We start from the raw sequence: 56289 nt of genomic DNA, 5'->3' as shown, positions 1-56289 counted from the left end.
GCTAGAATGTTTTTGTGAGCCTCATCCCCATCCGGCCCGGTTCGCCTTTCGGGACGCAGCCGGAGCGCAGCGACGCCGCGCGTAACCGCGAACGGCTCCTTCAGGCTGCCAGGGATCTCGTGGCTGAACGCGGAGTGGACGCCGTCACGATGGACATGCTCGCGTGCAGGGCAGACGTCGGGAAGGGAACCGTATTTCGCCGTTTCGGCAGCCGGGCAGGACTCATGATGACCCTCCTGAGCGACGCCGAAGCGGAATTCCAGCGCGAGTTCATCTTCGGTCCGCCGCCGCTAGGCCCCGGAGCGCCCCCACTTGAACGGCTCATTGCCTTCGGCGAAGCGCGCATCAAATATGTCGAAGAATACGGCGAGCTGGCCCGTGCCGCGGCGGAGCATTCCCCGCAAAACCGGCACGACGCCCCGCCGGTCGTGTTGTGGCACCGGCACATCGAGATGCTGCTGCGGGAAGCGGGCCTGGACCGCGATCCATGGCTGCTAGCTCTTTCCCTCGGCGCCACGCTGGATCCCGAGCGCATGCTCCATTCCCTCCGCGCCCATGGAGTCGCCCCGGAGCGCCTGGCTGCGTCGTGGCGAGAGCTCGTTACGCGCCTGCTGAAAGACTGCTGACATAACCTTCGCCGGGCCACCTTCGCCCGGTAGCGTAGCGGCATGACCCACACACCGATCCGCACCGCCGTCGTCGGCTATGGCCTTTCCGGCAGCGTCTTCCACGCGCCGTTCATCGCAGCCAATCCGGCGTATTCCCTCGACGTCATCGTTACTTCGGACCCGGGCCGTAAGGCCAAAGCCGAAGAACGGTATCCCGGCACGAGGATCGTGGACAGTCCGGATGACGTCCTGGCGCTAGCCGGTGAGCTGGACCTCGTAGTGCTCGGCACGCCGCCAGCGACCCATCACCCGCTCGCGAAGGCCGCGCTGGAAGCCGGGCTCGACGTCGTCGTGGACAAGCCGTTCGCGGTGACCAGCGCGCAGGGACAGGAGCTGATCGGTCTGGCCGCGAGGCTGGGCCGCGTGCTTACCGTCTATCAAAACCGCCGCTGGGACGGCGACGCCCTCACGGTGAAGAAGCTGCTCGACGCCGGGACGTTGGGCGAGGTCATGCGCTGCGAAGCGTCAATGGAGCGGTGGGCGCCAGAAATAAGCAAAGCGTGGAAGGCTGGTGCCACGGCCGACGACGGCGGCGGGCTGCTCTTCGACCTGGGAACCCACCTGCTGGACCTAGCGATCCAGATGTTCGGTCCCGCCGAAGTCATCCATGCCGAAATCCTGGCGCGACGGCCCCAGGAAAAAGCTGACGACGACGTCTTCCTGGCCCTAAGGCACGCTTCGGGAGTGCTCAGCCACGTCGCCATGAACGTCAACAGCCAGCTTCACGCGCCACGCTTCCGCATCCTGGGGAGCAAGGGTGGATTCGTGAAGTTCGGAATCGACCCTCAGGAACCCTTCATCGTGGCGGGCGGTCGGCCGACGGATGGCGCCTACGGCGTCGACGATCCGCACCACTACGGCACCCTGGAAATCGACGGCGTGCGGACCACGGTACCCACCGAGCGTGGCGCCTACCAGGAGTTCTACCGGATCCTTGCGGAGAAGATCGCCGACGGCGGTGCCGCCTCCGCTTTGCCGCTCCCCGTGGATCCGGCCGGCCCAGTTGAGGTGCTCAAGCTGATTGAGCAAGCCAGGACGCTCGCCTGACCGGAGCGAACTGGCATCAAATGACCCCAAAACGCTTGGGAAGGGTCACCTACTGCCAGGTCGCTGAAAGTTTTTTTGGATCGGGCGTAACTTCGCCGGGACCGTCAGCGATGTAGGGGGAGTGTGGGCAACGTCCGCACTCATCATCCGGTAGCGACAAAGCCGCTGCCGGAGCAGTCCCAAAACGTTTGTCGGAGGGTTTCATGTCCTTGTTCACTGTCCTTGCCACCAGCAAAATCGCCGCCGGCGTCCTTGCCGCCGGAGCTGTAGCGGTTGGCGGAACCGGCGTCGCAGCCTTCAACGGAGCGCTTCCCAACGATTTGCAGAAGAGCGCCCACGAGTTGCTTGGAGCCCCGGCTCCGGCCGCGTCCAAAGCAGCCGAGTCCGCAGAGTCCAAGGCGGCCGACGCGTCCCAGGCCGCAACGTCGAAGGCGACTGACGCCGCTGCCGACGCTAAGTCCAAGGCCACGGACGCCGTCGACGACGCAAAGTCCAAGGCCGCGGCCGCTTCGGCCAAGGCCACCTCACCTGAGGCGTTCGGCCTCTGCACCGCCCTCCTCAACGGCGGCCTGAAGGCTGACACCAAGGTGCCCGGCTACTCGTCACTGGTAGTTGCCGCTGGCGGCGAAGCCAACGTCAGCGCACACTGCGCCACCGTCGTGAGCGAAGGCAAGGCTGCCGGCTTGAAGGCTGACGGATCTGCTTCCGCCAGCGCCGACGCCGATGGAAACGCCGCATTGCCTGCCGTACCGGCTGTTCCCGCAGTGCCGTCCGCTCCGGCCGTCCCCGCTGTACCGGCAGTCCCGGCCGTGCCGTCCCACGTGCCGACCGCACCTGTGCACGTTCCGTCCGATTCTGTCAGCCCGTAACACTGCGGCTACGCTTGAACGGCGGGGCTCCTTGGCTAAATGACAAGGAGCCCCGCGACGCAACAGACTGCAGCGGTGGTCATTTCTCAGGCCAGGGACGATGACCGCGCTGCGTGGGATGGAGGGGTCGCGGGTGCTTGACCCTTTGGCTGACGAATATTTGCAGGCGGACGAGGAAGATCCCGCACTGCTCTTCACGGCTGCCTACAACGAGTTTTCCGGACCGGTGTTTGGATACCTGCGCGCCCGCGGCGTGGACGATCCGGAAGCAGTTACCCAGGACGTGTTCCTGGCTCTCTATCCCAAACTGGATTCCCTCCGAGGAGGTCTCCAAGGGGCCAAAACCCTGCTCTTCTCCATAGCGCACGCGCGAATGGTGGATCACTATCGCAAGCGGGAACGCACCCCTGATTCCGCGCCCTATGAATCTGATTTGGATTCGCGGAGCGCGCCCTCGGCCGAGGACCAGGCATTCGGACATGGCGAAGGCTTGGGCGTAACCGAGCTACTGGCCGACCTCAACCCCGATTACCGGGAGGTCCTGGCGCTACGGGTCGTGGCGGACCTGTCGTTGGAAGAAACAGCGGACATCATGGGCAAGTCCCAAGGAGCCGTGAAGCAGTTGCAGCGCAGGGCATTGAGTGCACTGAGAGAACGTGCACTACTAAGGAATGGCACATCATGAGCGAAAAATCCGCATCCTTCGGCGAGCAAGGCGTTGACCGCCTGCTTGCTGAAGCCGGACTCGACGAAGCGTACGAGATCCGGACAGAGCTGCTGGAACTGCAAGCCCTTGCGAGCACCCGGCCGCAGCCATCGGCGGCTGTGCAGGCTTTGATGGCACCTGCGAGCGTTGCGGCTGCACCTGTCGCGGCCACAACCCCGCTAGCCCGCACCGCGGGTGCGCCGATCGACGAACTGGCCGCGCGCCGTCGTCGTAAGCGCCGTGCCGGCATTGCGGCTCTTGCCGTTGCGGCTTCCCTTGCCGCCGGAGCTACCGCCGCGGCTGCGTCCGACGGCGGCATTCCGGGAACGATCGAACACTTGGGCGCCGTAGTGGGATCGGTTGTTTCCCAGCTCGCCCCCGGCTCGGGCGGCACAGGTCCGCAACAGCAGGGAACCCGCCCGGAGCCGGTTCCGATGCCCACCCGGGGAACAAGCATTCCCGCGTCGCCTTCTCCGGAGTCCTCAAGCCTCGACGCCCAAAACAACAACACGCATCCATCGCCGCACGCCACTCCCGGCACTACTGCGCCGGGGTCCGAGTCGGATCCGCGCAATGGATTGCACGATATCGCCAAGGGCCGCCCGGAACAGATCACGATCCCGACGCCGGAGGTCCCAACCCCTACGCTCCCGTTGCCCCAGCCCGTTCCTTCCGAGATCCTTCCGGGCAACCCGGTGAAGCCGTAACTTGGGGCGCGTTCGGCTGAGCCGACCTGGCGGCCCGTAGTTCGGTGACGCGGGCGGAACGCCACCAAGCCGCCACGGACATCAGGGCCGAAGCGGCGGGTCCCGGCGATCAGCTGCGTAATCGAGTCTTGCCTCGCGATCGCATCGTCCAGGTCAGCCGAATCCACCGCCCGCCGGCGCTTTCTCTTCAGGACGAAAGAGGTCCTCCATCACGGAATCCGGGCAGAGGCGTCCCCGATGCTTGGCTTAACCAACACCCACATGAGTCCAGTCGACGGGCCCGGCCCGTGACTAATTCAGCAATCTCCTAGGGACCTTAGGCGGCTTCTAGTTCAGTGACGCGGGCGTATTTGAGCGCTTTGGCTTGGTGTCGGAGCGCGCGTCGGTGGCGCCTGGAATACGGTCCCGCGATATCGGGCGGGTCGGTTCCTAGTGGATTGCTGCCTGGCAGGGGCGGGGCTGTTGACCGGTGGTGGTGTCCGGTGGGGGTGCGGATTTCCAGGACATGCCGTGTCCCGGGACTGGTTTTTGCTGTCCAGCCGGGGAGTTCCTTGGTGTGGTTGCATGCTTCGCACAGGCCCGCGCCGTTGGCCAGGCTGGTGGGTCCTCCGTCGTGCCAGGGGATGATGTGGTCTAAGTGCCTGATCGGTGCGTCGCAGTAGGGGGTCCGGCAGGTCTCGTCGCGGGCCTGGATGAAGCGCCGCATGCCCGCCGGGAATAAGCGCGCCCGCGAATCCACCGCGACAAGGTCCCCGGTTCCGGGGGCGGTGTAGAGACGCCGCAGCCAGACCTTGAAGGTCCGGTTCGCGGGTTGGCCGGGACCGGCCTGGCCGCGGTTCCCGGTGAGGAGTGTCCGTGCCCAAGCGGCGGGGACGATGCCGTAGCCGGGGAGCCTGGCCGGTTCGCTCTCGCCTTGGAACAGGGCGCGGTCGGTCATGACGAGCTGGACTTCAACCCCGCAAATACCGCCGGGGGTGCCGGTGGTGCGTTCGACGAGGGCGTCGGCCATGATCTGTCCCCGGGTGCGTGTGTCCCCGGTGGTGCGGAGGGTGTCTGCGTGCCGGGTCAGGGCCGCGTGAACGGCCACGCCCTGGGCGACGGGAAGCAGGGCGGTCAGGTAGGTCATGGTGTCAGGCGCGGGCCGCAGGGACACATTCCGTTCGGTGGCGGCGTGGCTGGCGCGCTGGGTCACGGAACGGGGGTCCCGCCGGTACGCGGCGGCACGGGCGACGGCGATGATGGCCTTGTCCCCCACACCGTCGAAGGTTCCGGTGTCGGCGGCGAGTTCCTCGTCCACCGCGCAGCGGTCTTCGGAGGACAGGCAGGCTGTTTCCTTGACCAAAAGGGTTGCGCGCCATTCGTTGAGCCGGCCGGTTTCCAGGGCGGCGAGGGTGTGCGGCATTTCGGCGACGAGCGCTTTGGCGAGGCCGTGGAGCCGGGATCCGCGGGCGGGGGATTCCCGCCGGGCCAAGGCAATCTGGGCGGCGACGCCGCGTCCCTGCTCCTCGGCCGGGACGCCCAGGTCTTTCTCGGCGCTGCGTTGGGCGGCATCGAACGCGACCGCGATCCGGGCCTGGGCAGCGGCGGCCGCGGACTTCAAATCCTCCAGGGCACGCAACTGGTTGATCAGTTCAGTACTTTCGGCGCCTGGCCGAAGCGATTTCACGGCGTCGATCAGATCCCGCACCCGGACGCCCGGGAAAGCGACGCCCGGCCCAGCAGCCCCAGGGACCGCGCCGCCCGAAGGCGCGCCCGCTCCGATCTGCTGTGTTCCCCGGTTCCCGGCCATAACCAAAGCATCGCAGAGGGGTCTGACATTAATAGGTCGATGGAGCCCGTCCAATCGAAAAACGATGAAGATCGGAAGAACTCTCAGTGATGACGTCGACGCTGTTGCCGTGCCGCGCGGGTCGTGGCGTTGAGCAGGAGGATCGATTTCGTCGCGATCGATACGACGAGGAGCGTAACGGCGGCGAGCACTCCAATGGTGATGGCCTGCCAGGCAGGCGGTTGGAGGAGGTGCAACCAGGTAATGGCGAGTGCAGCGACACTCGCCACGGGGAAGGTGAATGACCAGAACCCCAGCGAGAACGGCAGTGCGCCGTAGCGCGGCAAGAGCGTCGCCTGGATCAGCACCATCAGAACCGTGATCGCCGTCAACCCCTCGAACACAAGATCGGGCCGACCGCCTGAGATCGTGAGCCACGCCGCTGACGCAACGGCCGGGGGAGCCATCATGATCGCAAGTGTCGGGAGCAGTGGTGCCGGCATCGTTGGACGGCGCGCGAGGCGGAGGAAGAAGAACACGGAGATCACCAGCCAAAAGACGATGCCAACGGCGAAGCTCCCTATGGCGAGCCAGTCAAGCCCCGCCTGTGCCGCGGCGAGTGCACCGACTAAACCGGCTGCGCTGATGGGCAGGAAGTAGCCGCCATGAACGGATTCAAGCGGCAACTGCCCACGCATCCAGAAGCCCAGAATCCATGCGGCGAACGCGGCTGCGGCGGCCATGGAGATCAACGTCAGTACAGTTCCGGCCAGCGGAATCGTGTGGTGAAGGTTCGCTCCGAGCAGCATCGCGGCGATGGGAAGGATTGCCGCCAGCGGACCCTGGGCGAAGTGCGTGAGCTGATGAGAGAGCGGTTGGTCGGTGCGCTTGCCGCGATGCGTGTGTACTGCGACGGTCCAGATCCAGGAGATCCCGGCAACTAGCCAGAACGCTTGCCCGAGCTCGAACGGGAGCCCGAGCGCGGAAGCCGCCACGGACCAGACCTGGGCGAGGCCGGCCAGGCCCAGTGGGATGGCGAGCGTGTTCAGCGGGACGCGCGTGTGCAGGCCTGTTGCCGGGGTGGCGTGTGCCAGGGACTTTTGAATGGACAAGGAGTGCCTTCCTGAAAGGACAGCTGGATCCAGATGTGGCCGCAAAATTAGTTTTTGACCTTGAAGTACAATATCATGCGGGTTACTCTTTTTCCATGGGTAGACCGATGCAGTTCGAGGCCGCTGAGGCCGTCGATAGGGCGATGGATCTGTTCTGGCGTCAGGGGTACGCCGGAACGACGCCGCAGGAACTGGCCGGTGAACTGGGCATTGGCAAAGGCAGTCTCTACAACACGTTTGAGAGCAAGCACGCACTGTTCCTGCGTGCCCTCCGGCGCTATAGCCTGAAACGACTCGAGTACCTGGCCGAGCTGTTCTCAGCGCCCGGGCCGGTCCGGCCCCGTCTCAAAGGGGCCATGACTGTCCTTGCCGGCGTGGGCGAGCATCAGCGGGGATGCGTCATGGTCAATGCCGCGGCGGAGCTCGGCCCCGCGGACGTCGACGTGAATCGCATCGCGGACGAGCTCTTCACGCAGATCGAAGCCGTGTTTCGGCAAGCAATCGTGCAAGGACAAGAGTCCGGAGAGCTCGGTGTGGATCGGGATGCCGGCACTGCCGCCAGCCAACTGCTTGCCTCCGTGATCGGGCTAAGTGTGCTCGTCAAGACAGGCATGGCGTCGGAGAGATTCCGCGCCGTCGTCGACGGCATCGTCGACGGATTGTGACATCGCAAGGAATCCACGATCAGACGTGAGCAGGCGCGTGCCGGTTATACGGATGTTGTGAACAGTTCGATGCCGGACGCGACTGCGACTTCTCGGTACGCGTTTGCCAGGTCATCCAGGCTCGCGTGTCTGTTTAGGCCGCTCGGGTTCGGGACCACCCAGACGGGGATGCCGCCGAGATGGTCCAGCTGACGTCCGACCGTTGCCTGGGGCCGGGCGAAGGCAACCCGGTAGGCGGTGATTCCCAATACCGCCACCACTGCCGGAGCGATGCGTTCGACGCGCTCTGAGAGTGCTTCGGCTCCAGCGACGAGCTGCTCTGCGGTGAGTTCGTCCGCGCGCGCCGACGCTCCCGCGACCAGAGACGTGATGCCGAGGCCACGCTCACGCAGATGCGCGAGGTCTTCGGGGCGGAAGCCCGCCGAAGCATCTATCCGCCGATCGACGATGCCCGCCCGGTAGAGAGCAGGATAGAAGCGGTTGCTCCCGCCGCCGAAATGCGCCTGCACCGCGACGGCGCGCAAGCCGGGATTTATGCCGACGAACAAAAGCCGTGTGTGGTCCCCGAGTAGGTCCGGCAGGCTCCCGTCTCGGAACGAATCAAGGACAGACCGACTAAATCCCATCACTCCACCTTCGGGCTTCCGGAAGCGGAGGGCTACCGGTGTTTCACAATGCGAGTACGGGGCTGTTTTCACCAAAAACCCCGACGGCGGGGTGCCGCTTCCCGTGGAAGCCGCACCCCGCCGTCGGGATCGTTTAGTCGCGCCCGTTAGGGGCGGAGAGAAACTAAGCCGAGACGAGGTTGTGCCAGTCGGCCACGAGGGGCAGGTTGTGCGCCTCGGAAACCGAGCGGTGCGTGACCTTGCCGGCAGCGATGTTGAGGCCCGCGGCGAGGGCGGGGTCGCGGTCGAATGCGGCCTTGACGCCCAGGTTGGCCAGCGCCACTGCGTAGCGCAGGGTGACGTTGGTCAGTGCGTAGGTGGAGGTGTTCGGAACGGCGCCCGGCATGTTGGCGACGCAGTAGAAGATCGTGTTGTGGACCTTGTACGTGGGTTCCTGGTGCGTGGTGGGGTGGGTGTCCTCGAAGCAGCCGCCCTGGTCCACTGCGATGTCCACCAGCACGGAGCCGGGCTTCATGCGGGAAACCAGTTCATTGGTGACCAGCTTGGGGGCCTTGGCGCCCGGGATCAGCACGGAACCGATGACGAGGTCGGCGTCGACCACTGACTTCTCGATCTCGTAGGCGTTGGAAGCGACCGTCTTCAGGCGGCCCTGGTAGATGGCATCCAGCTCGCGGAGGCGGTTGATGTTGATGTCCATGATGGTGACGTCGGCACCCAGGCCCAGGGCCATGGCGGCAGCGTTGGTACCGGCAACACCGGCGCCGAGGACAACAACCTTGGCCGGGCGGACACCCGGGACGCCGCCCAGCAGCACACCCTTGCCGCCGGCCGGAGCCATGAGGGAGGAAGCGCCGACGACAACCGACAGGCGGCCGGCGACCTCGGACATCGGTGCCAAGAGGGGCAGCGCGCGGCCGTCCTGGACGGTTTCGTAAGCGATCGCCGTGACGCCGGAGTTGATGAGTTCCTGGGTCAGCTCGGGCTCGGCGGCCAAATGGAGGTAGGTGAAGAGGATCAGGCCCTTGCGGAAGCGGTGGTACTCGGCCTTGATCGGTTCCTTGACCTTCATGACCATGTCAGCGCGTGCCCAGACGTCGTCGGCTTCGGCCACGATCTCAGCGCCCGCAACCGCGTATTCCTCGTCCGTGATACCGGAGCCCAGGCCTGCGCCCCGTTCCACCAGAACGGTGTGGCCGTGGGTGCGGAACTCGTGAACGCCTGCGGCCGTGATGGCAACGCGGAATTCGTTATTCTTGATCTCTTTGGGGACACCGATGATCATTTTGGGCTCCATGTTCGAAAGGCTCCAACGGCCTTTTTCTCTGCGGGGGACTGTGATTCCAGAATAAATCCGCTGTGAGCCAGGCGACAGGAAAGGTGATCGCAGCCGTCGCTGACTTCCCCGGAATTCCGGGGTTTTTGCGGCCCGCGACTCGACATTTGTCGATACTGAGAGCGTCAGGTGTCGCCTGATGTTCGTCGGGCAAAGTAGTGTTTTCTCCATGCAGCAGGACGTGGAGAAGATCGTCGAGGACGTCGCACTCAAATTGGGCCGCGGCCTCTCCCTGGAAGACCTCGACGGCGTGCTGCTCGCCTACAGTTCCAACCAGTCCCACGCCGACCGTGTGCGCGTGAATTTCCTCCTGAGCAAGCGTGTCCCGGTGGACGTCAGCGCGTGGCAGCTCTCGCACGGCATCGCTACCGCGGTGCGTCCCGTCGTCGTGCCCGCCAATGAGGAACTCGGGATGGTGGGACGCGTCTGCGTCCCGCTGCTGGTGCGCGGATTCCGCGTCGGGTACCTCTGGGTCCAGCAGGACCTTGACGAGCAGACCGCGACGGCGATACTCGCCGAGCTGCCGGGCGTCCGGGACGAGTTGGACCTCCTCGCGGGGTTGCTGCTCGATTCCAATACGGCCGAATCGGAGTTCCGGCGCCGCCGTGAGCAGGAATTCCTCGCTGCATGCCAGGGCGAATCCAATGCAGTGGCGGCCGTGGCGGGATGGAAAGAGATCCAAGGCCGGGGACCTTGGCAGCTGGTGACCGTGCTCGATGCTGACGACAGTGGCGGCGTTTCCGATCCGATCGCGGCGACCCTGACACACCGTTCCGCCGCACTGCAGGCTACTATCGGGGTCGATTCCGTGCTTTTCAGCGCCGGCACCGAGACGCACTCGGTCCTGTTGTTCCGCGAAACCGGCGGACGGGCAGAACATGCCCAGGTCCTCGTCCACTATCAGCTGGAACTCGCCAAGCGCGCCGGCCGGAAGGTGGACCGCGTCATTCTGGGCATCAGCGAGCCGTTTTCAGTCATCCGCCAACTGGGTCGGGCGTACCGGCAATCGAGGCTCGCCGCCAAGGCTGCCGCCGTCGATCCTCCACTCGGCGAGCTCGTGGACAGCCGCTCGGCCGGGATCTACCAGTTGTTCGAACGGCTACAAGCGCCCGGCGGTTGGGACGATTCGGGCTCGGCACATTTCCAGGAGATCGAGGACGCCGACCGCAACGGCGAGCTGCTCCCCGTGCTCGAACTGCTCTACGACAGTGACGGCTCCGTGCAGGACGTGGCCGCGAAGCTCCACCTGCACCGCAGCAGCATCTACAACCGGCTGGCCAGGGTCCGCCAGCTCATCGGAGCAGATCCGCTGAATGGCGCCATCCGGCTCGAACTCCACGCAACGCTCAAAGCGCGGCGCTGGGCAGGGCGTCCACGGATTTGACCCCCCTGGTACCGGAAGCCGCGCTGGCTTACTTGTTGAACTGCCTCAACTGAAGGCTGCAGCGCCAGCGGTCCGGGCGGTGCTGAATCATCTGCGTCCGGGTGTTCCGGCAGCATCGTCCGTGCCACTCGACGGCAAATGTTCGATGCCCTCCCATCCTCACTGCAGTGCCTTGGTTGCTGCGTCCAGAATCGACCCAAGATCAACGCCCGGTTGGGTAGGCGGTGGCGTAGGTGTGGGGCTGGCCGGGGTCCGTGGCTTCCAAGAACCTGTAGGCCCGGGCGTCGGAGACGCTGGATCCGTCGGATCCGGTGTCGGGGTTGGGTTAGCGGGTCCGGTCGGACCCGGGCTGGGAGCCGGCGCAGGCTGGGCCGGAACCGGAACGGAAGGAACAGGCACCGGGCCGAGGCTTGGGGGCAGGGCCGACGGGATTGCGCCAGGAACCTGGACGGAGATCGATGGTGCGAAGGCACCCGAGGGTCCGACGGCGGCGGATCCTTGCGGCGAATGTTGCGCCGGGTCCGCGGCGGTCTGGCCGGCCTTGGCGCTAGGGGTAGCTGCCGAAGGTGATGCTGCACCGCTGGGGGAAGTGCTTGCCGTCGTGGAAGGAGCGCCAGATTGTGTTGAGCTTTGGCTGTCCGCGCTTGTAGTGTCCTGGGTCTGTGTTTCCTGGCCAAAGAAGGGCAACTCAAGAGCCTGGCTAACGGAAGCCGCGGCCAACAAGATGCCTAGGGCGCCGGTCACTACCGCCATTCGGTTGCTCATCGTCCTGACGGCGGCGGCCTTCTTGAGGACGGCGTGTGGTTCGCGGCTGAATGACGAACCAGTAAAGGTCGCCGGACCGGCGCCGGCACGGGGCGCCGCCGAGGGTGCCGTTGTGCCTGCATTCTCGGCTTCGGCGGGTTCAGCTGCCGCAGGAGCCACGGTTGGGGCAGGCACTGTTGGAATGGCCGCGGTGGCGGGCTCTGCTGTCGCGGGAGCCAGTGTCGGAACGGCCACGGTCGGTATGGCCGCGGTTTCACTGGCTTGGGAAGCCCGCCTTCGTTCGGCCGCCCGGGCGGCCGCGCGCGTGGTGGGCGCCGCCGTCGTGGTGGTTGCCGCGGGGGTGGGCGCCGCCGTCGAACTCAAAGGTTCGGAAGCCGGTGCAGCGATGAACGGTCCACTGTCATTGGCCCGACGGCGTCCGGTTGCTTTGGTGCGCTCGCGTGCCACTTGGGCACGGCGAGGCTGATCCATGGTTGGGGACATGGTGATTGCCTCTCAACGCCTTCGAGGTTAGCTGTCGGGTTCGGACGAGGCCGTCCGGCCGCGCGTGGCGGCTTCACCCCGAGGGCCTGTGGAGAAGTAGTAGGCCCGGAGACTCTGGGTCCCCCGTCTCTGCCGCGGGTCTGGCGGATTCCGGGTTGCGGCAGAGCTCGGCGTCAACCTGGAAGCGGCCCAGTTGGGGATTGGGTCGCCCCTCGACCGTACAACAGCCGGCAAGCAATGTCACATTTGAATAACGGGCGGAGCGGCCTGTTTTTGCCGGGCCTGCGCCGCGATGAGTCCGGCGACGTGGGCGGCGTCGCGGCCGACCCCGCCTACGAGGCCAGAGGTCAACCCGTATTGGAAGGGCATGCCCACAAAGAACAGTCCTGGCAGTTGTTCGACGGCGCCCCGGCAGGTGAGCGGCCAGCCGTCCTCATCCGCGGGAAGTCCTTGGATCCAGCCAAAGTCCGGTTGGTAACCGGTAGCCCAGATTACGGTGGAGACCCCGAACGTCCTGCCGTCATCAGCTTGGGGTTGGCCCTCGCGGGCGCCCGCCAGGCGTGGCAGGCGGGTGACTCCTGCGGCGTCGAGTTCTCGCGTGGAGGTCCGGATCAGCGGCGCGCCGTGCTTGGTGAACCCGACCGCGACTTTGCGGCCGATAGGGGTGGACCTGTTCAGCACCTTGTGGATGAAGAGCCACCAAAGCCCGCCGGCGTATCGCGTCACCGGGCCCGGGATGTGGAACGGAGGGGTTCCGGCAATGTAGGTGCGGTGCGTGGGTGCGAGCTCCAAGGCGATTTCGACGCCGGAGGTGCCGGAGCCGACCACCAGGACATCTCCGGGCGGAACTGAGTCCGGGTTGGCGTATTCAGCTCCGTGCAGTTGGTGGATGCCGGGATCCAGATCCTTGGCGAAAGCCGGGATCCTTGGTTGCGTGTTCGGGCCCGTGGCAACAACAACGTTCCTGGCCAGGATCGACCCGGAGCTCGACTGTATCCGGAACCGGCCGTCTTCCCGCTCGATGCCAACGACATGGGCACCATGGCGTACCGGGAGCTCCCAGTTCCTTGCGTAGTCCTCAAGGTATTCGGCCATGGCGTCTTTGCCGGGCAAGCTGCCTCGGGCGGCGGGAAATGGCAGGCCGGGAAGGGAATCGTGCTGCGCCGGGGTGAAGAGCCGCAAGGAATCCCAGCGGTTCCGCCACGCGTCGCCAATACGCTCCTGCGAGTCCAGGATGAGGATGTCTTGCCCGTGTTTCTTCAGGTGGAATCCAGTGGCGAGCCCTGCCTGTCCGGCGCCCACAACTACGGTGTTCACTGCCTCATTGCTATCCATCGCGAAGCCTCCTGAGGTGTTCGAGATCATTAGAATAGCATTCCAGTCACTGGAATGCTATTCTTTTCCCGTGGAAATCCGGCACAATGACAGGCGGTTAGCTCAAGCCGCCGCAACCAAGGCTGCCGTGGTGGAGGCCGCCCGCGAGCTGTTTCTGAGCAGGGGATACGTGGCTACCACCATCGGGGCTGTTGCCGAGCAAGCCGGTGTGGCTATCCAGACCATCTACAACTCCGTGGGCAACAAGGCCGCGTTACTCTCGGCCGTGGTTGACGCGACGGCCGCGGGTCCGGATGCCCCACGCTCCGTCCCGGAGACCATGCGCGAGCGGACTGCCGCAGCCCCCGACGCCGGGGCGGTCCTGGCGTTGTTGGCCGACTGGTTCGCAGAGGTGCACCCGCGAAGCAGCCAATTGTTCAGCGTCATGAGGCAGGCCTCCGCCGTCGACGCCGAAGCGGCAAAAGTGGAGCGCGACCGGGCCGAACTCCGGCTGAGGAACTATGCGGAAGCGGCGGCTGCGCTCAGGCGGCGCGGGGCATTGACCTCCGGCATGAGCGACGAGCAAGCCGCTGCCGTGATTTGGTCGGTGGGTCACCCGGACACCTACCGATCACTCGTGCTGGATTTCGCTTGGGGATTGGACCGCTACCGGGATTGGGTCCACGCGGCGCTCAAGGCCGCCCTCGCGTAGCTTTCTACGTGTTGCTTTGCTCTTCTGCCGCGGCCGTCTTCTTCTGGGTTTCCAGCCACGCCATGATGTCCGCGAGCCTGATGCGGCGATGCGTGCCGCGGTATTCCACCGGGATTTCGCCACGGTCGGTCATGTTCCGCAGGTAGGTGTGCGAGATTCCCGCGAGTTCGGCCGCCCGCGACGTCGTGAGCATTTCCTCGACGCTGCTGACGGTCACCGCTTCGCCCCGGCCCAGCCTGCCGAGGAGGTCGACGACGGCGTCCCTCGCCTCATCCGGCAGCCGATGGACCGTGCCGTCCACGAAAACCGTGATGTCGTTGCTGTCCTTGAGTGAGCGTGCCAGGTTCCGGGCGTCGTCCGCGGGCAAGCCAGGCGTAACGCGGGGAGCTATCAATGCCATGGCAGAAGCCTAGCGGCGCCCAAGGCTGTGCGGTTACGCCCTCGTGTTAGATTCACGCCTATGGTCAACTACCCCGCCAATCCGGATCCAGCTCCCGCCGTGGCCGCGGCAATCGATCTACTGGTGCGGCAAGGCTACGACGCGACCTCCGTGGACGACCTCGCCGATGCCGCAGGGATCAGCCGGAGCACGTTTTTCCGCAAGTTCGGTTCCAAAGAGGACATTGTTTTCGCTGATCACGACCGGATTCTCGGGCGGGTCCAGGAGTCGCTTTCGGGAACGACGGCGGATCCGTTACGTGCCGTCGTGGACGCGGCGCTCATGGTCTTTAGCCACCATGTGGGCAACCGGAGGACTTCCCTGGCCCGCTACGAACTTCTGCATCAAGTGCCGGCCCTTCGTGATCGTGAACTTGTGATGACACATCGCTATCAACGGGCTTTCCGGAATCATCTCCTATCTGTGCTGCCCGAAGGCGAAAGCCGGGAGGTCACGGCGGTGGCCTTTGCCGCATCGGTAGTCGCCCTGCACAACAGCGTCCTGCGCCAATGGCTGCGGGCGGTTTCTGCGGGCGAACGCGGCACGGGTGCCGGGGATGAGGCGCGTGCTTGGCGCGATGCGCGGGAAGCTGAAGCCGAAGAACTGGCCGCCAGGCTCGGGAATGAATTGGGCGCATTGGCGGACACGTTCGCCCGTGTTTCAACCGGCGAGGCGGGTAGCGACGCAGCCGGTGCCGCGTCCGCGCCAGGCGGCCGGCCCGCCGTCGTGGTTGCCGTCCTCGATCCTGCAGCGGGTACGGAACGGATCCTTCAAGCAGTCCGGGACGCCCTGGCTTAGTTCATCCAGCAGAACCCCCCGCTGGTACTGAGTTCCTTGACATGAAACTGAGTGTCAGCGCATGCTGGGAGTCGCAGATCGAAACCCCAGAGCGAGGATTCCCCCATGACGACGACGTCCAATAGCACCTCCGAAGAACTGGATGCCTTGTTTCCGGCTGGGACTGTTTTCCCGGCCGGCACCATGGAGCCCGAGTATGTCCTCAACGAATCGCTGGACCCGGACCCGGCCTCCGTTTTCAAGGACATCAGCGGCGAAGACCGCGCCTACTGGGACCGTGCGCGGACCTTTGTCCAGGACGAGGTGCTCCCGGTCATCGCGGGGTACTGGGAGCGCGCGGAGTATCCGCTGCACTTGGTGAAGCGTCTCGGTGAACTTGACCTCCTGCGCGACGGAATCAACATCGACGGGTTCCCTGCCATGAGCAAAACCGCCGCCGGGCTGGTCACCATGGAACTGAGCCGCGGCGACGGGTCCATCGGCACGGTGGTCGCGGTCCAGGGTGGTTTGGCCCTTCGATCCGTGGCCGAATGCGGTTCCCCGGAACAGCAGGCCCGCTGGCTTCCCGCGCTTTCCCGGGCCGAGGAATTCGGTGCCTTCGCGTTGACCGAGCCCGCGCACGGCTCCGACTCGGTGGGACTCGAGACAACTGCGACGGCCGTCGAGGGCGGGTATGTGCTCAACGGTGAAAAGAAGTGGATCGGCAACGGCTCGATCGGCGGGCTGACCGTCGTCTGGGCCCGCGGCGACGACGGGCAAGTCCACGGATACCTCGTCCCGCAGGATTCCCCCGGATACTCTGCCACGACCATCGAAGGCAAGCTCTCACTCCGGGCCATTTGGCAGGCACATATCCGCCTTGAGAATGTCTTCATCCCGGCGGAAAACGTGCTCCCGGGTGCCCGGAGTTTCAAGGACACGGCCCGGGTGCTCTTGGCGACCCGGCTGGGAGTGGCCTGGTCCGCCGTCGGGCATGCCACCGCCTGCTACGAAACCGCGGTGCAGTACGCTGCCCAACGCCGGCAGTTCGGCCGCCCGCTGGCCGCTTCGCAGATTGTGCAGGAGCGACTTACCCGGATGCATTCGGAGCTCGCCACCATGCAGCTCATGGTCATGCAGATGACCAAGCTGGACGAAGAGGGCGTGCTGACTCCCGCTCAGGCGGCGCTCGCGAAGTTCACATGCACCCGGACTGCCCGCAGCATCGCCTCGAACGCGCGCGACCTGCTCGGGGGCAATGGGATCTTGTTGGCCAACCGCGTGGCCCGGCACTTCGCCGACATAGAGGGCATCCATACCTATGAAGGCACAGAGACCGTGCAGGCGTTGATTATCGGACGCTCGATCACGGGTATCTCCGCCTTCGCCTGAGCGGCGGCCCCACGGTCGCCCCGGCCGCGCCCCCTGAGACGCGCCCCCCTTGAGACGCGCGCCCCCCTATGCGCCCAAAATCCCGGACGCTCGCTCGGATATGAGCCATATCGACGTAACGCGCGCTCAGATCAATGCGGTCGTCTAGGGCCCAATGCGCCCCACCACTGCTATCGCGAAGCCACCCCACGCGCGTTTCTTCTTTGTCTCGCGACCAAGCCCACGCTGTTCGAGGAGCGTCAGCCCCGCGGATCGCAGAAGTTCGGCAAGACGCTCCCGCGACGGCGGTGTCCTGTCCACGCCGAACATCAACGGTTCGCCCGCTGCCTTAGCCGCTGCCCTCCCGAACCGCCAGTAGGGCATGCTCGACTCAAGGGTCTCGGTTGTGATGTAGTCGAATGCGAGCAAACTGCCGTTGGCGCAACTCGCGATCTTGCGCAGCGTGTCCTCGATCGCTTCCCGGTCGAGGTACATCGTGACGCCTTCCCAGAGGAAAAGTGCCGGACGCCCAAGGTCGAACCCCGCGTCCACGAGTTTGGCGAGCCAATCATCCTTCTCAAAGTCCGCGGGCACGAACGCGACCTTGCGTAAGTCGATTCCTGCCTTTTCCAGTATTTCGCGCTTGACCGCCTGCGTCTTTGGGGCATCTACCTCGAAGGAGCTGACGGACGTGTCCCGCGGGAGGCGGTAGGGGCGTGTGTCGAAGCCGGCGCCGAGGATGACCAACTGGTCGGTCCCGGGAAGTGCGCGGTCCACGGCGCCGTCGAAGAACGCGACCCTGGCCGACGCCTCGGCTTGTGGAGGTATCTCGCCCTCAAAGGGGTACCGGAAGGTCTTCGGGACGAAACCGGTGACGCGGTGCGCGAAGAGCGTCGGCCAGAACGCCAACCGCATGCCCAGCCAAGGAACGCCGGGCAGCAGGGGCAACAGCCGGTTCGCTGCCTGGTCTTCGCGCACGCCGAAATTGTGCATCGCCCACCTAGCAGAGAGCGGAGCCTGCGCGCTCGTCGAAACCCCGGAAGGCTTCACGGCCAGAAGCTTCCCGACCCAAATCACATAGCCGAGCAACGAGACCGGAAGCAGCAGGATGCTGAGCGCGTAGAACGCGACGGCGGCGTCCGGCTTGCGCATTTCCGGCTCCTTTCGGCTAGTCAACGGTGAGCGAGCGTTCGACGGGAAGCCACCATATGTGAGCGAGCGTCGGGCGGGAAGCCACCATATGTGAGCGAGCGTCGGGTGGGAGGTGCCTACTCCGCGTCGAGGTCTGTTTCCAGCAGCGTCACCAGGGAATCGAGGGCAGCGTCGGCGCCGTCGCCCTCGGCCCGAAGCACCACGACGTCGCCCTTTGCCGCCCCAAGCGTCATGAGCGAAAGGATGCTGGCGGCGTCGAGCGCGTCGTCGGCAGGCGAACCGGCCATCGCGATGGTCACTTCAACCGGGGATTCCCCCGCGGCTTCGGCAAAAATCGCCGCCGGACGGGCGTGCAGTCCGGAGCGGCTGGCGATGGTGGCGGTGCGTTCGGGCATGGTTTCTCCTTGTGTTCAGGTAGGGGGCAGTACGGCTGGGCTCAGAGCCCGAGTTCCTCGAGGATCGGCAGTTTGGCGCGGACCCAGGCCTTCGCATCAAGCGCATCGGGTGCGCTGAGCGCCAGTCGGGCGAGCTCCTGCGCCTGTTCCAACGTCACCGTTTTGAGCACGGTTCCGACGGCGGCCAGCGAGCGGGCGGTCATGGACAGTGTGGACACGCCCAAGCCAACGAGTACGACGGCGAGGGCCGGGTCCGCGGCAGCTTCACCGCAGACGCCAACGGGTTTGCCGTTGCCTTCTTCGGCCGAGCCCGCCACTGTCAGCTGGACGAGGCGCAGGACGGCGGGCTGCCACGGGGTGTTGAGTTCGGCGAGGGGCCCGAGTTGCCGGTCGGCGGCCATGGCGTACTGGGTGAGGTCGTTGGTGCCGAGGGACGCGAAGCCCACGTGGCGCAGGACCGACGCCGAGGTCAATGCCGCCGAGGGAACTTCCACCATCACGCCGGGTGTCTTGATGCCCGCGGCATCGCACATCGATGCGAAATGGGCAGCCTCGGCCGCAGTCGAGATCATGGGTGCCATGACCCACACCTCAGCTTCTGTTTCGTCGGCCGCTATGGCGATGGCCTCGAGCTGGCGGTCCAAAACACCGGGTGTCGTGAAGTCGGTGCGGTAGCCGCGCACGCCGAGGGCCGGGTTGGGTTCGGTGGCGTCGGTGAGGAAGGGAAGGGGCTTATCGGCGCCTGCATCGAGGGTCCGGAGCACTACTTTCTTGCCCGGGAAGGCGTCGAACACGCCCCTGTACGCGGCGGCCTGTTCAAGCACGGTCGGTTCGGTGTCGCGTTCCAGGAAGCAGAATTCGGTGCGGAAAAGGCCCACGCCCTGCGCGCCAAGCGCGGCGGCCGCGGCAGCGTCCTTGGCGCCGCCGACGTTGGCGAGGAGGGGCACCAAGTGGCCGTCCGCCGTCGTGCCGTTGCCGTCAAAAACCGCCAGGGTGGCGGCATTTTCGACCCATGCGAGGGCGGCCGCGCGCTGTTCTTCGCTGGGTTCGAGGGAGAGTGAGCCGGCTGCGCCGTCCACAAAGACTTCTGCGCCGTCAGGAATTTCGTCCACTCCGCGGGCCGCGACGACGGCGGGCAGGCCGAGCGAGCGCGCGATGATCGCCGTGTGGGACTGCGGTCCGCCGCCCGAGGTGACCAGTGCTGTCACGACGGCGGGGTCCAGCGTTGCGGTGTCGGCCGGAGCGAGGTCTTCGGCCACCAGGATAAACGGAGTGTCCGACGCCGGGATCCCCGGGGCAGGGACTCCGCGAAGTTCGGCGACGATCCGCGCGCGGACGTCCAGGACGTCGGTGGCGCGCTCGGCCATGTATCCGCCCAGGTTGTGGAGCATTTCGGACACGGAGGCGCCGGCTTCCCAGATGGCGCGTTCGGCGGAGCTGCCGTTGTTGTTGATGAGCTTGGTGGCCGACTTCAGGAGCATGGTGTCCTTGGCCATGAGGGCGGTGGCTTCCAGCACCGCCTTGCCGTCGCCACTGGCCTTGTCCGCGCGCGCTTTGAGTTCGTCGTGGACCGACTGGGCCGCCGCTTTTAGGCCGGCGACGGCGTCTTCCGCGGTGGTCGATGCGGCTAGCTGCTCTCCCGACGGCGGTTCGCTGACTGGTTTGGGCATCTGACGGATAGTGCCAATGACGCGGCCCGGGCTGACGCCTACTCCTTGGAAATTCTGCACTGAAATCCTCTGTTCCTGCTCTCGGATCGGACCCGGCGGCTGCGGCGCCTCGGGATCCGAAAAAATCTCCTGTGACTCACTTCATATAGCGTTGCTATAGGTGCTAGGGTAGCGGCTATGAGTTTCGATGACCAGCTTCCGCCCAAAACTCGGCTGCTCCGTGCAGCTGCCGAGTTGCTGGCGAATTCGGATGGGTCGCCGGTCTCTACGCGCCAAATCACCAAACTTGCCGGCGTCACGGCGCCCACGCTTTACCACCACTTCGGCGACAAGGAGGGGCTGTTCGACGCCGTCGTTGCAGCCGGCTTCGAGGAGTATGTGGCGGGAGAGCGGGACTTCGCTCCCTCTGGGGTTCCCCTGGAGGACGTCCGCCGGATGTGGGACAACCACGTCCAGTTCGGACTTACCCAACCGCACCTTTACCTGGTGATGTTCGGCAACATCCGTCCGGAAAGCAGGCCGGCCATCGTGGCTGATGCCGAGTCGCTTCTGGAGGAGATGCTGAGCAAGGCGGCCATTGCCGGGCAGATCAACGTACCCCCGCGTGAGGCGGCCAGAAGCATCCTGGCGGCCAACGTTGGCGTCACGCTCATGCTCATTGCAGAGCCTTTGGAAGACCGGAACCTCGAACTTTCCACCATGACCCGGGATTCCATGATTTTCGCCGTGTCCACGGAAACAGCCCGTGGCGCCGCAGCAGACGACTCCGGCAAGTCGTCCGTTGTTGTTGCGGCAATCGCGCTGAATGCGGCACTCCAAGCCTCGCATTCAGACCAGCTATCCAGTTCGGAACTGAAGCTCTTTCTTGAATGGCTTCACCGAATCTCCAGCAGCTCCTAGAGCTGTCCTCTTTCGATAGATATCGACTGATTCCGCATTGATGCGGGACTCACGTTAGGAATTCACACAATGGCAACAGCGTCAGTTGCGAAACAGCGCACCAGCGTGCGCGTTGGTGTCCAAAAGTTCGGAACGTTCCTGTCCGGCATGATCATGCCCAACATCGGGGCCTTTATTGCATGGGGCCTCATTACCGCCCTGTTCATCAAGACTGGATGGTTGCCCGTCCCCGTGCTCGGCGGCTTCGGCAACGACGCTGCCGGTACGCCTAACGTGGGCCTCGTTGGCCCCATGATCACCTACCTGCTGCCGCTCCTGATCGCCTACACCGGCGGCCGGAACGTTTATGGTGCGCGGGGTGGCGTCGTCGGGGCGATCGGTACCATGGGCGTGATTGTCGGCGCCGGCATCCCGATGTTCATTGGCGCGATGATCATGGGCCCGCTCGGTGGCTGGACCATGAAGAAGATCGACTCCATCTGGGAGGGCAAGATCCGCGCAGGCTTCGAAATGCTGGTGAATAACTTCTCCGCTGGCATTTGGGGCGCCATTTTGGCCATGCTTGGCTTCTTCGGTATTTCTCCGGTAGTTACGCGCTTCAGCGAGGCAGCGGGCAACTTCGTCCAGTTCCTGGTGCACAACGGGCTCCTTCCGCTCACCAGCATCTTCATCGAGCCCGCCAAGGTCCTCTTCCTCAACAACGCCATCAACCACGGCGTACTGACGCCCTTGGGGATCCAGCAGTCGCTGGACCAAGGCAAGTCGATCCTGTTCCTGCTGGAAGCCAACCCCGGTCCGGGTGCCGGGCTTCTCCTCGCTTACATGTTCTTCGGACGCGGGGCGGCGAAGGCCTCGGCGCCGGGCGCTTTCATCATCCAGTTCCTCGGGGGGATCCACGAGATCTACTTCCCGTACGTTCTCATGCGTCCGCTGCTGATCCTCGGAACCATCGCTGGTGGCATGACAGGCATTGCGACTCTTGCAATCACCAACTCCGGCCTCGTGGCTCCCGCAGCCCCGGGATCCATCTTCGCCGTCATTGCGCAGACCTCCCGGGATAGCTATGTGGGCGTCATCCTGTCGGTCATCCTGGCAGCAACGGTTTCGTTCCTCGTCTCCTCGTTGATTCTCCGGACCACGCACCACAGCGATGAGGTCGACCTTGGCGAAGCCACCTCCAAGATGGAGGAAATGAAGGGCAAGAAGAGCTCCGTGGCTTCGGCCCTCGTGGGCTCAGGCGGCACTGCCGTCCTGACTAAGCCCATCCAGAACATCGTGTTCGCATGCGACGCAGGGATGGGTTCCAGTGCCATGGGCGCCACGGTCTTGCGCAACAAGATCAAGGCGGCGGGCTTCCCCGATGTGAATGTGACCAATGCGTCCATTGCCAACCTCAGCGACACTTACGACGTCGTGGTCACGCACCAGGACCTGACAGAACGCGCCCGGCCGGTCACCTCCAGCGCCGTGCACGTCTCCGTGGACAACTTCATGAACAGTCCCCGGTACGAGGAGATCGTGGAACTGGTCAAGAGCAGCAACGCCGGGTCCGGCGCTGAGGGCTCGACGGCGGTCGCCGAACCGGCCGCCGGTGCCCACGCCGCCCAGCCGGCCGCCGCCGTCGGGGGCAAGGAAGTCCTTCTCCCCGAAAGTGTCATCCTCAACGGCACCGCCACGGACCGTGACTCGGCCATCGACGAGGCAGGCAAGCTCCTGCTGGACCGCGGCGCCGTGGACATGGGCTACATTCACGCAATGCATGAGCGCGAGGAATCCGTGTCCACCTACATGGGCAGCTTCCTGGCCATCCCGCACGGCACGAACGCTGCCAAGGACCACATCCTGCACTCCGGTGTATCGATCGTCCGCTACCCCGAGGGCATCGACTGGGGCGGCAAGCAGGTCAAGTTCGTCGTCGGCGTCGCCGGCATCAACAACGAGCACCTCCACATCCTGTCCTCCATCGCCAAGATCTTCACGGACAAGGCGCAAGTGGCCAAGCTTGAGCAAGCCACGTCGGTGCAGGAAGTGTTGGATATGTTCGGAAAGGTCAACGCATAGTGAAGGCAGTCCATTTCGGGGCAGGGAACATCGGACGGGGATTCGTCGGCTTGCTGCTGCACGAGGCCGGATATGAGGTTGTCTTCGCCGATGTCGCGGATGCCTTGATCAGCCAACTCGCCTCCGCGTCCTCCTACGAGGTCCACGAGGTCGGCGAAAATGCCGCGGTCAAGACCGTGTCCGGTTTCCGGGCCCTGAATTCGGGCACCGAAGAGGTTGCCGTCGTCGCGGAAATCGCGACGGCGGACCTCGTCACCACGGCGGTGGGGCCGCACATCCTGAAGTTCGTGGCACCCGTGATCGCGCGGGGCTTAGCCGGCCGCTCGCCGTCGTTGGCTCCGCTCCAGGTGATGGCCTGCGAGAACGCGATCAACGCCACGGACCTCCTGCGTTCCGAAGTGGAAGCGGCGTGGGACGGTGCCGCGGGCGATCTTTCCTCCGTTGCTGTTTTTGCGAATACCGCGGTGGACAGAATTGTCCCCAACCAGGCGCCGGGCCAAGGCTTGGACGTCACTGTGGAGACCTTTTACGAGTGGGTCATCGACCGGACGCCGTTCGCGGGGGAGGCGCCGGTCATCCCCGGCGCGACCTTCGTGGACGAGCTCGGGCCGTATATCGAACGGAAGCTCTTCACGGTCAACACGGGACACGCCTCGGCAGCATACTTCGGCTACGGCGCCGGCTTGGAGAAGATCTCCGATGCGATGGCCGACGCCTCCGTGGCCGCCCGGGTGCGAGCCGTGTTGGAGGAAACCAAACAGCTTCTCGTGGCCAAACACGGCTTCGTCGAAGCTGAGCAGGAGGCGTACGTGCAGAAGATCCTGTCCCGCTTCACCAACCCGTACTTGCCGGACACCGTGAACCGGGTAGGCCGTGCTCCGCTCCGCAAGTTGGGCCGGCACGAACGGTTCATCGGCCCGGCGGCAGAACTGGCCGAGCGCGGAGTCACTCCCGTCGCCTTGCTCGACGCGATGTCGGCCGCCCTGCGTTTCGACGACGGGGCCGACGACGAAGCCGTGGAACTCGCCCGGATGCTTTCAGAGATGGACGCCGCCGAAGCGGTCGAGCGCATCACGGACCTTCCGCCGTCGCACCCGTTGTTCCCGCAGGTGCGGAAGCTGATCGAAGACCGGAAAGCCGAGGCCTAGACAGCCAGGGCCGGGCTGGCGACGCTCGCTCAGATATGCGGGCTTTTTTCCGAACGCTCGCTCAGATATGCCGGGGTATTTCCCAAACGCTCGCTCACCCTCCTTCACATGATGTGGAGGAGGGTGAGCGCTTTGGGCTCCAAAAGTGAGCGAGCGTCGATCAATTGCCGAGTTCTTCCGACGCCGTTCTTCCGGCGGCCTGGACGCGCCGCAGGAAGTCGGTAATGACTGCGATTTCAGCGTCGTCGTAGTCTGCGCAGATGGTGTCCATGAGGCTGTTCATTCCCGAGTAGAGGCGGAACATCTCGGCGTTTCTGTCGGGAAGAACCCGGATCACTACGGCGCGCCGGTCGGACGGATCGCGGTCCCGGACAATCCAGCCTCCGCGTTCAAGCCGGTCGAGGATGCCAGTCATGGTGGCCGGGTGCAGGCCCGCGTGTTTGGCCAACATGCTCGGGCTGAGCGGCCCGCGGCTCGAGATCAGGTCAAGGCAATCAAGGTCAACGTCCTTCAGCTCGGCTTGGGTGCCGACCTGGTGATTGAGTACGGCTAGTTGCACGCGCACGCCCCGAAGCTCGGCTTTGAGCTCAGCGACAGCACGCCGCCGACGGCGCGGAGTTGCCGCCTCTTGATTTGATATGGAACTCATATGATATCGTTTCTGTATTGTATGGTTTTCCTAGGACAAGAATACCGGAGGCCGCATCACATGAAGATTGCAGTATTCGGGGCGAACGGCCCCACCGGAAGGATTCTCACCGCACAAGCGCTCGACGCCGGACACGTCGTCACCGCTGTCACGCGCAGGCCGCACGAATTCCCGATTTCCGCTCCCGGCCTAAGTGTGGTCGGCGCCGATGTGTACAACTTCGAGTACGTGAGCGCCGTCGTCGAAGGAAGTGATGCCGTCCTCTCAACCCTCGGCGTTCCATACAGCCGCCAGCCGATCACGGTCTATTCAGTGGGCACCGGCAACATCATCCGGGCAATGGGCAACCACGGCGTCCGTCGATTGGTCTGCGTGAGCTCAAGCGCCACCGACACTACGGCCGGCCCGCATGGAGGGTTCCTTTTCGAGAAATTGCTGCAGCCACTCGTTACCAAGCTGCTGGGGAAGACCCTGTACGAGGACATGCGGCGAATGGAATCTGCTGTCGCCGCCAGTGGCTTGGATTGGACAATCATGCGGCCTTCCGGTCTTTTCGAAACCGATTCCGTGACTGAATACAAGATGGCCGTTGACTACATAAATGGCACTTTCACGTCGCGGGCCGACCTGGCGGACTCCATGCTGAGGCAACTCACTTCGGACGAGTTCGTGCGCAAGAACGTAGCAGTTGCAACCTTTTCGCAGAAGCCGAGCCTCATTCAGCTGCTTTTCCGCGAGGCCAGCAGCAAGAAGGCCGCGCCGGATAGCGTCCCCGAGGGAAAGTTGTCATGAGCCGTCTAGCCATCCAGTCAGTGGTCCGTATCGCTGGGCTTGTATTCGTCGGCCTGTTCGCGGGGTTCCTCGCTGGGATACTTGTCTTGGAATTGTCCTTGCGGCAATTTAGCAGCACGGTTTACGCCCAGCTCCAGCAGGTGGCCCTCGTCGGGCTGCCTCTCCTGGCCTCAGTCCTACTGTTTCCAGCGCTGATTGCCACGGCGGCCCTGGTATTGATGGAGCTCAAGACAAGGGATCGCGGTTTCTGGTTGGTGGCCGGCGCCCTTGGGCTGCTGCTCGCGGCCTTGATCACCACACTCGTGGTCAACGTTCCTATCAATCTGGCCGAAGCTGGATGGAACGTCAGCAACCCGCCAGGGGACTGGGCGGACATACGCGACCGTTGGCAGGTGGGCCACGCAGTACGAACCTTTGCGGCGTTGTTGGCCTTCGGAGCTTTGTCAGTCGCCGCGGCGCGACAACCGATCCGCCGTCGGAGTTTGCAGCCCGCGCCAGCATAAGTCCCGGCGCCCAACGCTCACCCGCCTTTGGCGGGACAGTCGAAACCCTCCTTCACATGATGACGTGAAGGAGGGTTTCGGGTTTTGCCGCTACATGTGAGCGAGCGTTGGAAGAACCGCCGCTATATGTGAGCGAGCGTCCTAGCGGGCGGAGGCTTCGACGGCGGTCGTCTCGGTTTCGGCCATGGCCTCCCACTCGGCCACACGGGCCTGGTGCAGCGGAGACTTCCGGACCAGGGCGTAGGCCACGGCGAGGATCGCGAACCAGATGGGCGTTACGAGCAGTGCCGTGAGGGTGTCCGGCTGCGTCGTCAGGGCCCAGACCAGGAAGCCGAAGAACGCGAAGACAACCCACACCATCACGATCCCGCCGGGCATCTTGAACGTGGATGCCTCGTGGAGGTGAGGCCTGCGCTTCCGGAAAACGAGGTAGCTGGCCAGGATGATCGACCAGACGAACATGAAGCAGACGGCGGACACGGTGGTGACCATGTCGAAGGCTGCTCCAATGTCCTTGCCCGCGTAGAGCAGTGCGACGCCGCCAAGGAGCAGCACGCAGGACAGGAATAGGGCGTTCTGGGGAACCTTGCGGCTGGAAAGGCGGCCGAACATCTTGGGGGCATCGCCGTCATTCGCCAGGCCAAACACCATGCGCGACGTCGAGTAGATACCGGAGTTGGCCGAGGACATGGCGGAAGTCAGGACCACGAGGTTCACCACGGTGGCCGCGATGCCCAGTCCTGCCAGGGAGAACATGGCGATGAATGGGCTGTGGCCGGCCTTGAACTCGGTCCACGGGATGACGGACATCAGGATGATGAGCGCGCCGACGTAGAACAGCATGACGCGGACCGGAATGGCGTTGATGGCGCGGGGCAGGTTGTGCTCCGGGTTCTTGGTTTCGGCCGCGGCGGTGCCCACCAGTTCGATACCCACGAAGGCGAAGACCGCGATCTGGAAGCCGGCAACGAAGCCCATGAATTCCTTGGGGAAGAACCCGCCGTGGCTCCAGAGGTTGGTGAAGCTCGCGGCTCCGGCGTCGGACTTGAAGCCGGTGGAGATCATCACGATACCCACGATGATCAAAGCGGCAATGGCGATGATCTTGATGAGGGCGAACCAGAATTCAGTCTCGCCGAAGGCCTTCACGGTGGGGAGGTTCAAGAGGAGCAGGATGACGATGGTCGCGAGGCCCGGAATCCAGAGCGGCACCCCCGGCCAGAGCTCATTGGCGTAGCCCGCGATGGCGATGACATCGGCCACCCCCGTTACCACCCAGCAGAACCAGTAGGTCCAACCGGTGAAGAAGCCTGCCCAGGGACCGAGGAGGTCGCCGGCGAAGTCGCTGAAGGACTTGTAGTTCAGGTTGGACAGGAGGAGCTGTCCCATGGCGCGCATGACGAAGAACAGCATGAAGCCGATGATCATGTACACGAAGATCACGGACGGACCGGCGACGGAGATGGTCTTTCCGGAGCCCATGAACAGGCCTGTGCCGATGGCGCCGCCGATGGCAAGCAGCTGGATGTGGCGGTTGCTCAGTGAGCGTGCCAGATGCGGCTCGCTGTCTTTGCTGGAGGCAGTGCGTTGCCCCGTGGTTGTCTGGTCAGACATTTTTGCATCCTTCGGGTGATTCGCCGCAATGGTGACGTGGCTAACAAATCTGCTAGTCCAAAGTAACTCGAACAATCGAAAAGATTGTGATTGATCGTTTCACCCAGAATTCATGAAGGCTAGCAAAAAGAATCCTCCAGCTTGTGTCAGGCTGGTGCTATGAGTCACACAAATCCAGGAGTGAAGCCGCTGTTGAGCATGGTTCTGGACGAAGGCGTCTTCACGCTCCGCCGGGCCCATTGGGAGGACCTCCCCGCCATTCTGAGATTGCTCGCGGCCGATCAGTTGGGTAGTTCCCGCGAAAACGCCGACGACGTCGGCCCCTATCTGCAGGCGTTTCAACAGATCAATGAGGATCCGGCCCAACTGTTGGTGGTGGGCCACTTGAACGGCGCTTGCGTGGCAACTTTCCAGCTGAGTTTCATCCCGGGCCTGGCCCGGAAGGGCTCGCTGCGCTGCCAGATCGAGGCCGTGCGCGTCGCCGCAGAGTTGCGGGATCATGGCGTGGGTGCGGCCATGATGCAATGGGCCATCGAAGAGGCCCGGAACAGGGGCTGCACCCTGGTCCAGCTCACCAGCGACAAGTCGCGCAAGGACGCCCATCGCTTCTATGAGCGGCTTGGTTTCGTGGCCAGCCACGAGGGAATGAAGCTGGCGCTGTAGCGCCGGCAGCCTGGAGGCAATCTCGAGGCAAAGTCCGGCATCCCTTGATATTTAGGCAGCCTAACTGTTAGGATACCTAAATATGAACACCAATCCAGCTGACGACGCGCTGCTCGCCCTCGCCCAATCATTCCGGGAAGCCTTGCGGCAGAGCGTCTATGTGATGCGTCGCCTCGATTCCGAGGAGCAACTCAGCTCGGCCCAGCTTGGCGTCCTCAAGATGGCGCTCGACGGCGGTGCCCGCGTCGGGGGAATCGCGCGGAACCTTGGGGTCAAGGTCCCCAGCGCCACGGAGCAGATCATCAAGCTTGAGGGCGCGGGCCTGGTCAAACGCGAAGCAGACCCGGACGACTCCCGCGCCGTCCGCGTCGCCGCGACCGCGGCGGGGCGTGCCGCCGTCGAGAAGGCAGACCGGCGCCGCAACGAATTCATCGCCGGGATCCTCGGAGCGCTGAGCCAGTCCGAACGCGACGCTGTCCAAGCCGCCCTTCCGGTGTTCGACAAGATCAACCACTCAGTCCAATACTGAACAAGCCGAAAATAGGAGAGCACTCCATGAAAGGCCAGCTCGCAGAGCAACTGCAGCCAGCGGAAGAAACCCTCGAGGCCGAGAAGGCCTCGTTCCTCAAGCAGCCCAAAGCTGTGTGGGCCACGGCGATTGCCGCCGTCTTCGCCTTCATGGGCATCGGCCTGGTAGACCCGATCCTGCCGGCCATCGCCAAGAACCTCCAGGCCAGCCCCAGCCAAGTGTCTTTGCTCTTCACGAGCTACTTCCTGGTCACCGCCGTCGCGATGCTCGTGACCGGTTTCGTCTCTTCGCGGATCGGCGGCAAAAAGACCCTCATGATCGGCCTTGCGCTGATTGTCGTGTTCGCCTTGCTCTCCGGCCTGTCCGGAAGCGTGGGTGAGCTGGTCGGATTCCGCGCTGGTTGGGGACTTGGCAACGCCCTCTTCGTGGCCACCGCGCTTGCCGTGATTGTCGGCGTCGCGAGCGGCGGAACCGGAACGGCCATCATCCTGTACGAGGCCGCCCTTGGCCTGGGTATTTCCCTGGGCCCATTGCTCGGCGCGCTCCTCGGCGGCTGGCAGTGGCGTGCACCGTTCTTCGGCACGGCGGTCCTCATGGCCGTTTCCTTCATCGCCTTGTTGGCCCTGTTGCCCAAGACCCCGACGCCGGCAACGAAGGCCCGTTTGCGTGACCCGCTCCTTGCCCTGGGCCACAAGGGCCTTCGCACCACTGCGGCCAGTGCCCTGTTCTACAACTACGGCTTCTTCACGATCCTGGCCTTCACGCCCTTCATCCTGGGAATGGACGCCTACGGTATCGGTGCTGTGTTCTTCGGCTGGGGTGTGGCAGTGGCTGTGTTCTCGGTCTTCGTGGCACCCGTGCTGCAGCGTCGCTTCGGCACCACCAACGTCCTGGTCGGCACCCTTGGGGCGCTCTTGCTGGACCTCGTCGGGCTGGGACTGGCTGCGGGGCACTCGGTGACTGCCGTCGTCGTGCTTGTCATTGTGGCGGGCGCCCTGCTTGGCATCAACAACACGCTGTACACCGAACTGGCCATGGAAGTCTCCGATTCGCCGCGTCCCGTGGCCTCGGCCGGTTACAACTTTGTGCGCTGGATGGGCGGCGCGCTGGCTCCGTTTGTGGCGGCACAGCTGGGTGAGCACTTTGGCCCGCAGGTTCCGTTCTTCGCCGCGGCCCTTGCCCTCGCGTTCGCGATCTTCGTGGCCGTGGGCGGCCGCCGGTTCCTGAAGTCCCACGAACCGCACCTCGTGTAGGAGGGCCCAACTAGCTCGCAGTTGTTGTCGTTATGAAGCCTCAAAACGACAACAACTGCGATCTACTTGGGTGGGGGCTACTTGGGTGCGGGCGCGAGCTCCGCAGGTTTGGAGCCCTTCGGTACGAACAAGGTCTCGGCCTGCTCAAGGGACATGCCGTTGGTTTCGGGCACCTTGAACATGACGAAGAAGAACGACGCCGCGGCGAACCCTGCGTACATGCCGTAAGTCAGCGGAAGCGAACCCGCCGCCATGATGGGGAAGCTCAAGGTGATGGCGAAGTTGGCGATCCACTGGGCCGCGGCGGCCAGGCCGAGCGCGCGGGCACGGATGCGTGAGGGGAAGATCTCGCCCAGGAGCACCCACACCAGGGGTCCCCACGAAGCGCCGAAGCTCACCACGAAGACGTTGGCAGCAACGAGGGCCACAGGACCCCAGGCGCCGGTCAAGGACACCGAAGAGCCTGTCCCGGTGGCAGAAGAGAAGGCCAGCGCCATGGCACCCAGGGACACGGCCATGCCGATCGAGCCAGCCAGCAGGATGCGCCGGCGGCCGATGCGGTCCACGAGGGCGATGGCCACGAGGGTGACCAGGATGTTGGTGACGGACGTTGCCACCGAGATGGCCAGGGAGTCCTGCTCGTGGAAGCCGACTGCTTTCCACAGGGTGGTGGAGTAGTAGAAGATCACGTTGATGCCGACGAATTGCTGCAGCACGGACAGGATGATGCCGATCCACACCACGGGCTGCAGGCCGAAGGCCTTGCCCCGGAGCGAGCCCTTCTTGGTGGAGAGCTCGTCCTGCTTGATTGAGTCGCGGATTTCGCGGATGTGGCGTTCGGTGTCGTCGCCGGGCATCAGGGTGTCGAAGATTTTGCGTGCGGTGTCTTCCTTGCCGTTGAGGACCAGGAAGTGCGGGGATTCGGGCAGCCGGAAGGCGATCAGGCCGTATATCGCGGCGGGCACGGCGCAGGCGATGAACATCCAGCGCCAGGCCTCAATTCCGAGCCACAACGCGTGGTGGGCGCTACCCGCGGAAGTCGCCAGGACGGCGTCGGATAGCAGGGCCGCGAAAATGCCGGTGGTGATCGCCAACTGCTGCAGCGACGCGAGCCGCCCACGGACCTGGCGCGGGGAGATTTCCGAGATGTAGGCCGGCGCGATCACCGACGCGAGGCCGATGCCCAGGCCGCCAACCAAGCGCCAGAAAACCAGGTCCCAGACGCTGAAAGCCAAGCCCGTCCCGATGGAGCTGACGAGGAAGAGCACGGCACCAAGCTTCATGGCGGGGATTCGGCCGTAGCGGTCCGCTACCTTGCCCGCGAGATATGCCCCTGCCGCGCAGCCGAGCAACGCGACCGCCACAGCGAAGCCCGTGACGGCTTCGCTCAGCATGAATTCGTCCTTCATGGCATCAACGGCGCCGTTGACCACGGAGGAATCGAAGCCGAAGAGGAAACCGCCCACAGCTCCGGCAACGGCCAGGCCAATTACCTTGCGTGGGACGCCGGAATGGCTGTCGGAGCTGGATTTGGGCATGGCTCTCCCTTGGGGAAATGTGGTGGATTGTGCGGCGCGGTCGTCGTCGGCAGCTGATTCCGACGGGGACGCCGGTGCACTCGCGCTACACAGTGTGGCACGCCGCCAGCGTGACTTCCAATCAACGCGGCCAGGCACACCGGAAGTGTCACGCCGCGCAAACTTTCGCGCCGCCGTCGGGCACTCCACCGCGCGAACGCTGGAAACGACAACGGCAGGCAGTCCAAAAGACTGCCTGCCGTGACGCGGTTCGAGATATTAGTGTGCGGAAACGGATTCCTTCGCCGCCGCCTTCGGGTCCGTGAGTTTCTTGTTCGGCAAAGCGAAGGTGATCAGGAACGCGAGGCCGGTGAGCGCGGCGGCGGTCAGCATCACGGTGTCGATCGACTGCGCGAAGCCTTCAAGAATGGGCCGTGTGAGCGCCGGGTTGGCATGGTGGAGCCAGCTGGTGTCGTTCAGCGAATCGTTCGTCGCGCCGTTCTTGAAGAAGTCGTACAGCTTGGCGTTGGCGGGATCCGCGGCAACCGCGGGATCCTTGAGCACCTTGAGGTAGTCGGCGTTGCCGATGGCGTCCTTCATGCCTGAAGCGATCTTGTCGGCGGCCAGGCTGAAGAGCATCGAGATGAACACCGCGGTTCCCACTGCGCCGCCCATGGAACGGAAGAATGCCGCGGTGGACGTGCCCACACCCATGTCCTTCGGCGGCACGGAGACCTGCATGGCCAACGTGAGCGGCTGCATGCAGAAGCCCAGGCCCATGCCGAAGAACACGGCGATCAGGCCGGGAACCCAGAGCCCGGTGTCCACGCCGAGGGACAGTCCCATGACGATGGCGGCGGCGGTGAGGATGCCCGTGCCGAGGATCGGGAAGATCCGGAAAACGCCCGACGCAGAGATGGTCCGTCCCGCTGTAATGGAACCGAAGAGGATGCCCACCGTGAAGGTGATCATCATGAGGCCCGCCTCGGTGGGGGTGAGGCCCTTGACCAGCTGCAGGTACATCGGGAGCATCGCGATGGCCCCGAACATGCCGATACCGATGATGAAGTTCAACAGGGAGGACAGTCCGAAGGTGATGTTCCTGAAGAGCCGCAGGGGGATCAGCGCATAGTCGCCGGCACGCCGCTCAACCAGCAGGAACGCCACGATGCCAACGACGCCGAGGCCGTAGCAGATCCACGAGTTGACGGAGGTCCAGCCCCAGCTGCGGCCTTGTTCGGCCACGAGCAGCAGCGGGACGATTGCCAGCGTGATGGCTCCAGCGCCCCAGTAGTCGATTTTCTGCTTGACGTGCTTCGCGGGCAGGTGCAGATAGAAGAACACGACAGCCAGCGCGGCAAGGCCTATGGGCAGGTTGATGAAGAAGACCCAGCGCCAGCCGTCGAAGCCAAGGATGTTGGCCGATCCTGCGAAGGCACCGCCGACTACGGGTCCGAGCACCGAGGAGACGCCAAAGACGGACATGAAGTAGCCCTGGTACTTGGCACGATCCTTGAGGGCAACGATGTCGCCGATGATGGTCAGTGCGAGGGCCAGCAGACCGCCGGCGCCCATTCCCTGGATGCCGCGGGCTATGGCGAGCTCGGTCATGGAGTGCACGGAACCGGCGTACAGGGAGCCGGCCAAGAAGATCAGGATCGCGGCCAGGTACAACGGGCGGCGGCCGAAGATGTCGCTGAGCTTGCCGTAGAGCGGGGTGCTCACCGTGGAGGTGATGAGGTAGGCCGTGGTGGCCCACGCCTGCAGGGACAGGCCATCGAGGTCGTTGGCGATCGTGTAAATGGACGTGGACACGATGGTCTGGTCCAGGGAGGACAGGAACATGCCGAGCATGAGGCCCACCATGACGGTAAGCGTCTGACGGTGTGTCAAGACCTCTCCGGCGGCCCGCACAGGCGTGGCGTTGGACATTGCTTCTCCAAGGGTGGATGTAAGGGGACTAAGCAGGATAGTTGCTTTCAGTAACTATCCTAATGGCTCCTGTATTCCCTGTCTTACCCGATTGGAGAGAAAAATGTCACCGCTCTATGAGAATCCCGTCGGGATCGCAGTAGATCAGGTTGCCGGGTTCGATGTGCACTCCGTCAATCACCAAGGGGATGTCCACTTCGCCACGGCCCACTTTGGAGCTCTTCTTGGGGTTGCTTCCCAGTGCCTTGACGCCCAAAGGCAGCTTCGCGATAGCCACGCGATCGCGAATGGCCCCGTTGATCACGACGCCGGACCAGCCGTTCGCGACGGCGCTCTCGGCGATCATGTCCCCCATGAGGGCGGTGCGCAGGGAGCCGTAGCCGTCCACCACCAGCACGGCACCTTCGCCGGGGGTTGCCAGGACGGTCTTGACGAGTGCATTGTCCTCAAAGCACTTGATGGTGCGCACGGGGCCGTTGAAGTGCGAGACGCCGCCGAGGTCCTGGAACTGCAGTGATATCGACTCAACTTCTTCGGCACGCTCGTCGTAGAGATCGGCTGTGTTGATGGGGTTCGCTGGGCTGTTCATCGTTGATCCTCCTCGGTCCGTTGGAGTTACCCTAACGCGTGCGGCCTCGCCTTAGCGGGTCTTGGATGTGCCGGTTGTCCACATACGGGCCTTCGTGACAGCCGGGCAGGCTCCCTCGGCGCTAGGCTGAATTCACACGTCCAGAGGCTAGGGGAGTACCGTCATGAGCCTGTCCGATCTGCCCGGTTCATTGCCTGAAAGACCGGCGGCGGATCCTGCCCTGGATCTTGCGCGAACAGAAGGCCCGACGACGGCGCTCGCCGAGCCCGTGGAGCGCGTCCGCTCTCTCTGGGTCACCGGAGTGGTGCTCGTCAATGTGGGCATCAACGCCGCCTTCTTCGGCCCTCTCCAGGTTTTGCTAGGGCAGCAGGCCATCCACTTCGATGAGGGCCAGAAGGAAGCCATCCTTGCGCTCGTTACAGGATGTGGTGCTGCGGTGTCGATGGTCGCGAATCCCCTCTTTGGTGCGTTCAGCGACCGCACCACGTCCCGCTTCGGACGGCGCGTCCCTTGGGTGCTCTTCGGTGCCATTTTGGGCGTCGTAGCCTTGGTGGCCTTGGCGGGAGCTCCCAACGTGGCGGTCATGACTATTCTGTGGTGCCTGGTCCAGGCCGGCTGTAATGGAGCCTATGCGGCCATCACAGCGGCTATTCCGGATCGAGTGCCGGTGCCCCAACGCGGCGCGGTCGGCGGCCTTGCGGCCATGGGCCAGACCGTGGGCATTCTCGCGGGTGCTGTGATCGCTTCCGTAGTTTCGGGGAACTTTGCCCTCGGCTACATCGTGTGTGCTGCCGCGCTGCTGGCCGGTGTCGTGCTTTACCTTTTCAAGAGTGGCGACGTGCCTCTCGTTCCGGAGGCCAGGCCACCGTTCAAACTCTGGACATTCGTCAAGGGATTTTGGATCTCGCCCGTCAAATACCCGGACTTCGCGTGGGCCTGGTTGACGCGCCTGCTGGTCAATATCGGCAACCACATGGTCACGTTGTACTTGCTGTTCTTCCTCAAGGATGCCGTGCATCTCGAGGAGACCCAGGGCCTCAAGCCTGAGTTCGGGGTCCTCATCCTGACTGGCCTCTATGCCGTGATGGTGATCATCACCAGTGTGGTGGGCGGTGCCATCAGCGACCGCATGGGCAAACGCAAACCTCTGGTGATTGTTTCCTCCATCGTCATTTCGATCGCAAGCCTGATCCTCGCGTTCGAACCCACGTGGACGGGCGCCATTGCCGGCGCGGTGGTGCTCGGCATCGGCTTTGGCGCGTACCTCGCGGTCGACTTCGCGCTCATTACCCAGGTGCTCCCCACTGCGCTGGACCGGGGCAGGGACCTCGGGGTTATCAACGTGGCGAATTCTTTGCCGCAGGTGATTGCGCCGGCGATTGCCTCCGTTTTCGTTGTGTTCTGGGGTGGGTACGTCTCGCTGTATGTGGCCGCAGCTGTCATTGGCTTGCTAGGAGCGGTATTCGTGGTGAAGATCAAGGGCGTCGCATAGACCTGGGAATCCGTTCTCAGGGAACTGACAACTTGCTGCCGTATCATTGTCAGGACGCGCTCGGTCTATGGGGGGCCGCGCAATCTCCCCGAACGAAGCCCAAACCAACAGAACGCCGGAAATGTCCGAACCGAACTCCTTGGAACCGTATTCGCTGGATCTGGCCGCGGGGTTGCCCCAAATGGCGGCTGCTCCCACCACGCCGAGACAGCTATTGCGCTACGCCCGGATACTGAAGACTGCCGCGGGATTCGCCCAGCGGCAGTTCGATACTGTGAGCCTCTCGGATGTATCCACTCGGGCGCACGTTCCGCTCGGGACGCTCTACCGTTACTTTCCGTCCACGGTCCATCTGATGCTCGCCGTCTACCGGCAGCAGCTCCGGGAACTCAACGACGCCAAGCCGGCATCTTCGAGGTGCAGCCAGCAAGAGCTCACCGGTCTCGGGATGGAGATCTTCCACATGCGGGTCATGCAACCCGCAGTCGAACACTGTCTGTCCCGCACGTGGGACACCCGCGACGGTGACATCCCCGTACTCTTGCGCGATATCGGGGTGCTCTCGGCCGAGATGGTCGCGGCCGCGATCGGCGACACCGGGCGGGCCCGGATTCTGCTCCACGTAATCAGTGGTCTGGTCCAGTCCGTCAACTGCCGCCGGATCTCACTTTTCGACGCCGAGAAGGACCTCAAGAACGCCTGCAAGTTGATTGCGGACGCGTAGCTTTTCCGGGAATCAACGTAATTGGTCTAGACCACTACGACCAAAAGTATGAGTTTATGACTGGATGTCTCTAGTCTTCCTATCAGGCCCCTGTCTACGAAGACAGGACCCAAGCGGCTAGCAGCCCATATCCGCAGGAGTTTCACCGCACGGACCAGCCACCCTTGGTCCGGCACCGAAGCCTCTATACCTGCCCGAATTGTGCCGTGGGTTCACGGCTAGCCTGAGGAGACAACGACGTGTCCGTCGAGACCATCACCCCTGAACAGAATCTGACTGCCCTGGCGCTGAGCGAAGAGGAAATCTTCAGCGCCCACGAAGGCGGCAAGCTCTCCGTGTCCAGCACCGTGCCGCTTTTGAACAAGCGGGACCTTTCCATCGCCTACACTCCCGGCGTCGCCGAGGTGAGCCGAGCGATCCACGCCAACCCCGAGCTTGCACGCACCCACACGTGGGCCGAGCGCCTCGTGGTGGTCGTCAGCGATGGCACCGCGGTCCTGGGCCTGGGCGACATCGGACCCAGCGCTTCCCTCCCGGTCATGGAAGGAAAGTCCGCGCTCTTCAAGGCCTTCGGCGACCTCGACTCCATCCCCTTGGTCCTCAACACCACCAACGTGGACGAAATCATCGAGACCCTTGTCCGCCTGCGTCCGAGCTTCGGTGCAGTCAACCTCGAAGACATCTCCGCGCCCCGCTGCTTCGAACTCGAAGAGCGCCTCATCGAAGCCCTCGACTGCCCTGTCATGCACGATGACCAGCACGGCACCGCCGTCGTGGTTCTCGCAGCCTTGACCAACGCCGCCAAGGTGACCGGCCGTGAGCTTGAGGGACTGAAAGTTGTGGTCTCCGGTGCGGGTGCCGCGGGCATCGCCGTCTCCGAGATCCTGCTGACCGCGGGCGTCAAGGACGTCGTCCTTCTGGATTCCAAGGGGATCATCAACTCCGAGCGCGCCGACCTGGTGGCGGATTCAGGCAGCGTCAAGGCCCGCTTCGCCCAGCGCACCAACCCCCGCGCCCTTTCCGGCGGACCCGCGGAGGCACTGCAGGGCGCCGACGTGTTCATCGGCGTTTCCTCGTCCAAGCTGGCCGAGGAACACTTGAAGCTCATGAACGAGAATTCGATCGTGTTCGCCCTGTCCAACCCGGACCCGGAAGTCCTGCCCGAGGTCGCCGTCAAGTACGCGGCCGTCGTGGCCACCGGCCGGAGCGACTTCCCGAACCAGATCAACAACGTCCTTGCCTTCCCCGGAATTTTCCGCGGAGCCTTGGACGCTGGCGCACGTCGCATCACTCCGGCCATGAAGATCGCCGCAGCCCGCGCCATCGCCGCGCTGGCCGAGGAAGAACTCTCCGCCGATTACATCGTGCCCAGCCCGCTGGATCCCCGTGTCGCTCCTGCGGTTACGGCGGCAGTTGCGGCGGCGGCTGAATAGCCCGCGCGCTTAATCCAACGAGCCGACGACGGCGACCCTCCCGTGCTGGGGAGGGTCGCCGTCGTTCTTTTGTTCCGCCGTCGTTCTCGGGGACCAACTTCAGCGCTGGTGAGCGAGGGTTTGGGATTTGGGCCGGATATATGAGCGAGGGTTTGCATCGACTGACGCTCGCTCACCTTTGGCGCCCTTTCGACTGACGCTCGCTCACATCTCGCGTTGGCTCCAAGGATGAATCCGCTGGCTTCCGGGTGGAGATCGAACGCCGGAGCGCGGAATCGGCGGTCCCGCGTGCTTGGCCGTGGATAGGGTGGCTGACATGGAACAGACACTGAAAGTTGTACGGCATTGGGGCGCCCCTGCGGCGGCCGTCATTTTCTTCGCACTGTGGTGCGTGGCGGAACTGGGATTTATGGCGGCATGGCTTCCCCATTGGGCCGAATTGTGGAAGCTTATTCTGTCAAGATTTTCGATACTGATCTTGACCACCTTCGCCATTGCTGTCTCGGCATGGCGCCCCGCGCTCTCTCTGGGATTCACGGCCGTCTTGCTAATGGGTCAGTTGGTGTACTTCATCCCGGAGCCTGATTCCAATGATTGGGCGATTTACTTGGGCTCATTCATTGCCTTGGGGTTTTCGATGTGGACTGCGAGGGGTCGTCTGCAATTTGTTGTCGCCGGGAGCAACGTGGCTTTCGCCGGTGTAATGGTTTTCATGATGTTGTCGTGGCGCTACGGGCAGGGCGTTGGCTGGTTCCGCCCGTTATTTATGGGCGACAGATTCGCCCTGGCCAACAACGGCTGGCAGGTCTTCTCGTTCCTTTTCCTCATCGCAGCTGGTTGCGCCGCAGCGGGCCTCGCCCTGCGCCTTTACGAAGAACGCGGAAGTCTTTTCAAAGCCCGGAACCTCGTCCAGGCAAACCTCAAGGAGACCGAAGTCGAGCTGGTCGTGGAGCAGGAGCGCACACGGATCGCCCGGGATCTCCACGACGTCTTGGCGCATTCGCTCGCAGTGATCGCCGCGCAAGCCGACGGCACCCGCTACCTCAGCCAAGACCAACCCAAGGCAGTGCTCGACGCTTTGGAGAACATCGCGGTATCGGCCCGCCACGCATTGGTGGACGCCCAGCGCGTCATTGAAGGAGTGCGCGACGACGGCCTGGTAACTCCGCAGCCCCGGCTCACCGACGTCGGGCCTCTTGTCGAGCGGATGCGGCAGGGGAGCCTCAAGGTCCAGCAGAGCGAAACCGGAACCCCGGTGGACCTTGGCGCGGGCCAGCAACTCGCCGTATTCCGGATTGTGCAGGAGTGCTTGACGAACGCCCTCAAGCACGGAGGACGCGGCACGGCCGTGCGCCTTCACTTCGACTGGAGCGGCCCAGGGCTGACCATGCACGTTGCTTCGGAATTGCCGGCGTCCGTTTCGATTGGGGGGACGGACGACGGCGGTGCCGCCGAGCGCGTGGGGCGCGGCATTCCCGGAATGCGCGAGCGTGCGCATCTAGCCGGAGGCTGGCTCAGTTCCGGGCCCGACGGCGAGCAGTTCCGCGTGACGGTCTTCATCCCCTATGGATCGCGCCCGGCAGCGCTCCTTCCGGAAGGTGGGGCGGAAGAGGAGGGTGTTTCGTCCGCCAAGGGGCTGGAGCAGGAGCCGGCGCTGGCTCTCGAGGGCGCCTCGCCGTCGTCGGGCCCTGAGCGGGGAAGCATCGGACGTGGCTGAAACACCCATCACGGTTGCCTTAGTGGACGACCAACCACTGTTCCGTTCCGGCATCCGCATGCTGGTGCAGAGCCAGGCGGACATGGACATGGCCTGGGAGGCCGACGACGGCGAACAAGCCGTGATGCTCGCGGCCGAGCAGCGGCCGGACGTCATGCTGATGGACCTTCGGATGCCCGTGCTGGATGGAGTCGAGGCCACGCGCCGCATCACGGAGGAAGCCGATGCGGCGGGAGCGGACAAGCCAAAGATCATTGCCCTGACCACCTTCAACAGGGACCAGGCCGTGGTTGAAGCCGTGCAGGCGGGAGCGAGCGGGTACCTGCTCAAGAGTGCGGAACCGGAATTCCTCCTGGCCGCCATCCGAACCGTGTATTCGGGATACTCGGTGATCGCGCCTGGTTCGGTTCACGAGCTCTTCCAGCACGCAGCCAGGACGGTGCCGGTCGCCGGGCCGGACCTCGCCGCGATGGACGAGCTGTCTCCACGCGAGCGGGATGTGTTCCTGCTGGCGGCCAAAGGCTTAGGGAACGCCGAGATGGCGCAAAGCCTGTTTGTCTCCGAGGCCACAGTGAAATCCCATCTGCGCAGTGTCCTCAGCAAGCTGGGGCTGCGCACAAGGCTTCAGCTGGTGGCATTCGCCTACGAACGCAGGCTTCTCGGGTAGGCAACCAGAACGCAAAGGCGACGGCCGCCCGAAAGGGACGGCCGCCGTCGTGCAACTGCAGAGTGTTGCAGAGTCGGGGGCGCTACATGGCGCGGCCCTTCGACTCCTCTCTTACATCGCGTCCAAGCCAAATGCCAAGGGCAACCATGACAACACCGAGAACCAGGTGCAGCCAGTCGTCCGCGGCGTTCATGGGCACGAAGTCAGCGCTCATGCTGGACATGGTGATGAGACCGTAGATCCACAGGACGAGGTAGATTGCGCCGCCACCGATCAAGTAACCGCGCGCCATCCTTCCAGTCCTCGCGAAGTACAGGCCTGCTGCGCCGAACAGCAAATGGACAATATTGTGCAGGACGGATACTTGGAAGACTCCAAGAAGCATGGCGCCCGAGTCATGTCCTGCAAAGGCCATGGCGCCGTAATTGCTGGTGATGCCCGGGATAAATCCCAAGACGCCAACAGCCAGGAAAACCCAGCCCAAAACCAGTGCTGTGTTGTGCAGCGTCAGCCCCATCACGTGGTGGTGCTGCGCGGGGTGTGAAGCAGTAGTCATAGCTCCTCCCGATCACGATTTCCATCGGCCCTTCAAATGGAGGGCCGTATCGCGGCAAGGAGTCGGAACCCTGCCGACGGGGATATCATACTCCCGAAAACCCCGGAATAGAGGGGAGAAGCCGGGACATGCGGAGCTAGCATGGTTCTGTGATGCCTAATTCTGCGACGCTTTGTCCTGCGATTCCAGGGCAACCGTGAGTGAGCCATCGGTTCCCGGAGTCCGTGGAGCGATCTTCTGGGACACCAGGGACATCACGCCGTTCCGGAATGGACATGTCCGCACATCGGTGGGTGGACTGGCTGAGGGCTTGAGCGGTGCGATTTGGGGCTTCCTGAAAGGAAAGGCCGCTGGCCGGATCGACGTCGCGGGGGACGTTCCGAGGCTCAAGCGGCTGGCCGGCAAGACCGCCAAATCGGTGTACGACGCGGTCTTTACCAGCACGGAACCGGACCGCCTGATTACCTTGGCGCGCAGCCACCCCGGCTGGGCTGGCCTCTGCTACGTGATTGCCGGGCTGCTTGTGTACAAACACGGTGGATATTTTCGGGCGTCGGAACTGCTGCAGCGGGGCTTGTCCATTCGGATCGACGACGCCGCCAGCCAGTTCTCCGCAAGTTACCTTCGCAGGGTGGTCACGCGGGTCGAGGTAGCGGAGCGGATTGACGTCCCCGTCCTGTTCAGCGAGGAATCCGTGTTCCTTGCCCTCTCGCATTGCTTCCGGGAAACGGGCCAGACGGCAGAGGCCCTGGACGCCCTTGCCAGCTTGCCGCCGTCGTTGCCCACCGCCTTGGCCCGCTGCACTGCGGCGGCAGCGCTCGAGCGGCACGCCGACGTCGTCGCCTGGACGGAGGGGCTGCGCAACACGGACGACCTCTCGGCGGCGCTCCTGCTGATTCGGGCGCAGTCGCTCAGGGTGTTGGGGGAGCGGGAGGCGGCACAGGCCGCTCTCGTGGAGGTACTCCGGAGGAAGAAGACCAGCCTCGCCTTGCGCAATGACGCGCTTACGGACAGGGCACTGTCGAAGCTTGAGGTCAGGCGGCGTCCCAGCCCGCGGCCCTTTGTTGCTGAGCGGGTCCGGCGCGGCAAGCCGGAGGACGCTGAGCCGGATGCCGTCGATGGGATTCGCAAGGACATCGAGGTGCGTCGAATGTGGAACAAGGACTTCGGCGAGCCGGGCGGTTAACGCCGGGACTAACGACGCGCGGTTAGTCCCGAAGCGCGCGGAGGACTCCGCGAATCGAAACCCCACGGCGCCGACAGCATTGCGTCCGTCGCTGCCTCCTCAGAGCGATCCCACCCGGAGGCCGCGTCACCGGAGCAGCGGAAGCAACTGTTCGCCCAACAGAACGACGCCGAGTCCCACCATGATGATTCCGCTCGCAAGGGTCACCACGCGGGCGGCGGAGGGCCTGGACTGCAGCAGCTTTCGCGAAGTCAGGGCCACCACGGTGTAAATGATGCCCGCGAACAAGACGAAGGTGAGGCCCAGTACGCCGGACTGCACCGGCACCGGCAACGAAGCCTCCGGGCTCACGAATTGCGGCACCAGCGCCAGGAAGAACAGCAGGCCCTTGGGATTGATGCCGCTCGTGCCCATACCCTGCAGGAAGGTGCGCATCTGGTTTCGGGACTGCCCGACGGCGTCATCCGCACTGAAGCTCGCGCCGCGCCACGAGCGCATGGTGCTCACGCCCAGCCAGAGCAAGTAGCCCGCGCCAGCGACCGTCAACCAGCCGAGAAGCCCCGGAACGCCCGTTAAAAGGGCTGCGAGTCCGGCCACCAGGAGGGCCGTGTGCAGCACGTATCCGCTGCACAGGCCGGCCACAGCGGGGAAGAAGCTGCGCCGGCGCAGGCCTGCGGCAATCGAATATGCCCAGTCGACGCCCGGGGTGCACGCCAAGGTGACAGCGACTATGACGAAGGCGAGAAAAAGCTGGGGATTCATGGTGGCTCCTGGCTGGCGGTTACACCATGAACTTTATGGAAAATCCGCCCATAAGTGTTCCCATTTTTAGCCAGGCTTGCCGAGGTTTCGGTAAGATGTTTGCGTGATTGATGGAATAGATAGAACTATTTTGCGCCACCTCAAAGAGGATGGCCGAATGACTGCCACCGCGCTCGCGGCCAAGGTGGGGTTGACCGTGGCTCCGTGCCATCGAAGGCTGCGGGATCTCGAGGCCTCCGGCGTCATTCGGGGGTACAGGGCAGACATCGATCCGGGTGCGATTGGCCTGGGATTCGAGGCCATAGTCTTTGTGACCCTGCGCCAGGCTGACCGCGCCACGATGTCGGAGTTCGAAGACCGGGTGGCAGCCATTCCGAACATCGTCGAGGCCCAGCGGCTCTTCGGCTCGCCGGACTACCTCCTCCGCGTGATCGCCGCCGATCTCCCGGCCTACCAGCGCTTCTACGACGACCAACTCTCGGCGCTTCCCGCCGTCGAGCGCCTCAACTCGACGTTGGTGATGAAGAACCTGAAGCCGAACGCGGGACCGCCGGTCTGAGTCCGGGTTAAATCACGGAACCGGCCGGGCTTTGGATTCGTTGCCGGGCCACGGTCGGTAGGTATCGGTGGCCGGATCTGGGACCGGCCTAAAATGTCGTAGCCCCCTGGCAGAGTGTTTCCATGGAAGCGATCGGATGCGTCGGTACCCGGCAGGACCTTGGGTCCGGCGGGCTTTTCGTGGCGTCCCATCGTGCCCGGGCGCCGCGCTTTGCCGGGGTTGCGGGCGGGTTTCCGGGCGGGCTGGCCTTCGCAGATCCGCGCGATCTCGGCGGTCGGCAGGCCGTTCTGGACGGGGCCGTGGCGGCAGTGAGGTCGCTGGCCGGCAAGGCGGCCGACGACGTCGGACGGCTGGGTTTCCAAGAGGCCGTCGCGTTCGTGTCCGGGGTTGAGGAACTTTCCCGCACCATGGATTATCTCCAACTGCTCGCCGCTGCAGGGCTGGACAGGGCCCGGAGCGCTGAACCCGCCACCGAGCCGGGCTGGACGACGGGCTGGGCCGCGGAGGCGGATACGGGCCCTGGCGTGGGCTGGACCTCCGAGACCATGGCAGGCCGCATGGACGCGCAGGGTGGTGCCTCCGGCCCGGTGCCGGGTGGGGCGTTGCAGGGCCCAGGGACTGTCAGCCGTGAGGCGGATGCGGCTTCTTCGGTGCGGGGAACCGGGAGCGCTCGTGGCGGAGAGTTCCGGAACACGGCTGAGCATCTGCGTTCGTTGCTGCGGATCAGTGCCGCCGAGGCCAGGCGCCGTCTGGCCCTGGCCCGGGACCTGGTGCCGGGCCGCGGCCTCACCGGACAGACGGTCCCGCCCCGGCACGAAGAAACGGCCGCGGCGCTGGCGTCCGGGGTCATCGGGTCGCGGACAGCCGGGATCATCACGATGGCCGTGGAGAAGGTGCGTCCACTGTGCGGCCCGGAGAAGGCGGCGGAGATGGAACACGCCCTGACCCGCACCGCGCAGGAGAACGATCCGGATTTCCTGGCCAGGGTCGCCCGGCGCTGGGTCGAGGCGATCGACCAGGACGGCCCGGAACCCTCCGAAGAATCCCTCCGCTACCACCAGGGCGCGTTCCTGCGCCGCCCCAAACACGGCCTGCAGCACGTGGAGATCTACGCCACCACCGAACAATACGAACACCTGCTCACCGTCATGAACACCGCCACCAACCCCCGCACCCGCCTACCCGAGGGCACCGGCGCCGGCGTGGAAGGAAACGACCGACCTGCAGATCCGGACAGCGGAAACAATCCGGACGGTGGAAACGAGCCGCTGGAGCGGAGGTCGAGGGCGCAGAAGCTCCTGGACGGTTTGGTCGGCGCCTGCAAGCTCGCCCTGGCCACCGGGTCCCTGCCCGCCACCGGCGGCCACCGCCCGCAGATCATGGCCACCATCGACCACCGCGAACTCTTCACCCAATACAGCCAGGCCCAGCAATCCAAGAACGGGCAGCCCGAGCCCTTCGGGGAAGCTGCGCCGCTTGGAAATGAGCCCACGGGCCAATTCGGGCGCGAGGGTTCCGGCCGGCCGGGGTTTGAGGTTTCCGGCCAGCCCGCCCTGTTCGGCCGCCCCCGGCAGGGCACCGGCACCGGGTTCGGCGGCACCGGGTCCTTCACGTTCACCGGGCCCGTCCCGGCAGCTACGTTGCGCAGACTAGCCTGCGACGCGGACATCATCCCCGTGGTCCTGGGCGGCGAGGGCCAGGTCCTGGACATCGGCAGGGCCTCAAGGATCTTCCCGCCGCAAATCCGCAAAGCCATCACGGCGCGGGACAAGGGCTGCGCCTTCCCCGGGTGCACCATGCCGGCACCGTGGTGCGAGGCCCACCACATCGAGTACTGGTCCCGCGGCGGAGCCACTGGCACCGCCAACGGCACGCTCCTGTGCAGCCACCACCATCACCTGATCCACAAGGAAGACTGGAACATCCAAGTCCAAGCGGGCGTGCCCTGGTTCATCCCGCCACCCCACACCGACCCGGACCGGAAACCCAGAAGAAACCACTACTTCCAGATATGACCTCAGCCTCGCAGCAACCCCGTCGTCCGGTATGGAATCACCTCGCGCAGGAACATGCTAGTGGACGTGCGCACGATTCCCGGGCATAGCCTGATCTCTTCGGATACCCGGTATAGATCATCCGGGCTTGTGGCGACCACGCGGATGATGAGGTCGGTGTCGCCGGCCGGCGCATGGCATTCGAGTACTTCCGGGATGTCGCGCAGGGCAGCGATGGCCTCGTTCAGCCGGCTCTGATCCAACTCCGCACTTACCGCCGCCGCAACGCCGCGGCCCAGTGCTGAGGGCAGCACGCGGCTGCTGTTCGGACGCAAAGCGCCCGACGCCGACATTCGCTCCAGGCGCGACTGGACCGTCCCGCGCGCCAGGCCCAGGCGCTGGGCGAGGACCATGATCGGCACCCGAGGGTCGTCGTCGAGCGCGGCAAGGATCCGCTTGTCCGTTGAATCCAATTCCTGCATCGCTAACGCTTTCTGCCTAGTCGCGGAAGATCCGACTGGTCAGAATGACCAGCCGAAACCCATTCTCCCGCACAATCCCGGCCGAGCAGCCCACCGGCGGGACCAGTTCGCCCCGAGCCATGGTTGCGAATCATTTACATGCCCGTAACGGGAAAGCCTTGACGGCATGAATTTAAAACGCGAAACTCTTCTCATATGTGATTGACGTCTCAAGAAGATCGGCACCCAAGGCGCCGGCTCTTGGGAAGAAACCAAAGGCGAAGAAAATGGCAACAACACTCGAACTGACCGTCCGCACCGCATCCTGGACCCGGCCGCCCCGCGAACTGGTCCGTGCGTTCGAAGCGTTCCCCGTGGCAAACATCGGTGACGCCATGGAGCGGCTTGGGATCGTCGACGGCGGAATCAGCCCGGTCTGGGAAGGCGCCCGTTGTGTCGGCTCGGCACTGCCCGTCCTGGGCGCCGCCGGAGACAATGCCGCCGTCATCGAAGCGCTGAACTACATCCAGCCCGGCGATGTGGTGGTCATCAACGGCTTCGGCCACGAACACCGCGCCCTCGTCGGCGAGCAACTGTCCCAGCGCTTCGAAGCCGCGGGCGCCACCGGCGCGGTCATTGACGGCTACATCCGGGACCGCGCCACCATCACCGAAATCAAGTTCCCCGTCTTTGCCCGGGGTGTCACCCCCGCCGGTCCGTTCAAGAACGGCCCGGGTGTCATCGGCGAACCCGTAGCAATCGGCGGAATCGTCTGCTCGGCGGGCGATATCGTCGCCGCCGATGACGACGGAGTGGTCATCATCCCCCGGGCCCGTGCCGCCGAAATCCTGGAACGAGTCATCGCAGTGGCCGCGCACGAGGCCGAGATGACAGCGGAAATCACCCGCGAATACAGCTAGCGCTTTCTCCCACCCCAGCCCCCTCATAGACTGAAAGCACCCACCATGACAAAGCAATCGACGGACTCAGTGGAACTGAACACCGCTCAAATCAAAGTCGTAACCGCTGACGGCAGGATGGTGCGCAAAGCAACCTTTGCCGGCACCATGGGTTCCTTCGTGGAATGGTACGACTACGGCATCTACGGCCTGTTGACCACGTACCTGGCCATGAACATCATGGGTTCCAAGGACGTCGGCTCCTTGCTCCTGACCAACGTCGGCTTCCTGGTGAGCTTCCTGGCCCGCCCCTTCGGCAGCGTCATCTGCGGTTTCCTGGGTGACCGGCTGGGCCGCAAGAATCTGCTCGCCGTCCTCCTGCTCCTCATCTCCGGGGCCACCGCCTGCATCGGCCTCATCCCGTCGTACTCGGTCATCTTCTGGGCCGCTCCGGCCTTGCTGATCCTGTTCCGCATCCTTCAGGGCTTCTCAGCCGGCGGGGAAGTGGCAGGCGCCATGGCCTTCGTGGGCGAATACGCCCACAACAAGCACCGCAACTACTCCATGAGCTTCATCGCGGTCGGTTCCTTCTGCGCCCTGCTTTTCGGTAGCGCCCTCTCCGCCGGCCTCATCACCACCCTCGGCGACTCGACCATGCAATCCTGGGCGTGGCGCATCCCGTTCCTCTTCGCCCTGCCCTTGGGCTACGTCGGCTTCTACATCCGCTCCAAGATGGAAGACACCCCGCACTTCGCGGCACTCCGAGAGCGCAACGAGGTGGAACGCAACCCGCTGCGCACCGTCTTCACTTCCAAGCGCCACCTCAAAGCCATCGCGCTGACCATCTTCCTCCCCGCGCTGAACGGCCCCGGCTACTACCTCCTGTTCGCCTACATGCCCACCTACCTGAAGACCCAGTTGGGTGCAGGCAACAACTTCACCATGCTCCAGGCGCTCCTCGTCACTGCCGTCAGCCTGGTGGCCATCATCATCTCCATCCCGCTCATGGCCCGCCTGTCCGACCGCATCGGCCGCAAGCCCGTATTGGCTCTCTCCGCCGTGCTCATGGCCGTTGTTTCGTACCCGATGTTTGCCATGATCACCACTGGCAACATGCCGCTTGCCTGCGTTGCCACGGTCGTGATGGCCATCGCCTTCTCCGGCCACGCCGCCGTCGTCCACACCGTGCTGACCGAAATGTTCCCCACTACTGTCCGCTACAGCGCGTACAGCATCGGCTTCAGCATCAGCACTATCATCTTCGGCGGCAGCGCCCCGCTGGTCATGACCGAACTGATCAAGGCCACCGGCAACAGCATGGTTCCCGCCTACGCCTCGATCGGGACGGCCATCATCACGCTCGTCTCGGTCTACTTCCTGAAGGAAACCAAGGGACAGCCCCTGCAGACTCACTAGTAAAACCAGAACCCCGACGGCGGCGGCCGCCCGCCAGCGAAACGGCAGCCGCCGCCGTCGAAAGCAAGACAACAGAACCTCCTAACCAGGAACAGAAGCAGGAGTCACCTTGAGCATCAATTCAGTCGCCGTCGTCGCAGACCTCGGCGAAAGCTACGGCAACTACACGATCGGCGACGACGACGCCCTGCTCGGCCTCGTCACCGCCTCCAACATCGCCTGCGGCTTCCACGCCGGCGATCCGAGGGTCATGGATGCCACCGTCAAGGCCTGCGTGGAGCGCGGCATCGAACTCGGCGCCCACCCCGGATATCCGGACCTGGTGGGCTTCGGCCGCCGCCTCATCGAAGCCAGCGAAGAAGAAATCCGCACCGACGTCCTCTATCAAATCGGCGCCCTGGACGCGTTCGCCCGCATCCACGGCGGCAAGATCAGCCACGTGGCACCGCACGGGCGCATGGGCAGCATCGCCCAAACCGACGCCAAGCACGCCCGGGCCATCACGGACGCCATCAAGGCCTACGACCCCTCTTACATCGTGATCTGCCAGAACGGTCTTTTGGCCGATGAATCCCGCAAACGCGGCCTTCAGGTTGGCTATGTCTTCCTCGCGGACCGTGGCTACGGCGAAGACGGCATGCCGGTCTCCCGCAACAGCGAAGGCGCACTCCTTCACGACCCCGAGGAAATCGGCCGCCGCGTGGTTCAGGTGGTGACCGAAGGAACCGTCCGCGCCGTCACCGGCAAGGTGGTCCCGCTGGGCCACGATGCCGACGTCGTCCTCCTCCACGGCGACCACCCGCAGGTCCTCCAGAACGGCACGGCCCTGCGTGCGGCCCTCGACAAGGCAGGCATCAAAGCCGCCGGGCTACAGGAAGTCCTCGCCGAAAAGGCCCGGCTCGCCACGGTCTGAAGCTGAGCAGCAACCCGGATCCATCACCCGCACCACCGAGCAGGACTCATGACCACCCACACAGCACCCGCGGAGCGGCTGCACCACCCGCCCGAACTGGAAGCCGAGCCGTTCGGCGACTCAGCCCTCATGCTCCGGGTCAAGAACGACGACGGCGACTTCCGCCGGGCGGCGGGCCGCCGGCTCCGCGACGTGCTGCTGGAGGTTCGGCCGTACGGGGTGCTGGACATCGTGGCCGGCGTTGAGTCCCTGTTGGTCGAGTTCGATTGCCTGGCTGTGACCCACGAACAATTGGCCCAGACCATCCGCCTGGCGGTTGCCGGTAGCGGCCTGGAACCGGGTGCTCCCAGTGCTTCCCAAGCACTTTTTGTCATCCCGATGGTGGTCGGCGAGGAATTCTCCCCGGACCTTCAGGATGTGGCCGAGGAGTTGGGCCTGAGCCCGGAAGCAATGCTGCAGCAGTTCCAGTCCTCGGTGCTGACCATCAACCTGTTGGCCGCGGCCATGGCCCCCATGATGGGCGGTGTGCAATTCCCTGGCCAGGTCAGCCGCTGCGTCGAGCCTCGGACCAACGTGGAGCCCGGGTCTGTCATGGTGGCCGGTACCAACGCCATCATCCAGCCGTTCCCCGGACCGAGCGGCTGGAAGGTGATCGGCCGGACGCCGCTCACCATTTGCGACATCCGGGAAGATCCCGCGACGTCCTACAAACCGGGGGATCTGGTGCGTTTCGACGTGGTGCCGGAGAGTGAATGGTCGCGGCTTGAAGGGCAATTCCTGAGGGCCACCCCGGAAGGCGTCGCCTCTGACGGCACTGGCTGGAACGGCGCTGAAGGGGGCAATAGTGACCTTCCCTGAACACGCCATCAGCATCAAAGTAAGCGAGGCCGGTTGGCTGTCCACGTTCCAGGACCTGGGCCGCGAGAATTCCGAATTCATGGGCGTCCCCTGCGGAGGCGCGGCGGACCAGTACTCCGCGGCGGTCGCCAACATCCTGGTCGGAAACAGCCGTAAGGCCGCGTGCCTGGAAATCATGGGAGGACGTTTCGCCTTCACAGCCACGCACGACGTGATGTGCGCTGCGACCGGGGTCCCGGCCGAGGTCACGGTCAACGGGGATCCGGTGGGCATGTGGGAGCCGTTATGCCTCCCCGCCGGAGCCAGAGTTGTGATTGCCAAGGCCAGCGGTGGCATGCGGAATTACCTGGCCTTCAGCGGGGAGCTGGAAACTGCCCGTTTCATGGGCAGCGCCGCGCCGGAATCCCGCATGGGCTTCCCACAACAACTCGCCCCAGGCCAGACGCTCACCTTGCACAGCCGGTACCGGGGATTCACGCACCCGTTCCTGACCCAGCCCCTGTTCCGGCTTCCAGTTCCCGTGCCCAATTTCAGTCCCGACGTGTGGACTATCGACGTCGTCGACGGTCCTGAAACGGACCGGACGCCCGGCATCCGGAAATTGCTCAGCTCCAGCCACTACACGGTAGGCGCCAAATCCAACCACGTGGGCCTGCGTTTGGACGGCCCGGTTGTGCATCCCGAAGGGCTCGGGGAAATCGTGTCCCATGGGGTCCCCATCGGCGCATTCGAAATCCCGCATGGCGACGAACTCATCATCCTGGGCCGCTCAAGGACGTTGACCGCGGGCTACCCGATCGTCGCAGTGGCAGCCAAGGCTTCCTTGTCCATGTTGGGCCAGGCTAGCCCTGGCCGGAAGATGACCTTCCGCTGGATCAGCAACGAGCAAGCAGTGGAGCAATACCGGGAACAGCAGCGCGGTTTGGTGAATCTGGAAGAGCACGTGCACGCACTGTTTGCCGCCGTCGGGCTTCCTGTCGCCGCAAGCTTTGCGGCGGCCTCCTCGCCGAGTCCCGCTGCGGCGTGACCCACCGGCCGTGCGAAAACACTTGACCATCATTCTCTAAAATGAGAAACTCTTCTCATATGTGATCGGCATCTCAAATGACTCACACTAAAAACGCAAGGAACTGAAACCATGGGACTTCTGGACGGCAAGCTCGCGATTATCACCGGCGCCGGTACGGGCATGGGACGCTCGACGGCGGCCCTGCTGGCAGCCGAGGGGGCCGCAGTGGTGCTGGTGGGGCGGCGTGAAGACGTCCTGCAGGAACTCGCCGCGGAAATCGTCGCCGACGGTGGCCGCGCCATTGCCCGGGCCGCGGACATCACCTCCAAGGAAGACGTAGATGCGCTGCTGGAGTGGATCCACGGGAATTTGGGCCAAGTCGACATCCTCGTCAACAATGCGGGTAGCTCCAGCAGGGTCCTCAACGTCCGCTGGATCAGCCAGCAGGAGTGGAATGACGTCCTTGACGTCAACCTCAACGCTGTCTACTTGCTCAGTCAGGCGGTCCTCCCGGACATGCTGAGCCGCAAGACCGGAACCATCATCACGGTCTCCTCCCTGGCCGCAGTGAACCCGAACTTGCTCGGTGGCGCCGCATACGGCGCTGCCAAGGCTGCGGTCCGGAACTTCATGACGTACCTCCACAACACCTTCCGCAACGACGGGCTGCGTGCGGTGACCATCCTGCCCGGTGAAACCGCGACGCCCATCCTGGACAACCGCGCCCGCCCGCCCCGCGCAGAGGAGCGCGATGCCATGGTGCAGCCCGAGGACGTGGCCCGAGCCATACACCTCGTGGCCACGCTGCCCCAGCGCACCGTGGTCCAGGAACTCGTCATCGCCCCCACGATCCAGCGGGATACCTCCGGCGACATCGAGATCAGCCGCTGGGCAGGAGCCCCCGCCGATGAGGCTCCCGCAGGCCAGGCGCCGCAGCGATGAAACCCCGCAGGCTCTACGCGCCCTCCGCTGCGTCGCCAGCAGGCCTCGCGTCGCGCGCCCCTAGAACAACCACCCCCGAAGCAACCACCCAGATCAGGACCCTCATGACACTCGAGCCAGCCACCGCCGTCGCCGATTTCCAGCCTTCCGAGGCGGTGCAGCGCATCCAGCGCACATCGCTGCGGGTGCAGCAGCCCCAATCCAAGGGGGACCTTGTCTCCTTGGCGATGGGCGAGCCGGATTTCGACACCCCGGCCCAGGTTCGAGCAGCAGCCGCCCGTGCCCTCGAGGACGGCTTCACCCACTACTCGCCGTTGCTCGGCGAGCTGGTGCTTCGCGAGGAGCTGGCTGCCCGTATCGGCCAGCTCCTCGGCGGAGTGGCCAGCCCAGGCGACGTGCTCATTACCCAAGGCGGCACGGCCGGCTTGTCCGCGGCGATCCTTGGCGTCGTCAACCCGGGCGACAAAGTGGTCATCCCGGACCCCACCTATTCCCTATACGCGGACCTCGTCAGCATGGCCGGGGGCATCACCGTGCCGGTGCCGCTTGCCGATGACCTGCATTGGGACCTCGAGGCACTAGCCACCGCGCTTGAAGGCGCCAAGATGTTCGTCTTCTGCAACCCCTCCAACCCCACTGGTATTGTGCATTCCCGACGCGAACTTGAAGCCCTCGCCGACATGGTGGCCGGAACCGACACCTTGATCCTCTCGGACGAGGCTTACAGCGATCTTGTCTACACGCCCGAACCCTTCACCTCGGCGCTCGAAGTCGAAGCGCTGGCCGGCCGGACCATCTACTGCCAGACCTTCTCCAAGAGCTATGCCATGACCGGCTGGCGCGTCGGCTACCTCTGGGGCCCGTCCGACGTCATCGCCTCCGCCGCCCGGGTTCACAACACCTTCAACGGCTCCATGAACCAGGCCGTGCAATACGCGGCGCTGACCGCCCTGAAGACGTGCGGACCGGACATCGAACGCATGCACGCCTCCTATGCCTTGCGCAGGGAGCTCATGGCCAATGGTCTCCAGCAGATTCCGGGTCTTACGGTCAGCTCGCCGGAAGGTGCGTTCTACCTTTTCCCCAAGTACGACGCCGAGCTGCCGGCGGCCGCGATGGTGGCCCACCTTCGCAACCACGGCGTGGCCGTCCGTCCCGGCAGCGAATTCGGCCGGAACGGCGAGTTCCACTTGCGCCTGTCCTACGCCGCCAGCTCCGAGGCGATTACCGCCGGTGTGGAGCGGCTGGCCGCCGGATTGGCCGAGCTCCGGTGAGTGCCGCGGACGTGGCCAGCGTAGCGCCCGCCGCTCAGGCGCTACGCTGGAATCTGACACGGAAGGGGGCGCCCATGCGCAGCGACACCCAACGCAACCGCCGCCAGCTGGTGCGGGCCGCCGGGAAGCTCTTCGCCAAGGCCAAGGGCCCGGTGAGTATGACGGACATCGCCCGTGAAGCCGAGATCTCTCCCGCAACGGCGTACCGGCATTTCGCCTCGGTCGAGGACGTCCTGGCCGCGTTCCGTTTTGGTGTTGGCGAGAAGCTACGCGATTTCAGCGTTGCCCAGACCACGTCCGGGGTGGAACTGCTGGAAAGCGTCAGCCGGCACTGGGTGGGCCTCGTCATCAAGCACGGCGGTTCCATGGTCCACACCCGTTCCGGCGAAGGGTACCTGGCCCGTCTTCGCTCCGGCGCGTACTACCTGACCATCCAGGCCGAGGCTTTGGAGCGGCCACTCCGCGAGGCCTGTGAGGAACTCGGCCTCCCGCCCCTGGGGGACGAAGCCATGTTCCTGTGGAACATCCTCTTCGACCCCCGGGAAATTTTCGATCTGCTCAACACCGTCGGCCTGGACAAGGACCAAGTGTCCACCAAGCTTTGTGCTGCGCTCCGTGGAGCGATGGCCGCATGGGCCGCTGCCGAGCCAACTTCGGCAAAGTGACCATCTCCTGTTCATGTTCCGCTAAAGAATTAGTCAGATTGACCAGTGACGGTTGAGTCCGTTGCGCCAGTTGTAGTGTTCCTGTTGAAATAGTGGCAACAAGGGGAAGGGCTACCGCCGGACCCCACAGGCTACGGATCCCCCGGCACACCACCCGGCAACCCGGAACACCGTCCCGCAAAGACGCAGCCGCTGATTGACTCTTGTTCACGCATCGTCTTTCCGCACCCCGCCGGCGTCGCCATGAAGGGTGGCCGGCACCACCATAAGAGCCCCTGAGCCACCGAATGCGTTGCGGTAGCTGGGGGGCTCTTGTGCTGCCCGGGTCGTGTTCTCAAAAAGGCTGAATCAACACCGCGACAAAGTCGTATTCATCTTGGGAGGCGGCGGTCCATTCGACCTCCACCAGATCGCCTGCATTGAGGGACCTGTATCCGCCTGATTGCTCGATGACCGAGAAATGTCCGAAGCATTTCTTCCCGTCGGGAAGAATAAGTTCCCCCCAACCTTCTTCGGCTTTCCAGAAGGAAACCGTCGCCTTGACTCGAGCTGAGCTCAATGTTGGTCCTCTCTTTGGAAACTAAAGGTACCCAATTCTCCCAGCGGCCCCGACCTCGCCTGAATCCTGCAGGCACGCCCGGCGGCGCATAGTCTTGTGCCATGACTTCCGCTGGCCGCTTCGCTCCGAGCCCCTCCGGCGAGCTTCACGTGGGCAATCTGCGCACGGCCATGCTCGCCTGGCTCTTCGCTCGTTCCACGGGCCGCGCCTTCCTGCTGCGCGTTGAGGACCTCGACCGTGCGCGGGCCGGCGCCGAGGAAGTCCAGCTCCGCGATCTCGAAGCCGTCGGCGTGACGTGGGACGGCGCCGTCGTCCGCCAGACGGACCGTTCCGGACTGTATAACGACGCGATCGCGCGGCTCACCGACGCCGGACTGACGTATGAATGCTTCTGCACGCGACGCGAGATCCAGGACGCGCCGTCCGCCCCGCACGCGCCACAGGGCGCCTACCCGGGGACGTGCAGGAACCTTTCGACGGCGGAGCTTGAGATCCGGCGGGCCTCACGCCCGGCCGCCATCCGGCTCCGCGCCGATACGCATGAATGGACTGTGGAGGACGGGCTGCACGGACAATACACGGGCGTCGTGGATGACTTTGTGCTCCGGCGGAACGACGGCGTCACTGCCTACAATTTGGCCGTGGTGGTGGATGACGCGGAGCAAGGCGTGAACCAAGTGGTCCGCGGAGACGACCTCCTTTCCTCCACACCCCGCCAAGCCTATTTGGCCTCCTTGTTGGGCTTAGCCGTGCCGGAATATGCCCATGTCCCCTTGGTGCTGAATCGCGACGGCGCCCGCCTGGCCAAACGCGACGGTGCGGTGACGCTTGGCGACCTTGCCGCCGTCGGGCTGTCCGCCGGGGAGGTGCGGGACGTGATCCTGGAATCGCTCGGCTTGCCGGGAGGGCCGCTTGGCGAGGCCTTGGATAGATTTGATCCGGCCCGATTGCCACACGGGCCATGGATATGGAATGGCATTCAGCAATCAACCCTCCGGAAAGGGGCCTAAGTGCTCGCCTATGTGCTGACCCGCTACGGCGGCGCCGACGCAATGGAGCTGCAGGACGTCCCGAGGCCGATTGCCGGTCCGGGCGAGGTCCTGGTCAGAGTGTTTGCTGCGGGGCTCAATCCTGTGGACTACAAGCAGCGCGAAGGTGCGGTGCGGGTGATTACCAGGCCCAGGCTGCCCTTGGTGGCCGGAAGCGAACTGGCCGGGATCGTGGAGGCTGTTGGCCCGGATGTCACCCGCTTTGCCACGGGAGACCGGGTGTTTGCCCGTGTGGACAAGACGCTGCTGGGAGCCTTTGCCGAGCACGCCGCCGTCCACGAGGATTTCGTGGCGCTCATGCCAAGGTCGCTCAGCTACACCGAGGCCGCGAGCCTTCCCTTGGCGGGCCTCACCGCGCTGCAGGCATTGCGCGACGAGCTCAAGATCAAGCCCGGGACCAAGCTGTTCATCTCCGGAGGCGCGGGCGGAGTGGGAACCCTCGCCATCCAGCTGGCCAAGTACTTTGGCGCCGAGGTGACCACCACCGCGTCTCCCCGTGGGGAACAGTTGGTGCGGCGGCTCGGGGCGGACACCGTCGTCGACTACACGAAGGAAAACCTGGCCGAAGTGCTCAGCGGCTTCGATGCCGCGCTGGACCTCGTGGGCGGCGAGACGCTGGACCAGACGTTCAAGATCCTCAAGCCGGGCTCGAAGGTGGTCAGCATCGCCGGGATGCCCGAACCGCAGACGGCCCTGAAAGACCTTGCGGCCCCGGCCTGGATGACCGCGCTGTTCTGGGCAATCAGCCTCGGAATCCGGAGCCGTGCCCGTGAAGCCAACGTGCGGTACCGTTACCTCTTCATGCACCCCAGCGGCGAGGACTTGAAATTCCTGTCCCGCCTTGTTTCCGAAGGGAAACTGCAACCCGTGGTGGACAGCAGCTATCCGCTCGAAAAGATCGCCGACGCTTTCGCCGCGCTGGAGCAAGGACGCGCCAAGGGCAAGATCGTGGTGACCATGGACACTCCCGGCTGAGCCCATTCTGCCGGGTTCCCTGGCCGAGTGTAGCGAGGTTAGGGGGTAGAAGGTGGGCCCATTCTG

55 protein-coding genes and 1 riboswitch are annotated in these 56289 nt (G+C 64.5%); of the genes, 37 read left to right on the top strand and 18 right to left on the bottom strand.

Annotated elements, in window-relative coordinates; translation table 11 throughout:
- The first annotated feature begins 14 nt into the window (after window positions 1-14).
- From QRN52_RS22995 to QRN52_RS22975, 5 genes are all read left to right on the top strand, one after another.
- Window positions 15-626, top strand: a complete 612-nt coding sequence (locus QRN52_RS22995; RefSeq protein ID WP_284756110.1) for a TetR/AcrR family transcriptional regulator — start codon at window positions 15-17, stop codon at window positions 624-626.
- Between the two features lie 42 nt (window positions 627-668).
- Window positions 669-1715: a Gfo/Idh/MocA family protein gene (locus tag QRN52_RS22990; protein WP_284756109.1), complete on the top strand. Its 1047-nt coding sequence runs from the start codon at window positions 669-671 to the stop codon at window positions 1713-1715.
- Between the two features lie 203 nt (window positions 1716-1918).
- On the top strand, window positions 1919-2584 hold the full coding sequence (locus QRN52_RS22985; protein WP_284756108.1) for a hypothetical protein: 666 nt from the start codon (window positions 1919-1921) through the stop codon (window positions 2582-2584).
- A gap of 133 nt (window positions 2585-2717) precedes the next feature.
- Window positions 2718-3269 carry an RNA polymerase sigma factor gene (locus QRN52_RS22980; RefSeq protein ID WP_284756114.1) on the top strand — a complete coding sequence of 184 codons (552 nt, stop codon included), beginning with the start codon at window positions 2718-2720 and terminating at the stop codon, window positions 3267-3269.
- Complete coding sequence (locus QRN52_RS22975) at window positions 3266-3997, top strand: hypothetical protein (RefSeq protein WP_284756107.1); 732 nt, start codon at window positions 3266-3268, stop codon at window positions 3995-3997. Before QRN52_RS22980 ends, QRN52_RS22975 begins: the two co-directional genes overlap by 4 nt.
- 316 nt (window positions 3998-4313) lie before the next feature.
- Here QRN52_RS22975 and QRN52_RS22970 read toward each other — a convergent pair whose 3' ends face one another.
- Window positions 4314-5786: an HNH endonuclease gene (locus tag QRN52_RS22970; RefSeq protein WP_284756106.1), complete on the bottom strand. Its 1473-nt coding sequence runs from the start codon at window positions 5784-5786 to the stop codon at window positions 4314-4316.
- A gap of 83 nt (window positions 5787-5869) precedes the next feature.
- Window positions 5870-6877, bottom strand: a complete 1008-nt coding sequence (locus tag QRN52_RS22965) for an SLAC1 family transporter (RefSeq protein WP_284756104.1) — start codon at window positions 6875-6877, stop codon at window positions 5870-5872.
- A gap of 95 nt (window positions 6878-6972) precedes the next feature.
- On the opposite strand from QRN52_RS22965, the gene QRN52_RS22960 reads away from it, so the two are divergent.
- The gene (locus QRN52_RS22960) at window positions 6973-7542 is read left to right on the top strand and encodes a TetR/AcrR family transcriptional regulator (protein WP_284756102.1); all 570 of its coding nucleotides are present in this window, start codon (window positions 6973-6975) and stop codon (window positions 7540-7542) included.
- 44 nt (window positions 7543-7586) lie between these two features.
- On the opposite strand, the gene QRN52_RS22955 is transcribed toward QRN52_RS22960, so the two are convergent.
- Both QRN52_RS22955 and ald read right to left on the bottom strand, forming a co-directional pair.
- The gene (locus QRN52_RS22955; protein WP_284756101.1) at window positions 7587-8168 is read right to left on the bottom strand and encodes a mismatch-specific DNA-glycosylase; all 582 of its coding nucleotides are present in this window, start codon (window positions 8166-8168) and stop codon (window positions 7587-7589) included.
- A 163-nt stretch (window positions 8169-8331) separates the two neighbouring features.
- Entirely contained in the window at window positions 8332-9450 is a 1119-nt protein-coding gene (gene ald, locus QRN52_RS22950; protein WP_284756100.1) for an alanine dehydrogenase, read from the bottom strand.
- A 220-nt stretch (window positions 9451-9670) separates the two neighbouring features.
- Here ald and QRN52_RS22945 point away from each other — a divergent pair, with 220 nt between their 5' ends.
- On the top strand, window positions 9671-10885 hold the full coding sequence (locus tag QRN52_RS22945) for a PucR family transcriptional regulator (protein ID WP_284756098.1): 1215 nt from the start codon (window positions 9671-9673) through the stop codon (window positions 10883-10885).
- A 724-nt stretch (window positions 10886-11609) separates the two neighbouring features.
- On the top strand, window positions 11610-12116 hold the full coding sequence (locus tag QRN52_RS22940) for a hypothetical protein (protein WP_284756097.1): 507 nt from the start codon (window positions 11610-11612) through the stop codon (window positions 12114-12116).
- A gap of 19 nt (window positions 12117-12135) precedes the next feature.
- Window positions 12136-12289, bottom strand: a riboswitch (cyclic di-AMP (ydaO/yuaA leader).
- Between the two features lie 84 nt (window positions 12290-12373).
- Here the strand turns inward: QRN52_RS22940 and QRN52_RS22935 are convergent.
- On the bottom strand, window positions 12374-13468 hold the full coding sequence (locus tag QRN52_RS22935; protein WP_284756095.1) for a flavin-containing monooxygenase: 1095 nt from the start codon (window positions 13466-13468) through the stop codon (window positions 12374-12376).
- Window positions 13469-13538: 70 nt separating this feature from the next.
- Here QRN52_RS22935 and QRN52_RS22930 point away from each other — a divergent pair, with 70 nt between their 5' ends.
- Window positions 13539-14159, top strand: coding sequence for a TetR/AcrR family transcriptional regulator (locus tag QRN52_RS22930; protein WP_284756093.1), 621 nt, complete (start codon window positions 13539-13541; stop codon window positions 14157-14159).
- Between the two features lie 4 nt (window positions 14160-14163).
- Here QRN52_RS22930 and QRN52_RS22925 read toward each other — a convergent pair whose 3' ends face one another.
- Window positions 14164-14559: a helix-turn-helix domain-containing protein gene (locus QRN52_RS22925; protein ID WP_284756092.1), complete on the bottom strand. Its 396-nt coding sequence runs from the start codon at window positions 14557-14559 to the stop codon at window positions 14164-14166.
- A 60-nt stretch (window positions 14560-14619) separates the two neighbouring features.
- On the opposite strand from QRN52_RS22925, the gene QRN52_RS22920 reads away from it, so the two are divergent.
- Together QRN52_RS22920 and QRN52_RS22915 are read left to right on the top strand one after the other, a co-directional pair.
- On the top strand, window positions 14620-15396 hold the full coding sequence (locus QRN52_RS22920; RefSeq protein WP_284756091.1) for a TetR/AcrR family transcriptional regulator: 777 nt from the start codon (window positions 14620-14622) through the stop codon (window positions 15394-15396).
- Between the two features lie 105 nt (window positions 15397-15501).
- Entirely contained in the window at window positions 15502-16767 is a 1266-nt protein-coding gene (locus QRN52_RS22915) for an acyl-CoA dehydrogenase family protein (RefSeq protein WP_284756090.1), read from the top strand.
- A 144-nt stretch (window positions 16768-16911) separates the two neighbouring features.
- Here the strand turns inward: QRN52_RS22915 and QRN52_RS22910 are convergent, their stop codons facing one another.
- The 3 genes from QRN52_RS22910 to ptsP all read right to left on the bottom strand — a co-directional run bounded on the left by QRN52_RS22910 (window position 16912) and on the right by ptsP (window position 20023).
- Window positions 16912-17898, bottom strand: coding sequence for a class I SAM-dependent methyltransferase (locus QRN52_RS22910; protein WP_284756089.1), 987 nt, complete (start codon window positions 17896-17898; stop codon window positions 16912-16914).
- A 116-nt stretch (window positions 17899-18014) separates the two neighbouring features.
- Window positions 18015-18293, bottom strand: coding sequence for an HPr family phosphocarrier protein (locus QRN52_RS22905; RefSeq protein WP_234751838.1), 279 nt, complete (start codon window positions 18291-18293; stop codon window positions 18015-18017).
- Between the two features lie 41 nt (window positions 18294-18334).
- Window positions 18335-20023: a phosphoenolpyruvate--protein phosphotransferase gene (gene ptsP / locus QRN52_RS22900; protein WP_284756088.1), complete on the bottom strand. Its 1689-nt coding sequence runs from the start codon at window positions 20021-20023 to the stop codon at window positions 18335-18337.
- 117 nt (window positions 20024-20140) lie between these two features.
- Between ptsP and QRN52_RS22895 the strand changes: the two genes are divergently transcribed.
- The 3 genes from QRN52_RS22895 (at window position 20141) to QRN52_RS22885 (ending at window position 24072) form a co-directional block, all read left to right on the top strand.
- Window positions 20141-20863: a TetR/AcrR family transcriptional regulator gene (locus tag QRN52_RS22895; RefSeq protein WP_059388720.1), complete on the top strand. Its 723-nt coding sequence runs from the start codon at window positions 20141-20143 to the stop codon at window positions 20861-20863.
- Between the two features lie 69 nt (window positions 20864-20932).
- A complete protein-coding gene (locus QRN52_RS22890) occupies window positions 20933-22924 on the top strand; it encodes a PTS mannitol transporter subunit IICBA (RefSeq protein WP_284756085.1) in 1992 nt (663 codons plus the stop codon).
- The gene (locus QRN52_RS22885) at window positions 22924-24072 is read left to right on the top strand and encodes a mannitol-1-phosphate 5-dehydrogenase (protein ID WP_284756084.1); all 1149 of its coding nucleotides are present in this window, start codon (window positions 22924-22926) and stop codon (window positions 24070-24072) included. The genes QRN52_RS22890 and QRN52_RS22885 overlap by 1 nt, the downstream gene beginning before the upstream one ends.
- A 160-nt stretch (window positions 24073-24232) precedes the next feature.
- On the opposite strand, the gene QRN52_RS22880 is transcribed toward QRN52_RS22885, so the two are convergent.
- Complete coding sequence (locus QRN52_RS22880) at window positions 24233-24721, bottom strand: MarR family winged helix-turn-helix transcriptional regulator (RefSeq protein ID WP_284756083.1); 489 nt, start codon at window positions 24719-24721, stop codon at window positions 24233-24235.
- A gap of 60 nt (window positions 24722-24781) precedes the next feature.
- On the opposite strand from QRN52_RS22880, the gene QRN52_RS22875 reads away from it, so the two are divergent.
- Both QRN52_RS22875 and QRN52_RS22870 read left to right on the top strand, forming a co-directional pair.
- On the top strand, window positions 24782-25513 hold the full coding sequence (locus QRN52_RS22875) for an NAD(P)-dependent oxidoreductase (protein WP_284756081.1): 732 nt from the start codon (window positions 24782-24784) through the stop codon (window positions 25511-25513).
- Window positions 25510-26016, top strand: coding sequence for an anthrone oxygenase family protein (locus QRN52_RS22870; protein WP_284756080.1), 507 nt, complete (start codon window positions 25510-25512; stop codon window positions 26014-26016). The genes QRN52_RS22875 and QRN52_RS22870 overlap by 4 nt, the downstream gene beginning before the upstream one ends.
- 141 nt (window positions 26017-26157) lie before the next feature.
- Here the strand turns inward: QRN52_RS22870 and cycA are convergent, their stop codons facing one another.
- The gene (gene cycA / locus QRN52_RS22865; protein ID WP_284756079.1) at window positions 26158-27630 is read right to left on the bottom strand and encodes a D-serine/D-alanine/glycine transporter; all 1473 of its coding nucleotides are present in this window, start codon (window positions 27628-27630) and stop codon (window positions 26158-26160) included.
- Between the two features lie 159 nt (window positions 27631-27789).
- On the opposite strand from cycA, the gene QRN52_RS22860 reads away from it, so the two are divergent.
- The 3 genes from QRN52_RS22860 to QRN52_RS22850 all read left to right on the top strand — a co-directional run bounded on the left by QRN52_RS22860 (window position 27790) and on the right by QRN52_RS22850 (window position 30075).
- Window positions 27790-28293, top strand: coding sequence for a GNAT family N-acetyltransferase (locus tag QRN52_RS22860; protein WP_284756077.1), 504 nt, complete (start codon window positions 27790-27792; stop codon window positions 28291-28293).
- Between the two features lie 82 nt (window positions 28294-28375).
- Complete coding sequence (locus QRN52_RS22855) at window positions 28376-28822, top strand: MarR family winged helix-turn-helix transcriptional regulator (RefSeq protein ID WP_284756075.1); 447 nt, start codon at window positions 28376-28378, stop codon at window positions 28820-28822.
- 26 nt (window positions 28823-28848) lie between these two features.
- Entirely contained in the window at window positions 28849-30075 is a 1227-nt protein-coding gene (locus QRN52_RS22850) for an MFS transporter (RefSeq protein WP_284756074.1), read from the top strand.
- Between the two features lie 77 nt (window positions 30076-30152).
- Here QRN52_RS22850 and QRN52_RS22845 read toward each other — a convergent pair whose 3' ends face one another.
- The 3 genes from QRN52_RS22845 to rraA form a co-directional block, all read right to left on the bottom strand.
- The gene (locus QRN52_RS22845) at window positions 30153-31613 is read right to left on the bottom strand and encodes a sugar porter family MFS transporter (RefSeq protein WP_284756073.1); all 1461 of its coding nucleotides are present in this window, start codon (window positions 31611-31613) and stop codon (window positions 30153-30155) included.
- A gap of 258 nt (window positions 31614-31871) precedes the next feature.
- Complete coding sequence (locus QRN52_RS22840) at window positions 31872-33524, bottom strand: MDR family MFS transporter (RefSeq protein ID WP_284756072.1); 1653 nt, start codon at window positions 33522-33524, stop codon at window positions 31872-31874.
- A gap of 106 nt (window positions 33525-33630) precedes the next feature.
- Window positions 33631-34113: a ribonuclease E activity regulator RraA gene (rraA, locus tag QRN52_RS22835; protein ID WP_284756070.1), complete on the bottom strand. Its 483-nt coding sequence runs from the start codon at window positions 34111-34113 to the stop codon at window positions 33631-33633.
- A gap of 163 nt (window positions 34114-34276) precedes the next feature.
- Here rraA and QRN52_RS22830 point away from each other — a divergent pair, with 163 nt between their 5' ends.
- The 5 genes from QRN52_RS22830 to QRN52_RS22810 all read left to right on the top strand — a co-directional run bounded on the left by QRN52_RS22830 (window position 34277) and on the right by QRN52_RS22810 (window position 40146).
- On the top strand, window positions 34277-35605 hold the full coding sequence (locus QRN52_RS22830; protein ID WP_284756068.1) for an MFS transporter: 1329 nt from the start codon (window positions 34277-34279) through the stop codon (window positions 35603-35605).
- 121 nt (window positions 35606-35726) lie between these two features.
- Window positions 35727-36329 carry a TetR/AcrR family transcriptional regulator gene (locus QRN52_RS22825; protein WP_284756066.1) on the top strand — a complete coding sequence of 201 codons (603 nt, stop codon included), beginning with the start codon at window positions 35727-35729 and terminating at the stop codon, window positions 36327-36329.
- 239 nt (window positions 36330-36568) lie between these two features.
- Window positions 36569-37762: an NAD(P)-dependent malic enzyme gene (locus tag QRN52_RS22820; protein ID WP_284756064.1), complete on the top strand. Its 1194-nt coding sequence runs from the start codon at window positions 36569-36571 to the stop codon at window positions 37760-37762.
- Window positions 37763-38240: 478 nt separating this feature from the next.
- Window positions 38241-39479 carry a sensor histidine kinase gene (locus QRN52_RS22815; protein ID WP_284756062.1) on the top strand — a complete coding sequence of 413 codons (1239 nt, stop codon included), beginning with the start codon at window positions 38241-38243 and terminating at the stop codon, window positions 39477-39479.
- Window positions 39472-40146: a response regulator gene (locus tag QRN52_RS22810; RefSeq protein ID WP_284756061.1), complete on the top strand. Its 675-nt coding sequence runs from the start codon at window positions 39472-39474 to the stop codon at window positions 40144-40146. Before QRN52_RS22815 ends, QRN52_RS22810 begins: the two co-directional genes overlap by 8 nt.
- Before the next feature lie 82 nt (window positions 40147-40228).
- Here the strand turns inward: QRN52_RS22810 and QRN52_RS22805 are convergent, their stop codons facing one another.
- Entirely contained in the window at window positions 40229-40702 is a 474-nt protein-coding gene (locus tag QRN52_RS22805) for a DUF4383 domain-containing protein (protein ID WP_284756060.1), read from the bottom strand.
- 196 nt (window positions 40703-40898) lie between these two features.
- On the opposite strand from QRN52_RS22805, the gene QRN52_RS22800 reads away from it, so the two are divergent.
- Window positions 40899-41888 (top strand): hypothetical protein, encoded by a 990-nt coding sequence (locus QRN52_RS22800; protein ID WP_284756059.1) that lies wholly within the window; start codon window positions 40899-40901, stop codon window positions 41886-41888.
- A gap of 126 nt (window positions 41889-42014) precedes the next feature.
- Here QRN52_RS22800 and QRN52_RS22795 read toward each other — a convergent pair whose 3' ends face one another.
- Window positions 42015-42650 carry a LysE family translocator gene (locus QRN52_RS22795; protein ID WP_284756058.1) on the bottom strand — a complete coding sequence of 212 codons (636 nt, stop codon included), beginning with the start codon at window positions 42648-42650 and terminating at the stop codon, window positions 42015-42017.
- Between the two features lie 103 nt (window positions 42651-42753).
- Here QRN52_RS22795 and QRN52_RS22790 point away from each other — a divergent pair, with 103 nt between their 5' ends.
- Together QRN52_RS22790 and QRN52_RS22785 are read left to right on the top strand one after the other, a co-directional pair.
- Window positions 42754-43209: an Lrp/AsnC family transcriptional regulator gene (locus QRN52_RS22790; protein WP_234751876.1), complete on the top strand. Its 456-nt coding sequence runs from the start codon at window positions 42754-42756 to the stop codon at window positions 43207-43209.
- A 122-nt stretch (window positions 43210-43331) separates the two neighbouring features.
- Entirely contained in the window at window positions 43332-45224 is a 1893-nt protein-coding gene (locus QRN52_RS22785) for an HNH endonuclease signature motif containing protein (RefSeq protein WP_284756057.1), read from the top strand.
- Window positions 45225-45226: 2 nt separating this feature from the next.
- Here the strand turns inward: QRN52_RS22785 and QRN52_RS22780 are convergent, their stop codons facing one another.
- A complete protein-coding gene (locus tag QRN52_RS22780) occupies window positions 45227-45685 on the bottom strand; it encodes an Lrp/AsnC family transcriptional regulator (RefSeq protein ID WP_269996679.1) in 459 nt (152 codons plus the stop codon).
- Window positions 45686-45951: 266 nt separating this feature from the next.
- Between QRN52_RS22780 and QRN52_RS22775 the strand changes: the two genes are divergently transcribed.
- The 8 genes from QRN52_RS22775 (at window position 45952) to QRN52_RS22740 (ending at window position 53640) form a co-directional block, all read left to right on the top strand.
- The gene (locus QRN52_RS22775) at window positions 45952-46584 is read left to right on the top strand and encodes an RraA family protein (protein ID WP_284756056.1); all 633 of its coding nucleotides are present in this window, start codon (window positions 45952-45954) and stop codon (window positions 46582-46584) included.
- A gap of 45 nt (window positions 46585-46629) precedes the next feature.
- A complete protein-coding gene (locus tag QRN52_RS22770; protein WP_284756055.1) occupies window positions 46630-47979 on the top strand; it encodes an MFS transporter in 1350 nt (449 codons plus the stop codon).
- A 109-nt stretch (window positions 47980-48088) separates the two neighbouring features.
- Window positions 48089-48892, top strand: coding sequence for a LamB/YcsF family protein (locus QRN52_RS22765; RefSeq protein ID WP_284756054.1), 804 nt, complete (start codon window positions 48089-48091; stop codon window positions 48890-48892).
- Between the two features lie 48 nt (window positions 48893-48940).
- Window positions 48941-49750: a 5-oxoprolinase subunit B family protein gene (locus tag QRN52_RS22760; RefSeq protein WP_284756053.1), complete on the top strand. Its 810-nt coding sequence runs from the start codon at window positions 48941-48943 to the stop codon at window positions 49748-49750.
- Window positions 49737-50777: a 5-oxoprolinase subunit C family protein gene (locus QRN52_RS22755; protein ID WP_284756052.1), complete on the top strand. Its 1041-nt coding sequence runs from the start codon at window positions 49737-49739 to the stop codon at window positions 50775-50777. Before QRN52_RS22760 ends, QRN52_RS22755 begins: the two co-directional genes overlap by 14 nt.
- Window positions 50778-50888: 111 nt before the next feature.
- Entirely contained in the window at window positions 50889-51701 is an 813-nt protein-coding gene (locus QRN52_RS22750; RefSeq protein ID WP_284756051.1) for an SDR family oxidoreductase, read from the top strand.
- A gap of 104 nt (window positions 51702-51805) precedes the next feature.
- Window positions 51806-52975 (top strand): pyridoxal phosphate-dependent aminotransferase, encoded by a 1170-nt coding sequence (locus tag QRN52_RS22745; RefSeq protein ID WP_284756050.1) that lies wholly within the window; start codon window positions 51806-51808, stop codon window positions 52973-52975.
- A gap of 74 nt (window positions 52976-53049) precedes the next feature.
- A complete protein-coding gene (locus QRN52_RS22740; RefSeq protein WP_268020064.1) occupies window positions 53050-53640 on the top strand; it encodes a TetR/AcrR family transcriptional regulator in 591 nt (196 codons plus the stop codon).
- Window positions 53641-53974: 334 nt separating this feature from the next.
- On the opposite strand, the gene QRN52_RS22735 is transcribed toward QRN52_RS22740, so the two are convergent.
- Window positions 53975-54199 (bottom strand): cold shock domain-containing protein, encoded by a 225-nt coding sequence (locus QRN52_RS22735; protein WP_284756049.1) that lies wholly within the window; start codon window positions 54197-54199, stop codon window positions 53975-53977.
- A 101-nt stretch (window positions 54200-54300) separates the two neighbouring features.
- Here QRN52_RS22735 and gluQRS point away from each other — a divergent pair, with 101 nt between their 5' ends.
- Together gluQRS and QRN52_RS22725 are read left to right on the top strand one after the other, a co-directional pair.
- Window positions 54301-55209: a tRNA glutamyl-Q(34) synthetase GluQRS gene (gluQRS, locus tag QRN52_RS22730; RefSeq protein WP_284756048.1), complete on the top strand. Its 909-nt coding sequence runs from the start codon at window positions 54301-54303 to the stop codon at window positions 55207-55209.
- Window positions 55210-56223: an NADP-dependent oxidoreductase gene (locus QRN52_RS22725; protein WP_284756047.1), complete on the top strand. Its 1014-nt coding sequence runs from the start codon at window positions 55210-55212 to the stop codon at window positions 56221-56223. It abuts the gene before it with no gap.
- Window positions 56224-56289: the final 66 nt, after the last annotated feature.

The organism is Arthrobacter sp. efr-133-R2A-120 (assembly GCF_030209835.1).
GTDB lineage: Bacteria > Actinomycetota > Actinomycetes > Actinomycetales > Micrococcaceae > Arthrobacter.
Note: the sequence above shows the minus strand (reverse complement) of the source record. Positions and strands in the feature narration are given on the sequence as shown.

Bases quoted from the DNA above. Each gene is read 5' to 3' on its own strand.
- QRN52_RS22990 (WP_284756109.1), top strand. From the start codon at position 669: ATGACCCACACACCGATCCGCACCGCCGTCGTCGGCTATGGCCTTTCC.
- QRN52_RS22985 (WP_284756108.1), top strand. From the start codon at position 1,919: ATGTCCTTGTTCACTGTCCTTGCCACCAGCAAAATCGCCGCCGGCGTC.
- QRN52_RS22975 (WP_284756107.1), top strand. From the start codon at position 3,266: ATGAGCGAAAAATCCGCATCCTTCGGCGAGCAAGGCGTTGACCGCCTG.
- QRN52_RS22970 (WP_284756106.1), bottom strand. From the start codon at position 5,786: ATGGCCGGGAACCGGGGAACACAGCAGATCGGAGCGGGCGCGCCTTCG.
- QRN52_RS22960 (WP_284756102.1), top strand. From the start codon at position 6,973: ATGGGTAGACCGATGCAGTTCGAGGCCGCTGAGGCCGTCGATAGGGCG.
- QRN52_RS22955 (WP_284756101.1), bottom strand. From the start codon at position 8,168: ATGGGATTTAGTCGGTCTGTCCTTGATTCGTTCCGAGACGGGAGCCTG.
- ald (WP_284756100.1), bottom strand. From the start codon at position 9,450: ATGATCATCGGTGTCCCCAAAGAGATCAAGAATAACGAATTCCGCGTT.
- QRN52_RS22945 (WP_284756098.1), top strand. From the start codon at position 9,671: ATGCAGCAGGACGTGGAGAAGATCGTCGAGGACGTCGCACTCAAATTG.
- QRN52_RS22940 (WP_284756097.1), top strand. From the start codon at position 11,610: ATGCCTAGGGCGCCGGTCACTACCGCCATTCGGTTGCTCATCGTCCTG.
- QRN52_RS22935 (WP_284756095.1), bottom strand. From the start codon at position 13,468: ATGGATAGCAATGAGGCAGTGAACACCGTAGTTGTGGGCGCCGGACAG.
- QRN52_RS22925 (WP_284756092.1), bottom strand. From the start codon at position 14,559: ATGGCATTGATAGCTCCCCGCGTTACGCCTGGCTTGCCCGCGGACGAC.
- QRN52_RS22920 (WP_284756091.1), top strand. From the start codon at position 14,620: ATGGTCAACTACCCCGCCAATCCGGATCCAGCTCCCGCCGTGGCCGCG.
- QRN52_RS22915 (WP_284756090.1), top strand. From the start codon at position 15,502: ATGACGACGACGTCCAATAGCACCTCCGAAGAACTGGATGCCTTGTTT.
- QRN52_RS22910 (WP_284756089.1), bottom strand. From the start codon at position 17,898: ATGCGCAAGCCGGACGCCGCCGTCGCGTTCTACGCGCTCAGCATCCTG.
- QRN52_RS22905 (WP_234751838.1), bottom strand. From the start codon at position 18,293: ATGCCCGAACGCACCGCCACCATCGCCAGCCGCTCCGGACTGCACGCC.
- QRN52_RS22895 (WP_059388720.1), top strand. From the start codon at position 20,141: ATGAGTTTCGATGACCAGCTTCCGCCCAAAACTCGGCTGCTCCGTGCA.
- QRN52_RS22890 (WP_284756085.1), top strand. From the start codon at position 20,933: ATGGCAACAGCGTCAGTTGCGAAACAGCGCACCAGCGTGCGCGTTGGT.
- QRN52_RS22880 (WP_284756083.1), bottom strand. From the start codon at position 24,721: ATGAGTTCCATATCAAATCAAGAGGCGGCAACTCCGCGCCGTCGGCGG.
- QRN52_RS22875 (WP_284756081.1), top strand. From the start codon at position 24,782: ATGAAGATTGCAGTATTCGGGGCGAACGGCCCCACCGGAAGGATTCTC.
- QRN52_RS22870 (WP_284756080.1), top strand. From the start codon at position 25,510: ATGAGCCGTCTAGCCATCCAGTCAGTGGTCCGTATCGCTGGGCTTGTA.
- cycA (WP_284756079.1), bottom strand. From the start codon at position 27,630: ATGTCTGACCAGACAACCACGGGGCAACGCACTGCCTCCAGCAAAGAC.
- QRN52_RS22860 (WP_284756077.1), top strand. From the start codon at position 27,790: ATGAGTCACACAAATCCAGGAGTGAAGCCGCTGTTGAGCATGGTTCTG.
- QRN52_RS22855 (WP_284756075.1), top strand. From the start codon at position 28,376: ATGAACACCAATCCAGCTGACGACGCGCTGCTCGCCCTCGCCCAATCA.
- QRN52_RS22850 (WP_284756074.1), top strand. From the start codon at position 28,849: ATGAAAGGCCAGCTCGCAGAGCAACTGCAGCCAGCGGAAGAAACCCTC.
- QRN52_RS22845 (WP_284756073.1), bottom strand. From the start codon at position 31,613: ATGCCCAAATCCAGCTCCGACAGCCATTCCGGCGTCCCACGCAAGGTA.
- QRN52_RS22840 (WP_284756072.1), bottom strand. From the start codon at position 33,524: ATGTCCAACGCCACGCCTGTGCGGGCCGCCGGAGAGGTCTTGACACAC.
- rraA (WP_284756070.1), bottom strand. From the start codon at position 34,113: ATGAACAGCCCAGCGAACCCCATCAACACAGCCGATCTCTACGACGAG.
- QRN52_RS22830 (WP_284756068.1), top strand. From the start codon at position 34,277: ATGAGCCTGTCCGATCTGCCCGGTTCATTGCCTGAAAGACCGGCGGCG.
- QRN52_RS22825 (WP_284756066.1), top strand. From the start codon at position 35,727: ATGTCCGAACCGAACTCCTTGGAACCGTATTCGCTGGATCTGGCCGCG.
- QRN52_RS22805 (WP_284756060.1), bottom strand. From the start codon at position 40,702: ATGACTACTGCTTCACACCCCGCGCAGCACCACCACGTGATGGGGCTG.
- QRN52_RS22795 (WP_284756058.1), bottom strand. From the start codon at position 42,650: ATGAATCCCCAGCTTTTTCTCGCCTTCGTCATAGTCGCTGTCACCTTG.
- QRN52_RS22785 (WP_284756057.1), top strand. From the start codon at position 43,332: ATGGAAGCGATCGGATGCGTCGGTACCCGGCAGGACCTTGGGTCCGGC.
- QRN52_RS22780 (WP_269996679.1), bottom strand. From the start codon at position 45,685: ATGCAGGAATTGGATTCAACGGACAAGCGGATCCTTGCCGCGCTCGAC.
- QRN52_RS22775 (WP_284756056.1), top strand. From the start codon at position 45,952: ATGGCAACAACACTCGAACTGACCGTCCGCACCGCATCCTGGACCCGG.
- QRN52_RS22770 (WP_284756055.1), top strand. From the start codon at position 46,630: ATGACAAAGCAATCGACGGACTCAGTGGAACTGAACACCGCTCAAATC.
- QRN52_RS22760 (WP_284756053.1), top strand. From the start codon at position 48,941: ATGACCACCCACACAGCACCCGCGGAGCGGCTGCACCACCCGCCCGAA.
- QRN52_RS22750 (WP_284756051.1), top strand. From the start codon at position 50,889: ATGGGACTTCTGGACGGCAAGCTCGCGATTATCACCGGCGCCGGTACG.
- QRN52_RS22745 (WP_284756050.1), top strand. From the start codon at position 51,806: ATGACACTCGAGCCAGCCACCGCCGTCGCCGATTTCCAGCCTTCCGAG.
- QRN52_RS22740 (WP_268020064.1), top strand. From the start codon at position 53,050: ATGCGCAGCGACACCCAACGCAACCGCCGCCAGCTGGTGCGGGCCGCC.
- gluQRS (WP_284756048.1), top strand. From the start codon at position 54,301: ATGACTTCCGCTGGCCGCTTCGCTCCGAGCCCCTCCGGCGAGCTTCAC.